This is a genomic window from Shewanella submarina (genome assembly GCF_042646185.1).
Lineage (GTDB): Bacteria > Pseudomonadota > Gammaproteobacteria > Enterobacterales > Shewanellaceae > Shewanella > Shewanella corallii.
Map to the genome: position 1 here is coordinate 288358 of NZ_JBHRTD010000015.1, position 56660 is coordinate 345017.

The window sequence follows — 56660 nt, forward strand, 5'->3', positions numbered from 1 at the left end:
TTACCTGCAAAAGACACTGGATCTGGCACTGGGGGACAGGGTCGCCAAGAGCCTGATCGACAGCATCTATGGCGATGAGATCAAAACCCTGGTGAAACGCCTGGAGTGGGTAGACGCCAAACTGCTGGCCCGGGAACTGCTTCATGAGCACGTGCAGCTGCAGGCCGTGATGCTGGGGCTGTTGCCACCGGAAACTGCCGCTCAGGTACTGCAGCACCTGCCCCAGATTAACCAGGACGAAATTCTGGTGCGTATCGCCCAGTTGGGCGAGCTGGACAGAGACGTGGTAGATGAACTGCGTCAACTGGTTGAACGCTGCATGCTGATGGCAATGGAAAAGAGCCACACTCAGGTATCCGGTGTGCGTCAGGTGGCCGACATTCTCAACCGCTTTGAGGGTGACCGCGAGCAGCTGATGCAGCTGATCCGCATGCACGATAGAAAACTGGCCAGCGAAGTGGCCGACAATATGTTCGACTTCATTATTCTGGGTCGCCAGAAACCTGAAGTGCTGCAGGAGATTATTGGCGCAGTCGATGCCGAGACCCTGGCGCTGGCGCTTAAAGGCATAGAAACAGAACTCAAGCGTACCCTGCTGGGCGCCCTGCCCAAACGTATGTCCTCCGCCATTGAAACCCAGGTTGAAGCCCTGGGGGCTGTGCCGCTGAGTCAGGCCAATGAAGCCCGCCGCCAGATTATGGAGATCGCCAAGGATATGATGGCCGAAGGCAAAATTGAGCTGCAGTTGTTTGAAGAACAGGTAGTGGAGTAAACACTATGGAATCAACACGCTGGCGCCTGAATGGCACCTTTGCCCGCCGTCACCAGTTCGCCCCCTTGCAAGTCAGAGAAGCAGGTGAAGCCGACGCCGGAGACTGGCAGGATTATCAGCAGGCCTTCGACAAAGGTTATGACGAAGGCGTCAGTCAGGGCTATGAAGCCGGACGTCAAAACGGTGAAGAAGAGGGTAAACGGGCAGGCTATGCCGCCGGTTTCCATCAGGGACGTGTCGAAGGTCAGCAGCAGGGAAAGATGGATATCGATCAGCAGCTGAATGAGATCATCACCCCAATCAGCGCGCTTAAAGCCCTGCTGGAAGAGGGTCACAAACAGCAGGTGCTGGAGCAACAGCAACTGATAGTGGATCTGGTTCGCCGGGTTGCCCATCAGGTGATCCGCTGCGAGTTGACCCTGCAGCCACAACAGATTATCGCCCTGGTGGAGGAGACACTGTCTGCCCTGCCCGCCAATGCCAAAGATATCCGTATCCACCTGCAGCCTGCAGCCGTTAACGAGCTGGAGCAACTGGCGCCGGAGAAGATCAAAGATTGGCATCTGGTGGCAGATGCCAGCATCAGTCAGGGTGGCTGCCGCGTTATCAGCGATCAATGCGACGCCGATGCTTCGGTGGAAACCAGACTGGATACCTGTATGGATCAGGTTGAAGCGCACCTTGCCAGACAAACAGAAGCCGGAGTCGGCGCCTGATGACAGCCGAGCTGTACGACTGGCCCAGTGTCCCGGTCGCCCGCCTTTATGGTCGTCTCACCCGGGTTAATGGCCTGCTGCTGGAAGCCGTAGGTTGTCGTCTGGGAACGGGCGACAGAGCGCTGGTTGAGTGTCGTGATGGCGAATATGTCGAAGCTGAAGTGGTGGGATTCCACGGCGATACCCTTTGTCTGATGCCAATATCCCACACCACGGGCCTGATGCCAGGCGCCCGGGTCATGCCCATAGAGGCCAGCTACCGGGTTCCTGTGGGACCCGGCCTGCTGGGACGGGTACTGGACGGTCTGGGTGAACCCATGGATGGGCTGGGGCCGTTGTCAGCGGTTCATCAGGTCACTCCCTCCAGGCAAACGCCCAATCCCCTGCAACGTCAACCTATCTGTCAGCCTCTGGATGTGGGCGTCAGAGCAATCAATGCTTTGCTGCCTGTGGGCCGGGGCCAGCGACTGGGGGTGTTTGCCGGACCCGGTGTAGGTAAAAGTGTGCTGCTTGGCATGATGACCCGCTTTACCGAAGCCGATGTGGTGGTGGTTGGCCTGATTGGTGAACGGGGCCGGGAAGTCCGGGAGTTTATCGAACAGTCTCTGGGTGAAGAGGGACGTCGCCGCGCTGTCGTGATTACCGCCCCGGCGGATACTCCACCATTGATGCGGCTGCGGGCCATGCGCCTGTGCCACCAAATCGCCTGTCAATTCCGGGATGAAGGCAAGCAGGTGCTGCTGCTGGTTGATTCCCTCACCCGCTATGCTCAGGCCCAGCGCGAAATCGCCCTCAGCATGGGTGAGCCACCGGCGACCAAGGGCTATCCGCCTTCCGCTTTTGCCCAGCTGCCATCACTGGTGGAAATGGCAGGCAATGGCAGCCATCCCCAGGGAACCCTGACCGCCTTCTACACTGTGCTGGCCGAGGGTGACGACCCCAGTGATCCGGTTGCCGATGCCGCACGGGCGATTCTGGATGGTCACTTTGTACTGAGCCGTAAACTGGCTGAAGCCGGGCACTTCCCGGCACTGGATATCAACGCCTCGGTCAGCCGTCTGGCCTCACAAATCGCGCCTCAGGCACAGCTCAATGCCATCTCTGCCCTGAGACAGTTACTGGGCCGCTATCAGGAAGTAAGGGAGCTATTGCCCCTTGGTGGCTATCAGCCGGGTCAGGATGCTCAGTTGGATATGGCCGTCAGCGCCTATCCATCCATAGCGGATTTTCTTAAACAGGGCACCCAGGAGTGCCACACCACCAGCGCCAGCCTTGAACAGCTGCAGCAACTGTTGGAGCAGATAGGTCACAGATGAACGCCATACAACGCCTTTCAGAGCGGGAAGAGGACAAGCTGAGACAGCTGGGTGAACGCCGTCGGGAGCTGGGCAACAAGGTCTCGCAGTTACAACACCAACTGGACACCCTGCGCCAATTAAGCCTGGAGTATCAGGGTGGCGATCACGCTAATGCCCTGCTGTGGCAAAACCAGCAGCAGATGTGTAATCAACTGCAGCCAATGGATAAGGCCCTGGAGCGCCAATTGGCACTGACGATTCTGGAACAGCAAAGGCTGGAGAAATTGTGGCAGGCCCAGCTGGGACGCTGGCAGGGGTTAAACTGGCTGGTAGAACAAAAAAAGCAGGCACTGCAACAACTGCAGGCCCGCCAGGAACAAAAGGTGACGGATGATCTGGCCGGGCACAGCCGTTTCCGTCAGTAGCCCAAAGAGGAAGTTTGAGAAGAGGGAGACTGTTGCAGCAGATCTCTGATCAGCTCCTGCTGACGTACCAGTAATCGACCATTCTGCTCATTGGCCGCCTGGCACTCAGCGCCCAGTGCCATTAATCGCTGCCACATTGTCTGCACCTGACCGGCCACTGACGCAGGCATAGCCTTGAGTAGCTTTTCCACCCCGGCGGCATCGGCTGTCACACCAATGCGCTGCAGCAACTGACTGCGCTGTGATGCACTTTGGGCAAGCTGCGCCACCAGTTGATCCTGCACGCGATTATGCTCAACCAACCCGTCGTTATCACGCCCCAGCATTAACTGACGCTGGGCGGTAAGCAGCTCTTGCAACCGGGCATAATCGGCCAAATCCCGGCGAATACCGCGGATCAGTGCCTGCAGCAGCTCTTTCTTGCCCGCCATATCAGCCGTGCTGACGCAGCATGGCGCCGGCAATCAGGCCGACATCCAGATCAAAAGAGCCATCTTTCAATGACTGACGCAGGGTGGCGACCTTATCAGCATCAAAGTCACTGGTACTTTTCAGCTCTTCATGGCCCTGCTCCAACAGGTGCCAGTCCGGGCTCACGGCCGGCTCATTTCCGGCGGTTTTCACCTCGGCTTTGGCCTGCTGGGGAGCGGCAGATTTCTGGCTGTTGACCAGAGTCACCTGTGGGGTACTTGTCTTTCTGATTTCCATCAGTGGTCTCCGTTATACGCTTCTATCCGGTTAAAACGACCGCAGCTCGGAGTAACTGAAATGACGGAAGTCAATTTTCCGCCATCTTATTGAACAGCAAAGCACAACTCCGACTGCTAAGCTGATGTCATCAGCCAGAGTGAACACAGAAAAAGACATGTTGATACTCATAACCACCTCAGTGCTGGCACTGAATATCTTGTTGAACTATCGAGTCACCGGGGCTGCATTGGATTATCTGAAAACTCACCACCCGGATGAGTGGCAGTTACTTGTGAGTCAAGCGGAACGCAACTACCAAATGACGAAGTGGAGCTCTCCCGGTGGTTATGGTTTCTGGACAAGACTGTTGCTGATTAATTCTTTCAGGGAAGGAAGGCTGGCAGCAATCGACGACCCTCAATTGCAAAGCTTCAAGCATCGTTTGAAAAGGATTAGAGAGTTCACCATAGCCGGGATCATTTTGGTATTGGTCATAGGCATGGCACTCGCAGCCAACCATTAGTTAAAACCGGGTTTCCACCACACCCGGGGCAATGGGATAAGCGGTAATCACCTTACCGGAACTCAGGTTCTTCACCCGAATCGCCTCGCCTTCACTGCCATTTTCCAGTGCCTGCCCCTGCATTCTGGCGACAAATCCGGGACTTTTTGCCTCAATAACCACCTGCTGCCCGGCTGTGACCCAATCGGCAGATTCCAGCTGTTTGAGTTTGATCGGTGTCCCGGCTCTGATGCGTCTGACCACCTGTTTACCCAGTAATTGAGTCTCTCTGGTAACCAAACCTCGATCTGATGCGCTAAGTGTTTGCCATTGCCAAACAGTATCCGCCTTTGTAATCACATCGCCCCGGCGTTTCGCCGACCTCAATACAGGTAAGTTTGCCTCCACTTCCACCTGAGCTCTCAGTACCAGCTGCCATTGTGGCGAGTGACACTCTGCCCGCAGGGAGATCTGTCCCCACAGGGCTGCCGAGTCGGACACTGTCTCAACATCAGGCGCCTGCTCACAGCGAGGAAGTCTGGAAACCCCTGATGGCAACTTCACTTCCACCCGGGTTTTCAACGGCTGCAGTCCCACGCTTCGACACCAGTGTTGCAGTCGCTTAAGCAAGTGCCGCTCACTTTGCTGCTGCAGTTGTTCAACCGGATTGCCGCCTTGCTGTTTCAGCTCAGCCGCCAGCGCCCTGCCCGGCACCAAAAACACCATCAATAGCAGGACAGTGAATAACAGGCAGCCCCGGGATATTGCCGGGGCAGACACGGGGAAACAAAGGCCGGAAGCAGTGGCCCGGAAACGGGAAAAGTCGGTTCCGCCAAACCTGAGCAAAAAACTATAACTCATTGTATTTAATCAACTTAATAAATTGGCACGCTATTTGGTATCAGAACTGAAAATGCCGACATACCTTACTGGGAGCACAGATGACTATCAAGCTTGATGAAGCACTCGGGGTACACCCCCAGCTGCTGGACTTCAGGGTCGAGCGCAGCAAGATCCTCGCCAGCAACCTGGCCAATGCCGAAACCCCGGGCTATCAGGCCAAAGACCTGGATTTTTCAGCTCTGATGACAGGCCTGAATGCCGGTATGCCCATGTCCCGCGAATACCAGACAGGCTACCGCGTTCCCCATCAGGCCAGCGCCGACGGCAACACTGTTGAGCTGGGCGCCGAACAGGCCAGATTCTCCCAGAACGCCATGGACTTTCAGACCAGTCTGACCTTCTTGAATATGAAGATCAGCGGTATCCGCGGCGCCATCGAAGGCAAGTAACCCAATCCAAGGACCTAAGGTAAGCAACCAAGATGTCGTTCAATGAGATTTATTCGATTTCCGGCAGTGCGATGACTGCCCACACAGTACGCCTCAACACTGTGGCCAGTAACCTGGCCAACGCAGGCGTGGCAGCCGAGTCTCCGGAGCAGGCATATCGCGCCCTCAAGCCGGTTTTCTCCACCAGCTACAACCAGGTGGCCGAAGGTAAAACGCCGGGTGCAGGCGTGGAAGTGGCCGGCATAGTGGAAGCCGATGCACCGCTGCAGATGCGTTACGAACCGGACCATCCTTTCGCCGACGAGAAGGGCTATGTGGCCTATTCCAACGTCAACACTATGGAAGAGATGGCGGATATGATGGCCGCCAGTCGCGCCTTCGAGACCAGTGTTGAAATCATGAATCGGGCCCGCAGCATGCAGCAGGGTCTGCTGCAGCTGGGCAACAAGTAAGGACGCACCATGTCAGTACAACTCCAGGCCGACGCCGCATCCAATCCTCAGGGCAGTAATACAGTCACTCCCAATGCCAATGATGCCGCCTCGCTGAAGAATGAATTTATGACTCTGATGATCGCCCAGATCCAGAATCAGGACCCCACCAACCCCATGGACGCCAACGAGTATGTCAGCCAGTTGGCCACCTTCTCCCAGGTTGAAAGTCTGGAGCATATGCGCCAGAACCAGACCACTCAGATGATGATGATGGAGAACCTGGGCGTAGTGCAGTCCGCCTCTTTGATCGGTAAGGAAGCTATGGTTCCGGCCACTGAGTTTGAGCTGGATAGCGAAGCCGTAGACGGCAAAATCTATCTGGAACACTCGGTAGAGTCGCTTGATATCGAGCTGGTGAATGAGCAGGGAGAAACTGTCAGCACCATCACACTGGGCAGCCAGGAAAAGGGCGATATCCCCTTCACCATAGATCCCGAAGCATTGGGTCTGCCCAAAGGTGAATATGAGCTGAAAGTGGCCGCCAAAGAGGGGGAGAAATCCATCGAAGCCAAGAGCTTCCTGTCTGCCCCCATTACCAAAATTCACTTTATCAGCGCCCAGGGCATGATGATGGCCGAAATGGGCCACGGTCTCGGCACTGTCTCTGTTCTCGATATTTCTGAAGTTTCTTAAAAGGATAAGCCCATGTCTTTCAATATTGCCCTGAGCGGTCTGCAGGCCACCAGCCAGGATCTGAACACCATCTCCAACAATATCGCCAACTCCTCTACTGTGGGTTTCCGCGGTGGTCGCAGCGAGTTTGCAGCCATCTATAACGGCGGAAACCCGGGCGGTGTAAACGTGGCCAACACCAGTCAGAACTTCTCCATGGGCGGCTCTCTCACCTATACAGGTCGCCAATTGGACATGGGTATCCAGGGCGAAGGCTTCTTCGTTCTCAATGCCACCGACGGCACCAAGATGTACTCCCGCGCTGGTATGTTCAGCCAGGATGCGCTGGGCTTTATCACAGATCCGGCCGGTAATCGTCTGCAGGGCTATGCAGTGGGTGCAGGTGGTCAGCTGCAGAACGGCAATATGAGCGACCTGCAGATTCAGACTGGCTCGCTGCCAGCCAAGGCCACCACTGAGATTGGTCAGGTATCCAATCTGGATGCAAGAGTCGACGCCATCGACCCGGCGGTTACCCCTTTCGACGCAAACGATCCGGGCAGCTTCCACTCTTCCGGCACAGTGACTGTGTACGACTCTCTGGGTAATGAGCATGCTCTGACCCAGTACTATGTGAAAACCGGCGACAATAGCTGGAATGTTCACTACATGATGAACGGCGCGGAAGTGGGCCCAGCCGGTGGTCACCCGATTAGCTTCGACAGCAAGGGCAAGCTGGCCACAGGTGGCGACCTGAACCTGACCATTCCCGGCACAGCGGGCGCAGAGAACCTGCAACTGGCACTGAACTACGACAGTTGCACCCAGTATGCCGCCGACTACAACAACTCCAGCCTGAGCCAGGACGGTTACACAGCCGGTGAGCTGAACGGTATCCGTCTGGATGACAGCGGCATGATCTACGGCACTTACACCAATGGCCAGGAGCAACTGCAGGGACAGGTGGTACTGGCTGACTTCAATAACCCCAACGGCCTGACCCCTGTGTCCAATAACGCCTGGGTGGCGACTGCGGCAGCCGGTCAGGCGGTAACCGGGGCGCCGGCCTCAGGCACTTTGGGTTCAATCACAGGCGGTTACCTTGAAGGCTCCAACGTCGACACTACAGCCGAGATGGTGAGTCTGATGACGGCCCAGCGTAACTACCAGTCCAACGCCAAGGTGCTGGATACCAACTCCACCATGCAGCAAGCGCTGCTGAACGCAATCTAACGGTCAGTTATGGACAAGATGCTCTACACAGCGGCTCAGGGTGCCAGCCGCATTATGGAAGCCCAGACCATTCGCGCTCATAACCTGGCCAACGCAGATACCCCAGGCTTTAAGGCCGATCTGGAACGTGTTGCTGCCATGCGGGTCGATACTGTGGCAGCCGCCCTGCCCACCCGGGTTCTGGCTCACACTCAGGACAGCGGCTTCTCCGGCGCTGCCGGGGTTGCCAATCCCACGGGCCGGGATCTGGATCTGGCGATTCGTGGCAACGGCCTGTTCACAGTGCAAACCCAGGATGGCGAAGCCTACACCCGCCACGGCGGTCTGGTGGCCGACGCCAATGGTCAGCTGACCATAGATGGTCGTCCGGTGGTGGGTATCGACGGCCCTATCGTACTGCCGGAATACAGAGATCTGTTTATCAGTGATCAGGGCATGGTTTCAGTTCTGCCCGATGCCGGTGGCGTGATTGAAGAGGTGGGGCAGCTCAAACTGGTCAACCCGGAAAATGCCGATATCCGCAAAGCGGAAGATGGTCTTTTCTATGGTATCGATGGTAACGAACTGGCCGCAGCCAACGATCAGGTACAGGTGGACTCAGGCGTACTGGAGAGCAGCAATGTCGAAGCGGTCAGCGAACTGATCGCCGCCATGGACCTGACTCGCCAGTTCGAAGTTCAGGTGAAATTGATGAAAAGCGCAGAGAAGCTGGCCGATGCCGGTAACCGTCTGCTGCGCGACGCTTAAAAGGAATAGAGAGAATGCACAGCGCACTTTGGGTCAGTAAGACAGGTTTGACCGCTCAGGACGTCAAGATGACGACCATTGCCAACAACCTCGCCAACGTCAATACCACAGGCTTTAAGCGTGATCGCGTGGCCTTTAATGACCTTTTCTACCAAACGCAGCGCCAACCCGGCGGTCAGGTAGATGAGCTGAATCAACTGCCGGCAGGTTTGCAGCTGGGTACAGGTACCCGGGTCGCGGGCACCCAGAAGGTATTTACCGGCGGCGATATCATGACCACCAACCAGCAACTGGATCTGGCCATTGAGGGTCAGGGTTTCTTCCAGGTGGAAGAGCCCAATGGCGATCTGGCTTTCAGCCGCGACGGTCAGTTCTACCGTAACGCCGATGGCCTGATGGTGACCTCTCAGGGTCTGCCTTTGGTTCCCAATATCGAGATCCCGGAAGATGCCCTGACTATCACCATAGCCACAGACGGTATCGTCAGCGCCCAGCTGGCGGGACAGGCGGAAGCTCAGGAGCTGGGACAGATCACTCTGGCTCACTTCACCAACCCTGCCGGTCTGGAAGCTCGTGGCAACAACCTGTATCGGGAAACCGATGCGTCCGGCGCCGCCATTGAAGGTATTCCCGGTGACGAAGCGCTGGGACAGCTGCGCCAGGGCGCTCTGGAAGGGGCCAACGTTAATGTGGTGGAAGAGATGGTCGAGATGATCTCCACCCAGCGCGCCTATGAGATGAACGCCAAAGTGGTGTCCGCCTCCGACGATATGCTCAAGTTCCTCAACCAGTCACTGTAAGCACTGGCAGCCAAGGTACAGATATGCGACTGATTGGACTCTTGATATTACTCATGCTGGGGGGCTGTGCCTCCCATCTGCCCGAGCCGGAGCAGAAGCCGGGAACCCGGGACTGGGCACCGCCGACCATAGACTACACCCTGCCGGAAGCCAAAGACGGCAGCGTCTATCGTCCCGGCTATATGCTTACTCTGTTCAAGGACAAGCGGGCTTTTCGCGAGGGGGATATCCTCACCGTTAATCTGGAGGAGAAAACCTACTCCAGTAAGCGCGCCAACACCCAGACCAGCAAGTCTCAGGATATGTCCATGGGCATTCAGGGGAGCAGTGATGGTGGCAGTCTGGCGGCCAGTGGTGATGGTTCAATCAGTCGTGGCTTCAACGGTGCGGGTTCCACCACCCAGCAAAACCAGCTGACCGGCTCCATCACGGTGACAGTGGCCAAGGTGATGCCCAACGGTGTGTTGCTGATCCGTGGCGAAAAGTGGCTGCGCCTGACCCAGGGTGACGAATATCTGCGCCTGCTGGGACTTATCCGCGCCGAAGATATTGATAACGACAACACCATCTCCTCCCAGCGCATCGCCGATGCACGGATTATTTATGGTGGTCAGGGTGCCATTGCTGACAGCAATGCCATGGGCTGGGCAGCCCGTTACTTCAACAGCCCCTGGTTCCCACTGTGATAAGAGATTTTATGAAGCGATTTTTTTACGCCCTGATGCTGGTCTCTGCCATTGCAGGCATGCCGCTCACCGCCAATGCCTCCAGCAATGACAGATACCTGATGGACATAGTGGATGTGCAGGGCATACGTGATAACCAACTGGTGGGCTATGGCCTGGTGGTAGGCCTGGACGGCACAGGTGACAAAACTCAGGTGAAATTCACCAGTCAGTCTGTGGTGAACATGCTCAAGCAGTTCGGTGTGCAGATTGAAGATGGTACCGATCCCAAGTTGAAAAACGTCGCTGCCGTGGCGGTAGTGGCTACCGTGCCTCCCATGGCCAGTCCGGGTCAGTCACTGGATGTCACTGTGTCTTCACTGGGTGATGCCAAAAGCCTGCGGGGCGGCACCCTGCTGATGACGCCCATGCGAGCGGTGGACGGTGAAATCTATGCGGTCGCCCAGGGCAATCTGGTGGTGGGCGGCGTCTCTGCTGAAGGCCGCAACGGCACCTCTGTCACCATCAATGTGCCGACCGTAGGCACTATCCCCAACGGCGCTTTGCTGGAGGCCGCTATCAACAGCAGCTTTGCTTCAAACCCGACGGTGACACTGAACCTGAAACAACCCAATTTCACCACAGCCCGCAATATCGAACGCGCCATCAATGGCATGTTCGGACCGGATGTGGCCCAGGCGCTAAGCCATGCCAAAGTCAGTGTTCGAGCCCCAAAAACCGAACGTGAACGTGTGACCTTTATGTCACTGCTGGAAGAGGTTCAGCTTGAACAGGGACGCAAGATCCCCAGAGTGGTATTCAACAGCCGTACCGGCACTGTGGTGCTGGGTGGCGATGTAGTGGTGCGCAAAGCCGCCGTCAGCCACGGCAACCTGACCGTCACCATCACAGAGCAGCAACAGGTCAGCCAGCCCAATGCGGGCTACTTTGGTGAAGCCGCCGGTGAAACCGTGGTGACCAGTGATTCTCAGGTGGATATCGATACAGGTAATGGCCATATGTTTATCTGGCCCGAAGGCACCTCGCTGGAGGAGATAGTCAGAGCGGTAAACAGCATGGGCGCTTCTCCAATGGATTTGATGGCGATACTGCAGGCGCTGGCGGAAGCCGGCTCACTGGAAGCAGATTTGGTGGTGATCTAATGAAACTGACCAATAACCAAGGCGTACTGGGCAAACTGGATGCCGGTGAACTGATTAAAAGCAATGGCGAGTATGGTGCCCTCAAGCAGGTGAGCCAGCAATTTGAGGCTCAGTTCCTGCAAACGGTACTCAAGCAGATGCGCACCGCCAGTGATGTACTGGCCGATGAGGACAATGTGCTCTCCTCCCAGAATGATGGCATGTACCGCGACTGGTACGACAGCGAACTGGCTGGACACCTGAGTCAGGTGCAGTCCACCGGTCTGGCCGATGTGATGACCGCACAACTGGCAGCCGGACTTCAGTCCACCGATGCTGCGGTCGCCCTCAATCAAGACAGAGGACAAGTCCAGCAACAGCCTGTCACCAACGCCATGCAGCCCGCTTTGATCCTGCCGTTGGTGTCCAAGGAGCCTAAATGAAGATGATCAACACGGCAGTGTCAGGCCTGAACGCCAGCATGGCGGCACTGCAAACCATGGCCAACAACACCACCAATGGCATGACTCCGGGGTACTCCCGTCAGCAGGTGATTTTCAGCTCTGTGGGCGGTGGCGCTTATGGTGCCGGAACCGGCGTCATGGTTGAGGGTGTACGCCGTATTTCAGATCAATATCAGGTCGCCCAGCTGTGGCGCACCAGCTCAGATGTGGGCTTTGCTCAGGTACAGGACAGTTACTTCGGCAATATCGAGCAGGTATTCGGTGCCGAGGGCAACAATATCTCAAACGGCCTGGATCAGCTGTTTGCCGCCATGAACTCGGCGTTGGAGCAACCCAATGAGATTGCCTATCGCCAGGCCGTTTTGAATGAGGCCAATGGTATGGCCCAGAGATTCAACTCCATTGCCGAAGGTATCTCGGCCCAGCAGCAACAGATTGAAGGCCAGTTGGGCGCTTCAGTCAGCGAAGTGAACACCCTGCTGAAAAATATCGCCGGTTTCAATAAAGAGATCAGCTCGACTCAGGCCAGCGGCACGCCACCGGCATCCCTGCTGGATGCCAGAGATGCTGCCATTGATGAACTGGCAGGGCTGATGGACATTCGCGTGGTCACCGACAGTCAGGGGCTGGTCAATATCTCCCTGGCTCAAGGCCAGCCCCTGCTGAGCGGTACCACACACGCCACACTGCAAAACACCACAGATGTAGCCAACCCGGACAAGTCGGTACTGGCCATCAAGTTTGGCGACGCCAGTTTTCCCCTGGATCAAAAAGCCGGTGGCAGCCTGGGTTCGCTTATCGACTACAGAGACACCAGCCTCACCGAGTCCAAAGCCTTTATCGATGAACTGGCCTCCACCATGGCAGACGAGATCAACGGCGTACTGGCGGGCGGCACAGACCTCAATGGTAACCCGGTGACAGAGCCGCTGTTTATCTACGAAGCCAGTAACCCCTCCGGCAGCCTGAGGATCAACAAGAACCTCAAACCTGAGATGCTGGCCTTCGGTAAAGATGGCACCCCTGGCGACAACGCCAACCTCAAAGAGCTTATCGCCCTGGCCGACAAGGAGTTTACCTTTGGGTCTCTGGGCACCACGGCCTCGATGGGCGATGCCTTTGCGTCCAAGGTGGGCCAGCTGGGTTCCAGCGCCCGTCAGGCTGATATGAACAAGGACACCGCCATGGCGCTGCAAAAGGAAGCCCAGACTCAGTGGGCCGCCACCAGCGGGGTAAACCTGGATGAGGAAGGCGCCAACCTGATCATCTATCAGCAGGCATACCAGGCCAATGCCAGAGTGATTGCCACTGCTGATCAACTTTTCCAGTCACTGCTTTCCAGCTTTAAGTAACAGGAGAATTCATCATGCGCGTTGCCATGTTGAACATGTACACATCCAATATCTACAGCATGCAAAGCAGCCTCAGCACCATGGCGCATCTGGAACAACAGATGGCCAGCAGCAAGGCGATTCTGCGTCCCTCCGACGACCCGATCGGCACGGTAAAAGTGCTGACCAGCGAACGTCACCTGGCGGCCACAGAGCAGTATATCGACAACATCGACTCCCTCTCCTCCAGTCTGGAGCGCAGCGAAACCTACCTGTCAGGTATGGTAGACCTGCAAAACAGGATGCGGGAGATCAGCTTACTGGCCGCCAACGGCAGCTCCTCTGCCGAAGACAGGGCAGCTTATGCCAGCGAGCTGACCGAACTGCTGGAGAGCATGGTCGACAGTGTTAACGCCAAAGATGAGGCGGGCAACTACCTGTTCTCCGGTAACCTGACCAACACCCCGGCGGTAGCCAAAGATGCCAGCGGCCAGTATGTGTATCAGGGTGACAACAACCACAGAGAGGTACAAACCTCTGCCAACGCCTGGACCGAGGCCAATGTCACCGCGGGAGAGTTTATGTTTGCCAACGGCAGCATGGATATCCTCAACCAGACTCAGCAGCTGATCGATGCCCTCAATGACCCGGCTCAGGGACCGGGAGAAGCCGGTTTCGATAATCTGGTGTCCGGCATGATGACCACGCTCAACGACTCTATGGACAGCTTTAACGCTGCGATTACCGATATCGGTGGCAAGCAGAACAGCCTGGAGCTGGCCAAAGGCGCACACGAAGAGATGGTGCTGTTTAACGAAGAGGTGATAGGCGAAACCGAAGCGCTGGACTACCCCAGTGCCGTATCTGAATTTCAGATGCGATTGACGGCTCTGCAGGTGTCCCAGCAGAGCTTTGTCAAAATCAGTCAGCTGACCCTGTTTAACCATATGTAATACCGGCTCTGGCGCATCACGACTTCCCTTGCGGCATCGGCTCTCTTAGACTGATGCCGCCTTTCTATTAAGAACCCAGCAATATGATTAACGGTGTATCCGACGCGCTTAAGCTGGCGGGACAACTCGCCCCGGTCAGCCAAACGGTAAAATCCACAGCCACAGGCAATTCCCCTGCCCAACAACAGCCGCAGCTGCTTGTGGGTCAGTTCCGCCATGCGGCGTTTGAACGCTGGGCCAAAATGACTGAAGCCCAGCACAGGGTCAGCTCTGCACAGTTGGCTGTACAGGCACAAAGTCAGATACATCAGATGCTGAAACAGATGTTGCAGCTGCTACCCCAGGCCCGCAACCAACAACCTCAGGCACAGGCACAACTGGAACAGCTGCGTGGCGAATTAAGCCGTCAACAACCCAGCTACCTTGGGCTGCCGCTGCTGGACCATCAATTTAATCTCAGACTGAATCAACAGCGTGCTTTGCGTCGTCGCTTCCGCCTTAAGTCGGTCAACCTTGCCTCAAGTAAAGCCAGAGACGAGCAGATCACCCTGCAACTGCCCACAGCTGAAGGTCCGCTGATACTGAGTATCACGCTGGCTGCCGGTGATGATGGTCACTCTCTGTGTGAACAGCTGACCCGTGCACTGTCCCCGGCCGGATTACAGGTCAGTTTTGATGGCAGCGAATCCATTTTTGAGTGTGATGACAGCCAGTGGCCACTGCTCAAAGAGGGACTGCTGCTGAAAGGACAGGGCCAAAGACTACCGGCGGGAGACACCCGACTGATTAAGGTGCAGGAGCAGTTGCACTGGCAGGACCCCAGAGAGTGGGATCTGAAAACGGCTCAGGGTTTGCAGCAAACTGAGATAAAACTGACCAAGACCTGTCGCAAGCTGGAAGCACAAATCCGCCAGACCAGAGCCCAACTGGCTCACCTGGGGAATGTGTTGCATACCCGCCCGGACACCCCAGAGCCGGAATTGTTGGAAACCATCAGCAATCAATTTGCCAAAAGCCCCTTCTCCGAGCAGCTTAAAGCCCTGTTGGCTCAGGCAAACCTGGGACGCAATCAGGCAAAAGACCTACTAAAAGAAGTTTAAATACAACAAGTTATAAAATATTTTCAGTAATAAATTCAGTTTGGTTTTTCCCTGTCGCTCTTTTTTCTCTGAGACATGAATAATTTCGCAACGGAGACTTAACCATGCTGTCTGTACACACTAACTACTCTTCTCTGGTAGCTCAGAACTCTGTAAACAAGAACAACAGTCTGCTGTCCACTGCCATGGAGCGTCTGTCCACAGGTCTGCGCATCAACGGCGCTGATGACGATGCAGCCGGTCTGCAGATCGCCAACCGCCTGAATGCCAACGTAGTGGGTATGACCACTGCCAGCCGTAACGTTAACGATGCGACTTCCATGCTGCAGACTGCTGACGGTGCCCTGGACGAGCTGACCAATATCGCTGAGCGTCAGAAAGAACTGGCGACCCAGGCTGCCAACGGCGTGAACTCTTCCGCTGACCTGACCGCGCTGAATGAAGAATTTACAGCGCTGAAGACTGAAGCAGCCCGTATCTTAGGCAACACCGAGTACGCAGGTAACAACCTGTTCACCAAACTGAACGCTGGTGTTGATTTCCAAATTGGTGCAAGCAGCACTGAAAAACTGAACGTAGGCATTACAAGCCCTACTGCTCTGACCGGAGACCTGACAACTCAAGCCAACGCGACTGATGCTATCGACGAAATCAACACTTACATCGATCAAGTAGGTACTGCGCGCTCTGATCTGGGTGCCAACATCAACCGTCTGGAGCACACTGCGTCCAACCTGGCTAACGTCACCGAAAACACAACTGCTGCTGCAGGCCGCATCATGGACGCTGATTTCGCCACTGAATCTGCTGCCATGACCAAGAACCAGCTGCTGGTTCAGGCCGGTACCAACGTACTGTCCAAGGCCAACCAGAACACTGGTCTGGTTATGGGTCTGCTGGGCTAATACCTCCTCCTTTCCTATGTTGTCTGCCAACGCCCTCTTCGAAGGGCGTTTTTTATTGCCCTGTTCCCAATTACCCCAATAAATCTCCCGCCCCGGCTTTAAACCACCCTTGCCACTGCCGCCTTAAACAACAGAGAACAGGCAGGAAACACAGGAAATTTCGGTTCCGCCTCTTCCTCTTTACAGGGGAAATCCAGGATTTCCCCCGGTGCTCAACCAAAACAGTAATCGCTTTAAAAACTGAGCCTTACATAACTTTAAACAGCTGGCATATGGCTTGCTATGGCAGAGCAGAGACTCAACCCATAGCCTGCGCCCGGACCAGCGCAGGAGGATAAGCATGATTTCCGGAATGAGCGGCGCCCAATTTGCCGAACAACTGATCGCAGCCGAGCGTATGGGCAAAGACCAGCTGTACAAAGCCAAGATGGACAAATATGAAGACCAGCTTGATGCCTACAAGCTGCTGGACAGATCTATGGACAAGATCATCAGCAAGCTGGAAAAGCTGGAGAACGGCTCCTTCGAAGCCAAGAAGGCGGATGTCACCGGCGAAAACGCCACTGTGACCGTCAGCCCAGACTCTCCTGCCGGCGATTATGAGCTGCAGGTACACCAGCTTGCCCAGGCCCATCAGCTGAGTAAGACCTTCGGCTCAGAAACCGACCTGCTGCCAACATCCGGCGTGCTGAGTATCAATGTCGGCGGTAAGCAGCTTGATCTGGATATGTCTGTGCTGAATGCCGATGGCAGCAAAACCGTCACCAGCCTGAGAGACATGATCAACGACCATCCTGACAACCCGGGTGTGCAGGCCAGTCTGGTTCGTACCGGCGGCCAGGTCGAGCTGATGATGACAGCCAAAGACACCGGTGCAGCCAGCACCATCTCTGTGACTATGGATGGCGCTGACTGGGGTATGACAGAGCGCCGTGCCGCCCAGGATGCCCAGATCACCCTCAATGGTATCGCTATCTCCAGCAGCTCCAATCAGCTGACCAATGTGATTGATGGCATGGATATCGAGCTCAGACAAACCCACGCTGCCGGTGAGTCCAGCATGATCAGCGTTAAAGCTGACTATGAGGCCAGCGAACAAGCGGTAGAAGACTTTGTCGATGCGGTCAACGACCTGCTGGATCAGATCAACTCACTGACCCGCTCCATGGGCGCAGAAGCTCTGGATGAGGACGACAAGGATAAAGACGATGAGGACAAGGATGATGATGACGATCGTCCCACCTCAGTCGACGAAGACCAGATAGGCATTCTCAAGGGCGACAGCACCATACGTAACCTGCAGAGCAAACTGCGCAATATCGTGTTTGCCGACGCCCCCAACGGCATGCGTCTTGGCGATATCGGTATTGAGCTGACCCGTAGCGGCAAGCTGGAGATCGACTCTGAAAAGCTGACTGATGCCCTGAAAAACAATCCGGCCGGTATCACAGAGATGTTCACCTCTAAGGGTGGCCTGGTTGATCAGCTGGAAAACACCATTGAGCCCTTCACCAAATTCGACGGCTATCTCGACAACAAGAAAGACACTCTGGACGGTCAGATAAACCGGGTGGAAGACAACATCGACCGACACAACCGGCTGATGGAACAGAGATACCAGATCTACCTGGGGCAGTTCACTGCGATGGAATCCGCCATCAACGAAATGAACTCCGCCAGCATGCTGTTTTACTGAGGACACCTCCCATGATGCTAAATGAACAAGACCCTTTCAGCGGCTACCGTCAGGCCAGCCTTGAGGCCCGCGCGGCCTCGGCCAATCCCCATGAAATGGTACGCATGCTGCTGGAAGGTCTGCTGGAAGAGCTGGCCCGTGCCGCCGGCCACATGCAGCGTAAGGCCTTTGAAGACAAAGGTAAGAGCATAAACAAGTGCCTCAACATAGTGCACGGTCTGGACTCCATGCTGGATATGGACAATGGCGGTGAAGTAGCGGTGAACCTGAATCGTCTGTACGACTACTGCAGCCGTCAGCTGGTCAGCGCCAGTGTCGATAACAACCCCAAAGCACTGCAGCCTGTGGTCGAGGTGATCACCCAGATCCAGGAAGGCTGGGCCAACCTGAACTGAGGTATGCAGATGAATAACTCCTCCAACAGGGAAGTCCAGTACTGGAAACAGTTTCAACATGCGCTGGTGACCCATGCCGACAATGGTGACCTTGATGCCCTGCGGGCGGTTAACCGCAAACTGGTTAACGCGTTGATTAAACGTGGGCAGCCCCGTAACCATGCTGAACTGGTGGCCAGACAGGAGCTGGCACAGTGCCATCAGGCCATTATCCATCGCCTGCAACAGGACAAAGATCAGCTGGCGGAAACCATGCAGAGCTTCCGCGCCAGTCAGGATGGTTTGAACGCTTATGCGATGACAGCCTTGAGCTCCGAATCAGCCCTGAGCTCACAGTCAGCCCTGAGCTCAGGCGCCACAGTCACCACAAAGCCAGAGCAGCCCCAGCGACAAGGTAAAGGATATTCCTCCCCCTATGGCAATTGAACTTCTTTACGCTCAGCCCCAGGCGCACTCTCACAGCCAGATTAAGGGATCTTCCGGGACTGATTCACTACAGCCGCAATATAAAGCAGATGAGCAGACCTCAACTGAGCCCGGTGACAGTGGCAGCTTTGCGGAATATCGCCGTCAGGCCAGTAAGCAGGCCAGCGCCGAGCAAGCCAGCACCGGGAAAGCCAGGGACACAGACAAAACGTCTCAGGCGTCATTGCCCCGGGATGAGACCACAGAACCTGAGGTCGATGGCTTCAGCCAGCATACTGCATATGCCTCTCATCAGGCAGGTACGCCGCTGTCCACTCAGTTCTCAGCTGTGCACTCGGGACAAACGTCAGGCGCAGTGACAGGCACCCATGCCCAACTTAACCCTCAGTCCACAGCCCAACCTTTAGCTCAGCCCGGCAATCCGCTCAATGGCCAGCCGAAAGGACAGGACTCTGCTCTGAACACACCTGCACAGCCACTCTTCGGGCCTGCTGTTGCTACACCTTTTGTTGCTGCGTATGGCCAGAGCCAGGCTCAGGTAACCGCGTCCGGCTTGATTGATGGCAACAGCGCGACCACAGCAGCGGTAAGCGCGACAGCAGGCACTGCGCCGCAAACCAGTCTGACCCAGGCAAGCGGTCATACCCAATCTCTCTCCTCCCTTTCGGGAGGGACATTATCGTCACTGCAAGGAACAACTCTGCCCGGCGCAGAAGCCAGTCCGGCTGACTGGTTAACCCAACGCAGTGCCGGAGAGCTGATGCGCAGTGCGCCACAGGCTCAACTCCTGTCGCCACTGACCGCGGCGGCCGATGCCCAGACTCAAGTGGATGCCAGTCAGGCGAGTCGTCAAACCGTCAGCCAATGGGGGCCACTTCCACTGACCCCCAATGCTCAGGTTCCACAACACGCCAGAGAACTGCTGCAGCCCCTGCGTGAGCAACTCAGATTCCAACTGGATCAGCATATCCAGAAGGCAGAGCTCAGGCTGGACCCGCCGGATATGGGCAAGGTCGACCTGAACATTCGTCTCGACGGTGACCGCCTGCATATTCAAATGCACGCTGCCAACAACCATATCCGCGATGCACTGCAAAGCGGTCTTGAACGCCTGCGCGCCGAACTGGCCCAGGATCATCAGGGCGATATTCAACTGGATGTAGGCCAACAGGGAGGCGACACCGACCAGCGCCAGGCCCATTCACATCAGGATAGCCAGCGCATATCCGCCACGCACCTCAGTGATTCGGACACAGGTTCACAACCTCAGCGTCCGACCGCCAGCTCAGATCTCAATCTGCTGGCCTGACCAAGGAGACCTTATGTCCTTTATGAAAAAGCACCTTAAAACCCTGACCATCGCCCTTGGCTGCAGCGCCGGTGCCTTCTACCTGGGTTGGCAATCTCCCACCCTGATGGGGGATGTATTTGAGCAGCAACAGGTCGCCCAGCCCACACCCAGATTCTATCCGCTGGAGCGCTTTATCATTTCAGTGCCGGGCAAAGAGTATCAGCACTATGTGCTGCTGGAGCTGGCGCTTAAATCCTCCTCTGCCAATGCCAAACATCAACTGGCAGAAGCTGATCCACTGGTGCGCAACTCTTTGATGAAGATGTTCGCCGGTAAGCAGGTGGATGAGCTCAACAAGCCCAAAAATCTGGAGCAGCTGCAACAGGAAGCCAAAGATCTGCTGACCAATGTACTGAGTGCCAACAAGTTCGCCGTGAAGATTGACGACGTGCTCTTTACCCGACTGGTCATTCAATAGGAGGCGCTATGGTGAACGTGGAACAACTGGCCTATCAGGAACCCCAACAGCAATCAGCCAAGCGTCTGACCGAAGCTCAGCTGATGTCTCAGTATCTGCCTCTGGTAAAGCGCTGCGTCTCCTCTTTGCGCAGCCACTGCGGCCCCATGATGGAGCCGGAGGATATGGAGCAGATCGCCATGATGGCGTTGCTGGAAGCGGGACGACGCTACCCGGGGGATTATGACCCCGGCTTTATCTCCTTTGCCGGTCAGCGTATCCGCGGTGCCATTCTGGACGAACTCAGGCGTCAGGACTGGCGTCCCCGCCCGGTAAGGCAACAGGCCCACGAGCTCAACGACACGGTGCGCAGATTAACCCGGGAGCTGGCCCGCCCGCCCAAAGATAACGAAGTCGCCGATGCCCTGTCGCTGTCGGCCGAGGATTACCGCCAGCGGCTGTTCGCCATTCAGGCCGAGTCCATGGCCAGCCTGGATGACATGCTGGCCGGCGGTCAGGAGCCGGGTCAGGACGAAGGCGAAATCGACAGATTTCAGCGCCATAAAACCCTGGAAGCCGCTATCCGCAAATTAGCCAAAAGAGATCAGGTGATCCTGTCGCTTTATTATCAACATGAACTGAATTTAAAGGAGATCGCCGCCACCCTCGGCCTGACGGAAACCCGTATCTGCCAGCTGCACAAGGCGGCAGTGAAACAGCTGAATGGGCTGTATCAGGAGTGGCGCTGACTCAAACAGGTGACAGCAAATGAATAAACTTGTGGGATTGGTGGTCATTATCTTGTCTGTGTTCGGCGGCTACGTCTGGGCAGGCGGTCTGCTGGGTGCTCTGTGGCAACCCGCTGAAATTTTGATTATTTTCGGCGCAGGTATCGGTGCTCTGGTCATCGCCACACCCAAGCCAGTCCTGCTGGAGATGCTGACCCAGTGTCGCAATCTGTCCAAAGAGCAGGAAGACCCGGAGCTGTATCCGCAGCTGTTTGGCCTGATGAGCATGCTGATGACCCAGATCCAGTCCCAGGGTTTGAAGGTGCTGGACGCCCATATTGAAAACCCCAACGAAAGCTCACTGTTTTTAATGTATCCCACTGTGCTGGAGCACCCTCAGGTGCTGCAGTTCCTGATCGATAACCTCAGATTGCAATCCATAGGTAAGATCTCCGCCCATGATCTGGAGGTGATTCTGGAAGAAGAGATCCACCGCATCGAGCACGACGCTCTGCGTCCGTCAGAAGCTGTGGCCAAGATCGCCGAGGCTATGCCGGGATTCGGTATTCTGGCGGCGGTGATGGGCATTATTATCACCATGTCCAATATCGACGGTCCCATTACCCTGATTGGCGTTAAAGTGGCGGCCGCTCTGGTGGGAACCTTTATCGGTATCTTCGCCTGTTACTGCCTGTTCGACCCCCTGTCCAAAGCACTGGAACATCAGGTGGAGCGTGAAGTCACCCGGCTGCGTTGTATCTCCGCCATGCTGTCTACCTTCGCCAAGGGCAAACCGCCTATGCAGGCGATTGACGCTGGTCGTAAGCAGATCCAACTGGAAAACCGCCCCAGCTTTATTGAACTGGAGCAGATGCTGATGGAGCAACGCTTCTGATGGCTGTCTCCAACGATCCTGTCATTATCCGCAAGCGCCCCCGGGGCGGAAAGCATGCGGCGCACGGTGGTGCCTGGAAGGTGGCATTTGCCGACTTTACCCTGGCCATGATGGCGCTGTTTATGGTGCTCTGGATTATTCAGGTTGCCGATCAGAAAGAGCGGGAAATGGTGGTGCAATATATCAATGGTGACCTGTTTGCCGCCGGTGAAATGAACCCCTTTGATATCAGTAACAGTCCTTCACTGATCGACCTGCAGGGCAATATGCAGGTGCAGCCCGGCGCGATTCCCACCCACCACGCAGGTACCGACAGAGCCGGTGCCTCTATGCATGTCAGGGTGCCGGAAGGGGAAAAGCAGACCAAGGCCGGACTGGGCCCTGAGCTGAACTCGCTGGTGCCCGGAGAGTTCGCCACCCAGGCTCAGCTGGAGTTGCTGGCACGGGAGATCAATCAGGTCATTGAAGCGGCGCAGATGGGCTCCAATGTCGCCCTGCAGATACTGCCTCAGGGAATACGTATTCTGATCCACGACAGCGAACATCAAGCCATGTTCAAACTGGGGCAGGCACAGATGCAGCCCTATTTTGAAGACCTGCTGATGGCGCTGGCTCCCTTGCTGGGTCAGGTCAAAAACGGTCTGACGGTTTCAGGCCATACCGATGCCCTGCCCTATGTGGGCCGCAGCTATACCAACTGGGAGCTGTCGGCAGACAGAGCGTTAATCGCCCGCCAGACGCTGGAGTACAGTGGCGTACACCCAAATCAGCTGTTACAGGTCACAGGAATGGCAGCCAAAGTCCCGCTGATCCCTGAAGACCCTTATCATGCCAAAAATCGCAGAATTGAAATCATGGTGCTGACTCAGGATGCGGCCGGAAAACTGTCCCGCCTGCTGACCGGAGAGATGCTGCCACAGGCAAGGGAAGCCGCAGAAATGAATCAACCCAAAGCCAGGTACCCTGGCGCAGCCTCTGTATTGGAGCGCTGAGTGCAATGAAACAACACCGGGAAGATCCCCGCAGAGCTCACCCCAGAATCAGCCTGAGGTTGAGCACGGATTCAGATCTGCTGCTGGCCTGTGACGGCGTGACCGTCAGTTTGCACCATCCACAATGGTGGAAGCCGGGCCGTATCGGCATGGCCAATATCAAGGATATCAGCCGGGGAGGCGTTGGCCTTATCTCCAGTACCAGCCTGCACTCAGGCCAGGAGCTGAAGCTCAGAATGGACGACATCAGTTTACCAGTGGTGATTACCCATGGACGCAGGGTGCAGGGACCATTGAAGTTTTACGGTGCCAGTTATCGGCAGGTCAGTGATGAGTTGCTGTTGCAGGCCATGAAGTGGGTACGCGCCAAAAAACGTCAGTACCGTTTTCCAAGAGATAAAGGAATGAACAGTTTATTCATGGATGATGGGCGTTAACTATGTCTAGTGCGTTTAATCGAAAGGGCCCGGACGGGCCACAAAAGGTGTTTCTGTATCTGATTTTGCTGGGGTGGCTGATGCTGATCTGGCTGACACTCAACCTTCAGGGAATGAGTGCCAGATACGCGGTCATCAGCTCCGGTCTGTTGCTGGTTTATAACCTGCTGATGGTGGGAATTTGCTTCCGCAGAGCCCGCCGTACCGACGATGGATATCTTATCTATCCTGTGGTCGGCAGTGCCATTGGCAGCTATGTGCTGACCGCCTGGTACTTCTTTAGCTGATCCCAGGCTTCTAAGATTACACTGCCAGTTGCCGCTGTCGCTGAATGTAGGTAATAAAGTCCCCTTCAGCCAGCGGCTTACTGAACAGATAGCCCTGGAAGTAGTCACATCCCAACTGTTGCAGATACCTCAGCTGCTCCTTGGTCTCCACCCCTTCTGCCACCACTTCCAGTCCCAGTGAGTGGCCCATATCCACCACAGCTTTGACTATGGCGTCTGAGGCGCTGTCTTCCCCGATCTTCTGTACAAAAGAGGCGTCCACCTTAAGACGCGACAGCGGCAGTGACTGCAGATAGCTCAACGAGGAATAGCCGGTACCAAAGTCATCGATGGCAATATGCAGACCGTGTTCCTTCAACGCCGCCATACGTTCGCTGATAGCGTCGACATTATTCAGCAGGGCGTATTCGGTCACTTCCAGTTCCATCGCCGACGAGTCCACCTGAGTGCGCTCCAGCAGGTCAAACAACTGAGGGGCAAAGCCGGATTGATTAAACTGACGGGCACTGACGTTAACCGCAATCGCCGGCACATCCTGACCTGAGCTGCGCATCCGCACCACGAAGCGGCACACCTCTTCCAGTACCCAGTTGCCTATATCCAGAATCACACCTGAGTTCTCCGCCACTGGGATAAACTCAGCGGGTGAAATAAAGCCCCGCTCAGGGTGATACCAGCGCAACAGGGTTTCGGCACTGACCACCTCGCCTCTGGCATCCATAATCGGCTGAAACACCAAGCAAAACTGGTTTCTCTCTATGGCGTATCTCAGCTCATTGTGAAGCCACAGGCTGTCCATGGCGTTATGTTCCATCGCCTCGTTATAAACGCAGCAGTGGTTACGCCCTTCCTGCTTGGCCTGATACATGGCGATATCTGCCCACTTCAGCAAGTCTTCGGGGGAGTCAGGACGACTGTCCACCAGGCAAATTCCCACACTGGCGGAGATGGTCATGGGCTGACTGTCCAGCATAAAGGGGCGGGACATCAAACGGCGAATCCCGCCACCAAGGGCCAGCGCCCGATTGGTGGCCGTGTCGGCATCCTGACCAACACCGTAAGCCAGCACGGCAAACTCATCACCGCCCAGCCGGGCCACCAGCGCGTTATTGGCAAAATAGCCGGATAAGCGGTTTGCCACCTGCACCAACAGGCGATCACCGGCCTGATGCCCGAGGGCTTCGTTAATGGTTTTGAAGTTATCCAGATCCAGCACAAACAGGGCTGCAGTGCGGGTATGCTCATCTGCCTGTTGCAGATGCTGCTCCAACGTATCCATCACAGCGCTGCGGTTGGCCAGATGGGTCAGGGCATCATGATTGGCCTGGAACGCAATCGCTTCTTCATTGCGGATATTCTCAGACACATCTGTGTGGGAGCCGATAATCCGGGTCGGATTACCACGCATATCCCAGCTTACCTGCATAGCCCGGTCCAGCACCCACACATAGTGACCATCCTTGTGCTTGAGGCGATGCACATTCTCAAACTCGGGAATGGTACCGTCGATAAACTGGTTCAGCTCTTCCAGTACACGCTCTTTATCATCGGGATGCACCCGGGTAGTCCAGGCCTCAAAGTCAGACTCAAGCTCATCCGGACGATAGCCCAACATGCCCTTCCAGCGTTCAGACAGATACACCTGACCCGTCGCGATATTCCAGTCCCAGATACCGTTTTGCGAACCATCCACAGCAAACAGCCAGCGCTGCTCACTGTCGCTTAATCTTTCCTGCAGCTGTTTGCGCTGCTGTCGATACCAGTGCAGCTTTTTCTGAATAAGTTTGAACTCACGGGTGGCGTAGCCCTGTATCGGTCCATCTGATGCGATGGAGCCCAGCGGTCTGATCACTATCATGTAGAGCAAAACCAGAGCCAGTACGATAACCAACACCGCCAACATGGCGAGTACATAAAATCTCTGCTTAAGTCCCTGCTGCAGGGCTTTCAGTTCTGGTTTGATATCGTATTGAACAAACAGGAGAAACTGCCCTTGCCCATTATCGAAGCCAGATACGGGGAAATAACTTTGCAGTCGGTCGGAGGAGTCGTCGAAGCTGAAGATAGCTTCATTGTGCTTAAGTGCTTGCTGGTGCAGCCTGGGCCAGTAACCGGCAATCATCTCCCCGGCATTATTGCCTTCCCAGATAAGGTAGTTGGCGTAATCAATGTGCCCGGATGGACTGAGAACCAGAAAAGAGAGGAAATTAAGGTCGATGGTGATAAGAGAGAGTTCCTGGCGCACACGGCTGACATCCCCCTGCTTCAGGGCATTGCGCAACACATGGGACATTCGCTGAAGTTGCTGATTCAGCCTTGCCTGGGTGTCCTCTTTGGCCTGTGCGACCTGTTGCAAACCTTCATATCTGAAGCCGACGCCCAGGGTCACCCCGGCGATCAACACCAGCAATAAGGCAGCCAACAACATCAACGGCGGGCGGGAAAAAATACGCACCAAGTACCTTTAATTATTTGAATTTATATGCAATCAAAGCGACCGCCCAATGCTAACTGTTAACCCGGCCGAGCGCAAAAACAAACTGAGTTCAAATTATTACAACATGTAATTGTGATATACCCGAGAGGCGACTGCTGAGAATTTTCTGATAATCTAGGGTTATAACCCTAGCGACAAGCTGAATATTGGAGATTCAAGATTGGACGAGAGACTCAGGCACCAAATTGCTGAGTGGCTGACGGCCATAGGCATAGATGCACAACCCTCTGAAGGGATTCCCACCCTGGTACTGATTATTGCCAGTCTGGTGACTGCACTTATCGCCTACATCATAGTGCGCCGCGGGGTTATCCGTGCCATCAATGTGGTGATCAAGCGCTCCAAAGCCAGCTGGGATGACAGCTTTATGCACTTTAAAGTGCTTGAGAAGCTGGCACTGCTGGTACCGGCACTGGTTATCAACCTGCTAATCCCCATCGCGCTGTCTGAACACGCCCTGCTCTCCAGTGTGGTCGACCGACTGCTCAGCGTCGCCATCGTGGTGCTCATGATACGAGCGGCCTACGCCTCGCTCGATGCCGCCAACGAGATTGCCGATATCAATCTGGTCAGCCGCCGTATGCCAATCAAAAGCTTTGTGCAGCTGTGTAAGCTGTTCCTCTTCTTTGTGGGCATCATTCTGTGTATCTCGGTACTGGCCAACCAGTCCCCGGTTATTTTCCTCTCCAGTCTGGGTGTGGCAACCGGTTTGGTGATGTTGGTATTCCGCGACACCATTCTGGGTTTTGTAGCCGGTATCCAGCTTGCAGCCAACCGCATGGTGAGCCAGGGTGACTGGATCCAGATGGATAAGTATGGCGCCAACGGCTCCATTGAAGAGATCTCTCTGACCACAGTCAAAGTGCGTAACTGGGACAACACCTTAACTATGATCCCGGCTTACGCCCTGGTGCAGGACGCCTTTAAAAACTGGCGCGGCATGTCGGAATCCGGCGGCCGTCGCATCACCCGATCAGTCAATATTGATGTGGACTCAATCCGCTTTCTGACAATAGAAGACATCAACCGCCTGGAGCGCATTAACCTGCTGAAAGAGTATCTGGCGGGCATGAAGCAGCAGCTGACCGAATATAACCAGAGTATCGAGTCCGGTGATGATCCGGTGAATGGGCGCTACCTTACCAATGTGGGTACCTTCCGCGCTTATATGAAGGAGTACCTGCTTAAAAGTGAGCATACCCGCAAGGATATGACCATGTTGGTACGCCAGCTGGAACCCGGCCCTACCGGCTTACCTATCCAGATATATGTGTTTACCAATGATACCCGCTGGGGCTTCTACGAAGACATTCAGGCAGATCTGTTCGACCATGTGTTTGCGATTCTGCCCGAGTTCGGCCTGAGACCATTCCAGAACCCAACCGGGGAAGATATGCGCAATATCAACACCCAGTTACTGCGCCGCAGGAGCACGCAGCCTACTGCGCCAACCCAGCAGTAGCGCTCAGCCAATATGAGAACACCGAGACCCCGGCGCCAGCCGGGGTCTTTTTTAAAGCAATTGGCCACGAAGCACTCACTTCGTTCGCTACACGAAGAACACCAAGTAAGAGCGAAGAGAGAACCCGACCAGGCTTTTCTTCGTGTCCTTTGTGTCCTTCGTGGTTAGCAGCTCTTCAGCTTTTTAAAAGCAATTGGCCACGAAGCACTCACTGCGTTCGCTGCACGAAGAACACGAAGTAAGAGCGAAGAGAAAACTTGCCCAGGCTTTTCTTCGTGTCCTTTTTGTCCTTCGTGGTTCGCAGCTTTCGAGTTTTAGTCTTTCGCCACAACCATTCGACAAAAACAAAAGAGCCTGACTCATCAGGAGTCAGGCTCTTTATGGTTTTAACTATGACCGCAGTTGCTGCTTAGAAGCTTGGCATCAGGCCAGCAGGAAGGAAGCGGTTGTAAGAAGCGCCGCACAGCAGGTGAGTGGCGTTCTCAATGTCAGGACCAAAGTATCTGTCCTTGTCATAGTAGGCCACGAGTTCGCGCAGCTCTGCCTTCGCTTCGGCCACCGCATCAGCAGGCTTGAGCGGTGCACGGAAATCCAGACCCTGAGCCGCCGCCAGCAACTCCACTGCCAGCACACCACGGGTGTTCTCAGCCATATCCCGCAGACGACGGGCGGCAAAGGTCGCCATGGAGACATGGTCTTCCTGGTTGGCAGAGGTTGGCAGACTGTCTACTGATGCCGGGTGGGCAAAGGTCTTGTTTTCAGACGCCAGCGCCGCCGCAGTGACCTGGGCAATCATAAAGCCTGAGTTCACGCCGCCGTTTTCCACCAGGAAAGGGGGCAGTTTGGACAGGTTGGAGTCGATAAGCAAAGCAATACGGCGCTCGGCAATGGCACCCAGCTCAGCAATAGCAATCGCCAGATTATCCGCCGCCATGGCCACAGGCTCTGCGTGGAAGTTACCGCCGGAAATAATGTCACCATTGTCGGTAAACACCAGCGGGTTATCGGTCACGCCGTTTGCTTCAACTTCAAGCACTTCGGCAGCGTGGCGAATTTGGGTCAGACAGGCACCCATCACCTGGGGCTGACAGCGCAGTGAGTAAGGGTCCTGCACCTTTTCGCAATCCACGTGAGCCAGGCTGATCTCAGACTCTTCACCCAGCAGGTGACGGAATACCGCAGCTGAATCTATCTGGCCTTTCTGACCGCGCACTTCATGAATACGTGGGTCGAACGGGCTGCGACTGCCCATGGCGGCTTCAACGCTCATGGCGCCAATGACGCTGCCAGCGGCAAACAGATCTTCAGCGTGGAACAGACCTTCCAGCGCCAGTGCAGTGGATGCCTGAGTACCATTCAGCAGTGCCAGACCTTCCTTGGCAGCCAGCTCAAGCGGCTCAAGACCGGCAATCTCCAGACCCTCTTTGGCTGACAGGATCTGCCCCTTGTAGCTCATTTCACCTTCGCCCAGCAGCGGCAGGCACATGTGAGACAGCGGCGCCAGATCACCGGAAGCGCCCACGGAACCTTTTTCTGGTACACAGGGGTAAACTTCGGCATTCAGCAGGCTCATCAGAAACTCAATCACCTGCAGGCGAATACCCGAAAAACCGCGGGACAGGGAGTTAATCTTCAGCACCATCATCAGACGCACTGTGGCGTCCTGCATATACTGGCCGGTACCGGCGGCATGGGACAGCACAATGGAGCGCTGCAGCAACTGCAGATCTTCCGGCGCAATCTTGGTGTTGGCCAGCAAACCAAAGCCTGTGTTAATGCCGTAAACCGTGCGGCCTTCATCCAGTACCTGCTGCACTGTGGCAGCACTCTTGTGAATACCTTCCAGCGCGGCATCTGCCAGCGAAACCTTCACCGCATGGCGGCTGATATGACGCAGCTGAGACAGGGTCAGCTTACCCGGGTGGATAACAATATGTTCCATCAATGACTTCTCCGGCAACGTCGGGCAGGTCGAGCCTGTGACCCGGCGTTGCGCTTAATTATTCTTAGTAGAATGAGTAGCAAAACCGTGCGATTAATCTTCCAGCATGGGCAGGTCCAGGCCCTGCTCTTTGGCGCAGTTTTTAGCTATGTCGTAGCCCGCATCGGCATGGCGCATTACGCCGGTGGCTGGGTCATTCCACAGCACGCGACCCACCCGCTTGGCTGCGGCATCTGAGCCGTCACAGCAGATCACCACACCAGAGTGCTGACTAAAGCCCATGCCCACACCACCACCATGGTGCAGAGATACCCAGGTCGCACCACCGGCAGTGTTCAGCAGCGCATTCAGCAGCGGCCAGTCAGATACGGCATCTGAACCATCCATCATGGATTCGGTTTCACGGTTGGGGCTGGCAACAGAGCCGGAATCCAGGTGGTCGCGACCAATCACTACCGGGGCGCTCAGTTCGCCGTTTTTCACCATTTCGTTAAAGGCCAGCGCCAGACGGGCTCTGTCTTTCAGGCCAACCCAACAGATACGGGCAGGCAGCCCCTGGAAGGCGATACGCTCGCGGGCCATATCCAGCCAGTTGTGCAGGTGTGGGTCATCGGGGATCAGCTCTTTCACCTTCTGATCTGTCTTGTAGATATCTTCCGGGTCACCGGACAGGGCAGCCCAGCGGAAAGGACCAATACCTTCACAGAACAGAGGACGGATATAGGCAGGTACAAAGCCGGGGAAGTCGAAGGCATTTTCCACGCCCACTTCCAGAGCCATCTGGCGGATGTTGTTACCATAGTCCAGGGTCGCTGCACCGCGCTCCTGCAGGGCCAGCATCGCCTTAACCTGCACCGCCATAGACTCTTTGGCCGCCTTAACCACAGCCGCTTCATCTTTGGCGCGCATCTCTTTGGCCTGCTCCATAGTCCAACCCTGTGGCAGGTAGCCGTTCAGCGGGTCATGGGCAGAGGTCTGGTCGGTCACCACATCCGGGGTAATGCCACGCTCTACCAGCTCGGCAAACACATCGGCCGCATTGGCCAGCAGGCCAACAGACACAGGCTTGCCTTCAGCATCGGCGGCTTTCACCATCTCCAGCGCTTCATCCAGGGTGTGGGCTTTCTTGTCTACATAACGGGTGCGCAGACGGAAATCGATACGGGTTTCATCCACTTCACAGGCGATCACAGAGAAACCGGCCATGGTACCGGCCAGCGGCTGTGCACCGCCCATACCGCCCAGACCACCTGTCAGAATCCAGCGACCTTTGGCTACGCCGTCAAAGTGTTGCTTGGCGACAGCCACAAAGGTTTCATAGGTGCCCTGCACAATGCCCTGAGTACCAATGTAGATCCAGCTGCCTGCGGTCATCTGGCCGTACATGGCCAGGCCCTGCTTATCCAGCTCGTTAAAGTGTTCCCAGTTGGCCCAGTGTGGTACCAGGTTGGAGTTGGCGATCAGCACACGAGGCGCATCAGCATGGGTTTTGAACACGCCCACCGGCTTACCGGATTGCACCAGCAGGGTCTCGTCATCTTCCAGACGCTGCAGTACTTCAATAATCTTGTCGTAGCACTGCCAGTCACGGGCAGCGCGGCCGATACCACCGTACACCACCAGGTCTTCAGGGCGCTCGGCCACATCCGGGTGCAGGTTGTTCATCAACATGCGCATGGCGGCTTCGGTCAACCAGCTCTTACAGGTGATTTCAGAGCCATGGGGCGCAATGATCTTGCGGGTCGGGTCGTGTCTCTTATCCATCTTATGTTCCTTGTTGTGGGTTCTCCTGCGCCTGTCTTCGCAGGCTGGGTTTCCAGAGAATCCCTTTGTTGTATTGCTGAATTTTTACCGTGTTACTGGTCGTTTTACTTGTATAACTACTTGTATAACTTTGGCTTGCAAACGCTTGCCACGGGCCTATTTGAAGGTCAGGTGACCGCCTACCCGGAAGCGACTGCCCGGATGTACCAAACGGGCAAAACTCACCACACCATGGCGTGACCAGGTGCGGCGTAAAATCTGTAAACAGGGCTCATTGGCTTTCAGGTGCAACTGCTCTTTCAGCTGCTGACCGGCTGGAATAGCCTCAATAATGTGACGGGCTTCAGTCAGAGGGGCGACAGTCGACAGGTATTCATGGGGAGTGATCTGACTGAAATCCTGACTCAGATAATCGGGGATCAGCTTGGGATTGATAAAGCGCTCCTCCAGTTGCAGCGGGGTGCCCTGTTCGCAGTGCAGCAACACAGAGCGATATACCTTATCGCCCTCTTCCAATCCCAGCGCAATGGCGATGGGGGCAATGGCATCTATCTCTTCCAGATCCAGCTGCTCAACACTGTAACCATGGCCACGCTCTTTAATCTCATCGGCGATATTACGAATGGCCAACATGGAGGATTGGGACTTCAGTGACGCCACAAAGGTGCCCAGCCCCTGCGAGCGTTCCAGCACCCCGGCCTCAACCAGTTCGGTCAGGGCACGACGAGCCGTCATGCGGCTGCAGTTAAACTGCTCAGCCAACTGATTCTCAGAAGGTACCTGAGCATTTTCCTGCCATTCTCCCGCTTCAATCCTGCCGGTGATATGCTGTTTGATAAGCGTGAACTTTGCTGTGGCCATGACCTGTTCCTTTCGTCCGGTTACCCTAAGTTCGAATACCTAAGTTCGGCTGCTTGTTTCAATCTGACTGAAAAAGCGGCTACAATCGTAGCTTGTATATACAAGTAAATACAAGTGCGTTTACATTATTCACTATAGAGCAACACGGAGTGGAACGGATGATGGACTGGGACCAGGTTTGGATTGATCTTAATATCGCCACAATGAACCCCGACAATTCAGAGCCTTACGGTGCTATCCGCGATGGCGTTATCGCCATTAAGAACGACAGAATTGTGTGGATGGGCAGTCGCGCCGACCTGCCGGAATTCGATGTTATGGCAACCCCGGTTTACAGAGGCAATGGCGGCTGGGTCACCCCGGGCCTGATTGATGCCCACACTCATCTTATCTTCGGCGGCAACCGCGCCAATGAATTTGAAATGCGCCTTAATGGCGCCAGCTACGAAGAGATAGCCCGCGCCGGCGGCGGCATTCTTTCCACAGTAAAAGCCACCCGTGAAGCCACCGAAGGTGAGCTGTTTGAGCTTGGTCGCAAGCGTTTGAATGCACTGGCCAAAGAAGGGGTCACCACGGTTGAAATCAAGTCCGGCTACGGCCTGGATAAAGACACAGAGCTCAAGATGCTGCGGGTTGCCCGTGAGCTGGGCAAACACCACCATGTGGATGTCAAAACCACCTTCCTGGGTGCCCACGCCGTACCGCCTGAGTACAAAGACAGAGCCAATGATTACGTGGACTTGGTGGTCAAAGAGATGATCCCCGCCGTGCTGGAAGAGAACCTGGCCGACGCCGTGGATGTATTCTGCGAGAACATTGCCTTCGACCTGCCACAAACCCAAAAGGTACTGGCCACCGCCAAAGCCCGCGGTTTGGATATCAAGCTGCACGCCGAGCAACTGTCCAATATGGGCGGCTCGGCACTGGCAGCCAATCTGGGCGCCAAGTCAGTGGATCATATCGAGTATCTGGATGAAGAAGGGGTTAAAGCCATCGCCGCCAGCGGCACCTGCGCCACCCTGCTGCCCGGCGCATTTTACTTCCTGCGGGAAACCAAGCTGCCTCCAATCGACCTGCTGCGTCAGTACCAGGTACCCATGGTCATCGCCAGCGACTACAACCCCGGCTCCTCACCAATCTGCTCTACCCTGTTGATGCTCAACATGGGCTGCACCCTGTTCCGCCTGACACCCGAAGAGGTACTGGCAGGTGTGACCCGCAACGCCGCCAAAGCACTGGGTATCGAGTCCAAAGTCGGTGTATTGGATGTCGGCATGCAGGCCGACTTCTGCCTGTGGGATATTTCCAGTCCGGCAGAGCTGGCGTATTCCTATGGACGCAATCCGCTTGTTCATGTAGTTAAGGGTGGGAAACTCATACATCAATGATTTAGATGGGGCTAGCCAAATTTCATTTGGCTTTTGATTGGGTAGCCAAGCTGCGCTTGGCAGAACCTCGTGGGCTTCCAGCCCACACCCGGGTCAGGGGTGTTGCTTGTCCAGCACCCCTAACAACCCCAAGGACACCCCAACCGAAGTTGTTATCCATCGTGCATTGCACGCAATTGACGTGACCAGCGTCGATTCACCATCCCTGGCTCAGCGACGCTTATGCCATCATCCATGATGGCATCCACTATTGCATCCAATCCCCTCCAGCAACTTCGGACGGGGACTGGTGTAATCGTCAGTTACCGCGTAGATCACTTTAGGCATTAGTCACGCCTGACTAAGGTGCTGATAACGTATTAAGACAAAACTCAAACACAGCAACTACAGCCTTCCATGATGCGTTTATTATTTATCTAACTCGATTTCTAAATTTTTATTTAAGCGGATACTATATAACTTAAGTATATCGATAGCAGTCTTCTTGCCGGACGTAACTAACAAGTCACAAGTAATTGAAACCTGCTTTTTTGCGTGCTCAGCTTTCAAAGTTTCATATAACTCTGAATCAGTCTCGATGTAACAAGTGAAGTCCTTTCCATCCATATTCAACTTTAAGTATACGCGCCCCTTTTCATCATCAATAGGCCAACTATACTTTTCAATATATGCAGGCAAATCGACGTACTTTTTACTTCGACTATTACTTAATAACTTTTCAATTCTCTCTATCTTTTGCCTATCTGAATAGTTGAACTCGATCTTATTGGGGACGTTGTCCGGTAACTCTTCCGTAAAAGACCAATCAAAATTAAACTCTAGCCTATCTGAATTATTCGAGAACAAACCTAAAAAATTAGAGCAAAATGTGCTGTCAATTCCAGAACAAAGTAACTTAGATGGATAATTTATATCATTTGAATTAATTTTCTTAGAGACTCTAGCTAATGCAATAGCCAAGTTAGCATTAATATACCGACTTAATGAAAAGTTCTGTTCAAAGGAGGCTTCACCATGGCTATCAGATTCACCCTGCAGCTGTAATTCAACTTTATAAATGAATGAACCAGCCTGAGGTGCTAACATATTTACACCCGCAAGATAGTCATTTACAGCCTTTCGTTTACCTTTAGTTTTAATACTTCGGTTTGCTGCAGACTTTATTATTCCATACAAACCATTCAGTGCATCTAACCCCTCCGAGAAGTTGATGCTACCATGTAGTATTCGTTCACCTGAAGAACGCACTTGTAAAAAGTCACTATATCTATTTAACAACCTAAACCTGAAACTATCAACATCAAAGTCTCGTTTGTCTGCTAACTTTTCAATAACTTCATTTAATAATAATTCGGACTGTTCATGGTCTACCAACTTTTCATCTGGCAGCATTAATTCAAGGTCAAACTCTTTGTCATACCAAACACTAAACCTGTTTGGGATGTTTACTTTCTCAACAATTCCAGTCATTACGAAAAATTGCTTTAGGGAGAAAAAAATAGCTTTGTTATCACTCACTTGCTCTCTCCTTAAGGTTTTCTATCATTTGACCATTGCTAGCTGACTCCATCATCCTCATTAGCGCTTTACTGTCGAAGCGTTGTTCGAGAGGGATTCTAACAACGCGAGAACCAGCTGAAATTGGGTCATGTCCGTAAAGGCTATACCAGTAAGATGCGTATTTTATTGTTGTTCCGTCTTCATGTTCATCTAACCATTCACCAAACGTTGGTGGAGCGTGATGTACAACCAAAATTAATGGAATCGGTGAAGGTTTCACTAAATAGTTATAATTTTTCTTTTCCAGTTGATATACGAGTTCATTATTCTCATAGTCTATACAACCATCACGTGAAGTACACTTCAACTGTACTTCTAACTTTGGCTCTTCAAAGTATCCACAGAACCCTTTACCTCTGATCGTAATATCAATCCCATCATTATCAATCTTTGGTTCATTATGGTTTAAGCCCGTAGCAGCCAATAAAGCTTGCACATAGGCAAGGCTTAAAGACTCTTTTGAATGAGACAATGCAGTTCCCCCTGCACCCCTTACAGCTTTAGCACTCAAAACTCAGCCTATCCTCTGCTATTTTTGCATTGAAATGTAGCTATTTTCAGACAAAAACCCATGCTTAACATCAACCAAAAAAACCTAACATTTTAATAACTAGACAGCCTGTTTATAGACTCTCGTTCCCCACGAAACTAGTCTGTTTCAATCGTCAATTCACCCACCAGAAATTTAGAATTTATCACTCTACGGACAAAGCGAGATATTTGGCTATCTTATTAAGCCGTCCATGCTTATTGGATAAGACGTTACCAGCAATACGCTGATAAATCGACACTTTTTAGCTTTTAAACTGAACAGTTTGAATAGATTGGGAGCTATAACGGGAACCAGTCCTGTTATCATCGTTACAACAGAGTATCTAGTTGTTGAAAGTGGAGTTGGGCAACTCTCAGTTGGGGGACATCACTTCCCATCGGTGCCGCCGAAGAATGTTGATGAAAATCGCGTGGCTATACCGTCTGGAATGGCAAGGGAGATTCAAAGGGCGAATGCTTGCTGGTAGCAAGCGCGCTTATGAGCGCGAACCAAGTATGGTGAGCTGGCCGTTAAATAGGGATGTTGTTCGAAGCCGTCTAGTCCCCTTTGCCCGGGTGTAGGCTGGGCGAGTGTTTGCCTAGGGCAAACATGCTTACGAGCGAGAGCCATGGAAGGCGAACTGGCCGTTGTACATGGAAGTATTTGCCCGCGATCTTCTGGTCGCTGAAAGCGACCTCATTTGTGCCCGATTAGGGCAAAAACCTCATCAAATCAGACCGTGGAAACCATGGGCTGAACTCATATATCATCGTTCCAACGATACCCTTCAATAAAGCTGCTTCCTTCAGCAATAAGGATTAAAAATGGCACATCCTACTTGGCAACTCGACCTGAAAACTTCAGGTGCACTGATTTTGACCCCATGCCCGGGTACCAAAGGCGTGGATCTGCAAACCTCACTTGAGCAGCTCAAAGCCATGGGCGTTGAAGCGATAGTGACAGCGCTGAGTGATGGCGAACTGGCAGCGCACAATGTCGCTGCGCTGGGCGACAAAACCCGCGAGCTGGGTATGCAGTGGTTCCAGATTGAGATTGAAGATGACAAAGCACCTGGAACCGAGTTTGCTGCCAAGTGGCAGGCGGCCAGTCCTGCGTTGCATGCAATTGTCGATAAAGGCGGTAAAGTGGCTATGCATTGCCTGGGCGGCTCAGGTCGTACCGGTTTATTGGCTGCACATTTGCTGCTGGAGAAAGACTGGCAGTTGGATGAGATTATGCCGGCGGTGCAGGCTCTGCGTCCGGGTGCTTTTACCAAGCCAATTCAGGTGGAATATATCAAGGCGGTCGCTGCGACCACCTCAGCGACTTGATGCTGATATCTTTTGCTTCGACGATACATAGTCCCACCTTACAAGCTAGACCAGGCTTACAAGGTTGGGGTACTTTGTAAGGCCACTTTAGGTGCCAAGGAAATTATGAGCATAAATCTAGAAAAGCATCGAAGAATGGAACTGCGTAAGGCTACTGAAACCCGGGTTATTCGTCCGCCCGAGCCGGTCCCATTCCATCGTGGCCCTGAATATTTGGTGGCTCATGCGTGCTTCAACTGCCGAAAAAGTTACAAAAGACCTGTTGAGTACTCTGGTAAAAAGCCAACTCCATGTCACTCTTGCCCAGATTGTGGCGAATGTATGCATGAGATGGGGCGTAGCTTCAAGGCACCGAAGGCAGGTGATAAAAGGCAGTGGCGTAAGGTACAAATTCTATTCGCTGCTGGCTTCCGGTTCATCGGCTGCGGTTCCCATGAGGGCGATAAGCTACCTACTGAGCTAAGTGAATTAGAAGATTTCTTAATCAATAATCAAGAACACCCGCTAAAGGTAGCAGCACCTAACAATCTAATGTTGCCGGACGGTTACCGCGGTGCGGCAACCGCCGCAAATTAGGCCGCTATACGAATGTTATGTTTCATTGCGATAGAGAATTGAATGCCAGTTTCAAAGCCATTGGATAGAGTTCTGGAAGTGTATTGCCATGTAAATGCGATCAATATTGAGCTGCTTGCTGAACATTGTAAAAAAGAAGATTGGTCTTATGCGTCACCAATGGAATATAAAGATCAGCTCAGAGACGCCATTTCTAAACATTCAATTTCTGTCGCTGAATATGATCGAATTACCCAAGAAGAGTTCGATAGTGAGGAAGAGTTGTATGCTTGGCTTACTGAGGTGTGGGATAAGACCATTGGTGAACCTCTGTAAAAACATAACAAGACCAAGCTGTCATAAAACTTGAAACGAATTTTCCGCCAGCCAGCGCTACCCATGTTGGCGGCGCTGCTGGAGGCATTCTTCTGAACAAGAAAATTCGCCATATCACTGTAGATGATAAGAAATACAATTGGATAGTAACTTCTCTGGATGACCAAAATGTCCTTGTTAGAATTTGGATTGATGGCTTCAAAAAGTTGCCCTTGATTGAGGCTAAGTTTCCATTTAGAGATCCCTGGCTGAATTTCGCTGAACTTGTTGCCGAGCGCAACCAAGGTTATGGCCCCTCAAGCGATAACTTATTTGAAGGTATTACCCCTAAAAAAGTTAGATGTATTATTGAGGCAGTTATTCGAGATAAAGGGATAGCCGGAGAAATTAACAAGCCAGTCAGTTTAGATTGGAGCCCAAAACAACTCCAGGCAACATACAAGGCTGATAAATGAGCGCAGCAACGGTCATCCTGACAACAACATCAACACCTGTTGACCATGAAGACAGCGGGCTTACAGGCACAGACTCCCTCTAATTTCTTCCCAATTTCTACCCGGTTTCCCCAGTTTTATCCCTGTAAATTGCTAATGCTCCCTGATGTTTGTCGCTACCTTGGCTGGGTATTTTTAATCCAAGGATATTTGCCATGAACATAGCAACAAGATCGAGGAGCCAGGCCTGCTTTGGGAAAATAACGGCAGGGTTGCAGACGTTGACCCGACTGACCCAGGGCGTGTTTATCAGCATGCTGATGCTGGGCACGGCCCACGCGGCGGGAGGCATTGGCTCGGTGTGGGGCACAGGATCTGATGATGAGTCCATCTCCATTACCTGGACAGTGCCAAGTGGTGACTACGACCATGTGGGGTCCAGCTACAAGGTGTGTTACCGCAAGACCCCCACGCTTAATGTGTGTGGCGGTTCTGAAAACTACACCGCCCCCAACAGCTTTACCGCAACAGGTTTGAATTCAGACACTGAGTACAAGTTTAAGGTGTGGTGCTACTGCAAAAAGAAGAACTGGCGGGGCAAATGGAAGGATGCCAAATGGCGCAAGATTGGCACCTACAAGCAATCCACCCTGCCTGAGTCAGAGCCAGATGTGCTGATAAGTAATATCGCTGTGGTTGATGTGGCACCAGGCAGCTCTTCAGATGATGCCTCAATTGATGTTGAAGTGAATTACACCAACCCTGCTGCGTTTGAGTTTGTGCGTACCTGCTACAAGAAACTGGGAAATATGACCTCAATGAACTCCATCTGTTCCGATAGAAATGATCCTCCCAGCTCCTGGGGCAGCTCAGATCATGGACGAGGCTGGTTGGATGTGGAGCCCGCGCCATCAGGGACTGTGTTCTCCTTTGGTAGTTTGCGGCAGTGTCGCCAATACAAGGTCGTGTCTTATGGCTTCTATGATGGTGTTAATACAGGGCTGAAACTGGGCGAAACCAATGCCCATACGCCGGGTGACTGTAAGGCGAATAAGATGGCTGTATTGATTGTTGATGACTACAAAGAAACCGTTTTGCACGAGTACGCTCAAATGGTTTCCCGCATCTACGACCAACACCTGTTCCAACATCTGGCTGAAAGATATGGCAATGAACTTCATACTGCCCAGAAGCTGATGACAGAAGAGGAACGGGTCGATCTGGTTCAACCGCAGGCCCTGCTTGAATATCTGATCAGCACAGACTCAGAGGTGTGGGAGCAATGGCAAACCGAGCGTTATCTGCAGCAGCAGAGAATGACGCTGGACAACTTTGTTGAAGACAAATACCCAGAGCTTTACCAGGACCTGCTTGATGAGATCCCTCAGCAGCAGGAGAGAGCAAAATGGACATCCAGCCTGTTTTGAGACAAGAGCACTGAATCAGGTTTGCCCCTCATTCAATGATTGAGGGGCACAATACCAACACGGTAATAACCCAATTTATATTGGAGATGCACCTTTTCGATGACGGCCTGACACGTCGCATCCGAAGGCCGTTTACTCTCCCGTGACGGGAGTATTGCCCATCACTTCCTCCCAATATGCCAGACGCTCTTGATAAAGAGCCTCTTCTGACTCGCTGAAGTTTTGCAACAGTGAATCCAACATGGCTTCCATCTCGCCACTGCTGAAAAAGAAGCTCTGATGTTCGATGTACAATTTCGCCCAGACGGCTGAATCAACTTTGCGTTCCAGCTGAAGACAGGTTTTAGCCAGCGTCTCCAACACAAACCGATCGCCCCCTCGTAAAGCGCGCTCCAGTAAGTCAACCGCTTGCGGCAGATCTTGTTTAAGCTCGCTATTGCCAACCAGTAGACGCATGGCCATATCATGGTCCATGTTTGCCTGAGCTTGCTGGCTAATTGGGAATCGTTTTATAAAGTCCTGGTAGCTTTCTTCGGCAGTGGTTTTTTCGTACTGCCCCAAACGCTCGCCCATAGCATCCCTTGCCTGCACATATTCAGGGATCGGAAAGCTCGCAGCCAATCGATAATACAACCATGCAGTCGGTAGGTGACGGCGTACACCCCAACCATTTTCATGAACCTGAGCTAACAAAAACTGCGCGTGCGACACCCAATTCTCAGCCAGTGGCATTAACAGCTCGATGGCTTCTGCCTGCGAGCCAGAATCTTTCTTTTCCAACAATACCTGGGCAAGGAAAGAGGCAGTGAGACCGGGGTTATCCCTCTCAGCTTCCCGATACCAGAACTCTGCTTTATCCAGATCTCTATCAATTACCTGACCGCGGAAATACAAGTCTGCCAGGTAGGTCTTGGCTGCATCCACCTCTGTTGCGCACGCTTCCAGCAGAAGGATGGCCTGATTAATATCAGCGGAGCTACCCCGCTCTTCAATCAACTGCGTGGCTAACTCAAACCTGGCCACATTGCTACTACCATCACTCGCCTCTTGCAACAGTTGGCGGGCTTTGTCTGGATCATTCCCCTTATCCGGCGATTGATAGTAAATCCCCAACTGGGTTTTCGCGTCTGCATTCCCCTGTGCTGCGGCCTTTTCCAGCCAATAAAGCGCCTGACTGTTGTCAGGATCTTTCAGCGGATTGCGCAGGTAAAAAGCCCCCAGCTGAGCTTGCATTTCGGCATCACCAGCTTCCGCCCCCGGCATTAGCAGCGACTCAAAATGCTCCTTATCTCCCCCTAATACAGGATGAGCATTAAAAGACAGCAGCGCCCTTTGCACAGTGGCAATCTTTTCATCCAGTTCACCAGCGCGCTTGTACCAATGTTCGGATTTTTCCAAATCCAACATGCCAAACTCGTCGTTGCTGTATAGCTCACCCAGCGCCTGTGCAGCAAATCCACTTCCCTGTTGAGCCTTCTCGGTGAGCATGACTTCAAGCGCACTATATTCGCCACGCTCCATCAGGCGAGAAATCTCTCTGGAGAGATCTTCCAGTCCGTTACCCGTGTTCGATTTATCATGAAAGTAGAAAATATAAATGATGAATGCGATAGCCAGCGCTACGACCAAGTACTGTTCCATATCTCTCCCTATTTGGATGAAACTTCGATAGTCCATATAACTGGCCCGTAATTTGACCAAGCCTTCGACCTCAGTCTGAACAGGGCATGAGGGTAAAACAACTGCACCTTACGGCTATTTTGAAATGTATTAATCCCAGTGACCTCATTGAGGCTGAACCAATGCCTGATTATTTTACTAACAGGCCATAGCAAAGCGCCCCTGGATTTCCAGAGGCGCTTTTCAGGCAAGAGCGTCGACTTTCTATCTACACCTTAAATCTTCTTCAGAAGCGGTGAGCCCGGGATACCAAGCTCAGGCAGCGCCGCAGTGTTATGGGCATATTTCTCCGGCAATTCGGCTTTTACCAACTCGGCTTGTTCAGTATCGCGTTGCTGTGTGTAGATAAAATACTTCAATAAGTTGTGCTGTAGTTCCGCACTGGCATTGGTTTGTGCATCCTTTATGGCGTTGGGGTGCGCCAGGGTAGCAAGTGCTTTTTCAAACTCTCCCATGTCAATGTAGGCTCTGGCCAGCATACGCAGTGAACCTCCATGTACCCTTTCACCCAGACCATTGCCCAGCGCCTCCATTTCCTTTGCTGCAAACTCAGGCTGCTGCAGCTTCAGGTAGGTTATCGCCTTAACATTGTTCAGGAACAGTGGCACAGATGTACCTTCGGGAAACCATACCTCATAGGCATCAAGCACTTCCTGGTAACGCCCTGCCTTATGCAGCACATGACTGAAGATAGTGAAGCTGTTTATGTTCATCATATTTTCTTCTGAACCCGATAGTCTGGTTCGTCCCTGCTGCCAGCTCATCACCCCTGATGCAACCTGCGCCAGCTCCTCAGCATCATGACTCTTGGCTCCAGCTGACATCTTCAGCAACTCATCGAACTGCGATTCATAGTTGGCAGTGGCATGATTATCAGTCGATTGACCAGCGGCAGGTGTTACAGCATGACCATCCTCCGTCAGTTGTGCAGCGGCCACTACGGCACTGGCCGACAGCGCCATCAATATCATTCCAATGTGTGTACTTTTCATCACTTTCTCCTTGTTTAGTAACTTAATCCTTTGCACATTAAAGTTTTGACTATGAGTGATATTCAGTACTGGCCCACCATGGCCAGCACCTGTTGAGGACGATGTGCATGGAGACAGCAGCAGACTCGCCAGATCATGCTGATACCTGTCACTTAACACATCAAAGCAGTGTTCATCACAGCTGATTTCCAACTGCTGTCGGGCTTTTCTGGCCAGCACCCGACATAAAGGATTCCACCAAAACAGGCTTTCAGTGAGGCAGATGATCCAGACCCAAAAAATATCGCCATGTTTTATGTGGGTGGTTTCGTGCAGCAATACAGATCCAAGTTCCTGCCGTTGGCTCATGGCGCTATCCACCCAGATAGTTGGCTTGAACAGACCTGTAGCAATGGCTGGTGTCGCGAGGCGAGATACCCGGATTGGATATTGAGAGCTTGCGGCAGTCATTTGCTCACACTCCGAAGAGTTACGGTGCAATCTGCTGAGCAAGGTGAAGTAGTGGAATAAACGAAAGGCAAACAGCATAGCCCCAATAGCTGTCACCAAAAACAGTGCATTCCAAACCGTGAAATAGCTGATGTTATCCGCGGTAACACCCGGGGTTTGCGGATGGCTCTGTCTATTTTCCAATACAGTCATTGGGTTGGAGATATTGAAGAGTTCGATAGTAAGGGCGCTACTGTCTACCGGGGGGAAAATAGTGATGGAGGGTATTAACTGCCAGGGTACAAACCAGGATAGCAGAGCCGACATAAGCAAATAGAAACCCACTCTGGCCGGTGCATCCTTCAGCCAAACAAGACATCCTAATACCGTCAGGCTGATCACCGTGTTCGTTATTATGTAGTCCATAAAATCATCCTGTTTTTACTTTTTATTTTTGTTATTCAGTAAGGTTTGAAGATATTCAATGTCTTCTTTATTCAGGTCTTCTTTCTCAATAAAGTGAGCAATAAGGCTTCGTGAGCTGCCACCAAAAAAGCGCTGCATAAATCCTGGGGTGACCTCATTTGACAGGGTTTGCTGAGCCACTTTAGAGCGATAAATAATGGCTCGTCCCTGCTGACCCACTCGCTCAACAGCATCTTTTTGCTCAAGACGGTCTACTATGGTTTTCACTGTGGTATAAGCAACCTGCTTGTCCTGGGATAAATACTGATGGATTTGCGACGCAGTACAGGGCTCATGTCGCCACAGCAGTTGCATTACATCCAACTCAAATTCACTTAATTTCATATCCGCCCCTTCGATTACTACAAATGTAGTTTTATTTTCTACAAACGTAGTAATAGCTGTTCAAATTGTCAACAACTTTTATTCGGGGTGACTAATGTAGGTTGAAGCAACTGACTTGGGGCTATTTTGAAATGCGCCAGTGCAACACTTGCCTGTCAGTCATATCAGGGCATCCAGCACGGCCTGCCACTCAGCCAATGACGAGCTGTGGTTTACCGGTACATCATCTGCATTGTTGATAAAAATCGTTGGTGTTGCCCACACAGCCCGGGTGGCGGCATATCGGATGGGGGTACGGCCGGCAATATAGATATCATCATCAGCCATGCGACTGATAAATTGCGCCTTATTGATATCTTCCAGAGAACAGGCTTGCTCGGCTATCAGCCGAATCAAATCTTCCTGAGTCTTATGACGGAACTGGCCGTTATAAAACAGCTCCTGATGGGCATACAAATGGGTAGCAAATTGATAAAACCTGTCGCCATTACCATCAGCAAAGGCCAGCAAACCCAGAGTCATATCCCATGCCTGCCTGTGATTGCTCAATGTTATCAAGTGCGTCTTCAGCCCCAGAGACTTGCCTTTATAAGCGTTCATCACCTCCATCAGGGTGGGCCAGAGCTTTTTCGAGTGAGGGCACTGCAAATCAACAAAGACATCCAGGGTAACCTGGGCTGAAGGATCACCCAATAAAACACCGCTGGGACGTTGAGGAATAGGTATCGCCATGTTCTGTTTCCGGTTATCACCAATATGGATAGAAAAGCAGCAGTTGTGCATTTAAGTCAACTCAATGACTCTTATGTCCTGCACAAACCAACACCCATACAGATAACCTGAACCTTACGAATTTTAATGGGTCACACAATAAATCCCCCCATCCATGGAAGATGATAATGATCGGAACTCGCGTCATTTTAATGCTGGCAGCACTGCTGCTGATGACTTATCCACTCTGGGGTTTACTGCAACCTCAAAGCTACCTGAATGAGTTGCTGGAAACCTACCCTCAGGCCACCGAAGCGTCCGACGGGCAAATACGCCAGAGCAGCTTAATTCTCTGGTTAAGTAATGGCGTACTGGCCGCAGCACTGGTGATGATAGCTCGCTTTATCGGTCAGCCACACAGGTACCGCATTGGGCGTTTTGGTGCCGCATTAATTGGCTTCTACCCTCTGGTGTTGAGCATCTCTGAGGTTTTCATTGGTCTTAGCCTGACCAGCCACCTGCAAGATGCATCTGTGGCTCTTGAGTTGAATGCATCCAAGCTCTTCTATCTGGTGTTTGCCGTAATGCTGTTTGGCATAATCAAGAGCCAGCAGCAAAGTCACCACACCAGGGCGGCAGTGGCAACTGACCCTTTTATTGAGAAAAGCGCCAGCGGACAATAGCTGGCGCTTTGTTATTTCGGGGAGAGTATCAAATGGTCTCGGAAGACTGCCCCAGCAGGAAATTCTGTAACTCTTCTGTCAGTTGATTAACGCGTGAATCCAACTGAGTCTCGGTCAGTTCACCTTTCTGGAAACGGACTTCCAGAGCCAACAGTTCATTGGTCAGCTTCAAGGTTTCGATATACAGAGGTACGTTGACCATCTGTACTCTTTTCAGGTTGATAAGACTCTCGTTCAACTTGGCCAAAGCGATGCCGGACAGATTTTTACTGACGATATTCTGCGTCAGGAAGGTATCCAGATAGCCCGGATAGGGTGGCGGATTTTTTTGGTAAAAGTCAGTTTTCAACGCATGGTCTTTTGGAAGCTTGCTGAAGTACTCCATCAACTCCTCGCTGTAATCATGGCATTGCTCAACTGACGATATTGCAGCGCCCAGCAGCTTGATAACATCCTGCTTTTCGCTCTGCCCGGCCTCATAATTGGTAATTGATATCGCCAACATTACACCCGCCATGGTGGCGATCAGGGTGAGCAAAAAATTGATGCCCGTGTTGTAGCGCTCAACCAAACCTTTGAATCTGGGTAAGAAGGTAAAAGCGCCAAAAAGGCTTAAGATGACAGTGAGAACGAGATATAGCATTTCAATCCCTAAACTTGATATTAGCTTCCATAAAAAACCAGTAACTCAAGAGTTTATGCTATCAGTGTCGAACCAGACTGTTCAAGTTCTCAGCAGCCAGTCACATCAAGGCTAAAGCCCTGAGTTGAAGCGCTGTGGGAGTATTGGGCATAGCAATGCCCATTAATCAGCGAGGCATCACTGTCATTCAACCGATAACCGATACGGGAGATATCATTATTTTCATAGACATAGACATCACCATATTGCGCAATATGGGTACCACCGGGGAAAGACTCTGATTCCGGGGAACCTCCCAGATCGATAAAGGTTTGCACAAAATAGCGGGCAGGACTGGTAGATTCACTGCGGGTTTCAGGGTAGGCATTGTGAAACTGGTAAGGCCCGAAGTCGGTATCCACAGTCACATCTGCGCCCGTCTTTCCCTGGATATTTGCCTTCATATGCAACATACCCACGGTACTCTTGATACTGCCGAGAAACCCTTGAACTGTCGCTGTTTTGGCATCGCTCTGGAGATTGATAAATTTTGGAGCCGCTGTAACCGCCAGTATGCCCAGAATTAAAATCACAACGACCAGTTCTATCAGAGTGAACCCATTACGCCTGCTCATATGCCAGCCTTTTACCCCAAAAAATACCTAATCAATGAAAAAACATCCTATTAAGCGAGGGGCAAGATAGCAACAAAGGTTGCAGCAACGTGAGCATTTTGACTGATGAAACACCATCCATCCCCAGCCCCTTTAGCCTTGCTAACCTGTCTTTGTTTAAAAATCTGTAAACAGTCCTTCCAATATCTTTTTATTTTCTGTCTATTTTCAACGCTTTTCAGCATTTAGCTCTGGTTTTATATGTGTAGCAAATTAAACCTTGGGTTTATGTTTAAAAATAGCGTTAAGTATTTATTGTTAACTCAGGGTTATTTTCGTCAGTTGAAATAAAAAGCCCACACCCTAGTATATTGGCCAGGGTCTTGATTGGTTAGCTTACTTTTATATTGACTGGTGAGTCGGAGGACACAATGGACAAACAGAAAATGAAAAAGCCACAGATGGACATTAAAGAAAAACGTCGGTTGAAGCGAGAAAAGTCGGAGCAGAACTCTGTACTTAGCCTGGGCAGAAAGAAGCGTAAAAGCAAAGGCTGACAGCCTGGGTCAGTACAGCAACACAAACCGCCCAACAACCAAACCACATCACTGATTTTATTACGGTAATAATTTCAAATGAATAGTCAGATTCACATCTCCAGCTGTGACTTAAATGGGATTCTATCTCTGCTGGAAGACTCCAAAATGTTGTCATCAAACATAGCGGCTCTGGAAGAGGAGCTGGTTCGCGCCAATGTAGTGGACAAAGAAGCCATACCGAAACAGGTGGTCACGATGAACTCCACCGTGGTATTTAAATTTGTCGGCGAAAATAAAGTTTATATTAAAAAACTGGTTTATCCGGTTGATATAGAAAATTACGATGACATTTCTATTTTAGCGCCGGTAGGCAGCGCATTAATTGGCATGTCAAAAGGACAAACCTTAAATTGGTTAATGCCAAACAAAACCATAAAGACAATTAAGGTGATTAACGTTATTAAGTAGCACTGATTAATAATATACGAAACCAGCGCCCTTCAGGGATGAGGGCGCTTTAAGCAAACCCGCTGCTGACTTCATTGACCCAAAAGTGGCGGCCAGCAGAGCCTTGTAAACATCGCAGCCCAGGTTCAAAACTTGGGTGCAGCGGCAACCGCCTTAAAACTCATCCCATATCCCCGAGTCGCCTTTGGTCAACTTTCTTCTGTCTTCACCGGAGCGGCGCTCCTGAGTGGGCTTCAGTTCTGCAACATGAAACCCGGTGATCATTTCCACCACCTGACCCGCCATCTCGGCGACATTGGCACTGGCCGTAGACACCTGCTGCACCATTGCGGCGTTTTGTTGGTTGGAGTCTTCAAAGTCCATGATGGCTTGTTCTATCTGTGCAATCCCCGAAGCCTGCTCGCGGGTATTGGTATTCAGGGTTTCAATCACTTCGGTTACTTCGGCCACCTGAGCCTTGATATTGATCAGTGCTTCTCCTGCCTTGTTGACATGCAGGGTTCCCGCGTGAACCTTATCCATACTGTCCTGAATCAGCTCATTGATATTTTTGGCAGCCACTGAGCTACGCTGGGCCAGACTCCTGACTTCACCGGCGACCACGCCAAAGCCCCGCCCCTGCTCACCGGCCCGGGCTGCTTCCACAGAAGCATTGAGCGCCAACAGATTGGTCTGAAAGGTAATCTCATCGATAACAGTCAGGATATTGGTGATTTTCTTGCTGGAAACAGCAATGTCGTCCATCGCCTTGATGGCGGCAGTCACAATCTCGCCCCCTTCGACCGCCTGCACCTTGGCCTCTTTGGCGCTCTCATTAGCCTTGTTGGCCTCGGTGGCACTGGATTCGGTAGAGCGGCGCATTTCGGATATAGAAGCTGAAATCTCCACTATGCTGGAGGCCTGAGACTCTGTCCTTTGGCTGAGGTCGGTATTACCTGAGGCGATCTCCACGGCGCCGGATGCGCAAATATCGGCGGCCTCACTCACCTGAACCAGGGCAGAACTGATCGAACTCAGGGTCTCCTGGGCACTTTCCTGTAATTCTTCAAATTGGCTCAGCCGGAAGGTGTCTGTGTCCGCCTGCTCTGCTTTGCCAGTCTTCAGCTGAATCAGTTGTTGGTAGAGCCTGGCCATAGGCAGCGCAACAAAGCGCTTTATCATCAGGAACCCCAGAATGATTAATACCAGAGAGCTGACCGCCATAATCAGTGCAAAAGTCACTGATTCCATCACCTGTTCCAGCCTTTGTTGCTGGGCAGCAGCAGTTCTTTGCTCCAGTGATTGAAAGAACTCATCCACCGGCTGCATAATCCTGGCCTTCTCCTGGTGATAGGCGCTGTTGTGCATTAAGTCCCTGGCCAGCTGCAGGTTCGGTTCCCCCTGCACACTGTACTCACCTGTCGCAGGGTCCAAAAAGCGGCCTTTTACGGCGTTCATCGCCTTCACTTCCATATTCACCAGGGCATCTGAGTTGTTCTGGGCCTGGGTCAACAGTGCAAACTCCCTGTCACTGAAGCCTAGCTGCTGCATGCGGGATTGAAGCGCTTGCAGTTCACCATCCACTTTGGGCTTATCTCCCTGCTCTAACACCAAATCCCAATAGATAAGGTGGTAGTTTTCCGGCCTGGGAAGCTCACCATTACGAATATCCAGCACGGCCTGATACATCTGCTCATATCTGGGGTCTCCGGTGACCACATAGGTCCGCGCCAGCCGGGTTAAATCATCTGAACTTTGGCGCAACTCATCAGCAGCCTGATAGCTCTGGTAACGGATATTGGCAGTCTGCTCCAACTGGCTGACGATCTCTTCAACCCTTACCACCAAAAAGCCGGTAAATATGGTGAACAAAGAGATCAATCCGAAGATCCCCAAGAGTACATTTCGTAATTTCATTGATGACTCCCGCCGCCCAAGCGCAGTGTGTATCCTTTCAGTATAGAAAGTCTCAGCGAGTCAACAGGTAAAAGGTGGGATTATCCCGACCGTACAGAAGTTTTATCAGTAAAAGAGCCTGCCTCTGATTGGAAGCAAGCTCTTTGTTCAGAAGGGTCAGTAATCACTACTGGAATGCCACCAGTCGATAACCCCAGGTTTGACTCTCATCGGGCGTCAGTACCAGAGTAAAGTCCAGATTGTCTTTCAATTGAAGGGCTTGACGGTGCAACAAGTTGAGAGTGTTGTCATTTTCCCGCTTGATCACAGTTACTGTGTAGCTGTCTCTGGGCAGGGTAATGCTCAGGTTCTTGGTGAAGTCCCACTTGGTCACCTTGTACTTGGCTGTTTCTACCGTTTCATTGCCACGAACAAAGTAAACCTCCAGCCCCTTGGTGCCTGCGGCCAGGTTCAACAGTTGGATACTGTACTGATAACTGCGGGGTGTCAGGGAGTGCTCTATCACTGTGGCTTTGAGCTTATCCTCAGCGTCCGGGTACAGCAGAATGGATTTGGAGTCGCTCTGGTTGTAGGTCACCAACAGATTGTTGAGCAGCGTATTACCCGTTGCTGCATCGCTGATCTCCACGTCATAGTCGCCAAATTTAGCTGGCGTAAAGCTGGAGATCGCCCACCTGGCCACTTCAACTTCATGGGACTCACCTGACTTGCCCTTGAGTTCGGCTTTGACCTTATCGGTTTCTTCAAAACCGTTGTAGACCCTGAACTGCACCTTTTCATTGATATCCGGCAACGAAGATACTGATTTGCCGCCACTCACTGCATCCAGCTTGATACCTTCTGTTGCTGCGCCAAAACCCGGCCGAACCAGCAACTTGTAGACAGTCTTGGCATTCAGATTAACCTCTGCCGTAGTATAGAAAGGCTCATTACTGCCCGCCTTGGTGAGATAAACAACATACTTCCCGGTTTCCAATATCTGTGACTCGGTCACTCCTTTGTATTCGGCCTGCCCCAGAAACTTAGCCGAACTAAAACCATCCTCCTTTTTGCCGATGTATATCCCCAACTTTGCCGTACTCTTGCTGACATGGGCTCCCAACACCTGCATATAAGTTTTCTTGTCTTCGTTGTCATTCTCTTTATCGAGCTTGTCCGTGGTGAACTTAATGTCGACAAAATCGGTTTTGGCATAGTCTCCGGCCAACACATACAAATGGTTGTCACCGGCCGCAAAAGTGACATCCTGCTTATGAAAGCTCACATCTTTGTTTTCTGCATTCTTACCGGTAACACTCACCTCATTGCTTCCGGTAGTCACCGCAAATCGCTGAATTGCCTGCCCGAAATTGACCGAGGTGTACTTTTTACTTTTCAGGACCAGGTTGGTTGATGTGCTGTCAGGTGAGGCATTGTAATACTGCACATACGCCACCTGTTTTTTGGGTTCTTCTTTGTCACTGTCACTACATCCAACTACAGATAACACCACCCCCATTGCCAATATAAGATTTACAGTTAATTTCACTTTTTCCTCCGCACAGAATAGTTAACTATTTTTGCCAAATGGCCTGTTACCCAATTTCCGACTGGATTGCGGCGAGATTAGTTCGAAATACTTTGTGACACTTTGCATCAAATTCAATAATTTAAGCTGCAAATTACTGACTTTGCAGACGTTCCATCTTTAACAATGTCAATTAACTTCAATTTTTATCTGAGCGACACTCCCTGTCATTGAACCAATAGGCAAAAAGCCTTCGAAGCCGAGACAGAACTGTATAAAGACAGAGCAAATATTCAACAGATTCAAACTCATAGTGATATGCTAAACGGGCGCAGCAGGGAAAGCGGGAGGAGTAATGAGGACGTGGGGCAGAGGATGGCCGTTATTGGCATTGTTATGCAGTGTCACATGCAACGCAGGGGATATGCAGATTCGGGTCGGGGGATTTTATGCCGAGTCTGATTCCAGCATAGATGTGACAGACCCTATTCTGGGGGAGGACTTCAAGCTGGATTTCGAAACTGATCTTGAATTGGATCAGTATCAGTTTCTCCCCTTTTTCGAGCTTGAGTATGCCTATGATCACAAGCATCACTACTATCTGGACTGGAAACAACTCCACCGCAGGGGCGATACGATTGGGCTCAGCCGTGGGTTTCAAATAAGTATCGACGATACCATTTATCAGGTAGATACCGGCGCTCGCCTGGATACAGAGCTGGATATCGATATTCTCAGGCTCGGCTATGGTTATGACCTGTTTGAAGGCCAGAACTATACCCTGGGCGTCACTGTTGGCCTGCATACCATGTTTATCAGCATTGCCCTGGAAGGAGCCATAGGCGCCTGTATTTCAGGCCAAATAGAGGGCAATCAGTGTGCTCAGACTCCTATTCCCAGATTGGTCGAGCATGAGGTTACAGCACCGCTTCCGGATATCGGGCTGATCGGCCGCTATCAGTTAATGCCTGGCTGGGAACTTAATGGCCATGCCCAGTACTTCTATCTGGAGCTGGATGATATGAAGGGAGCGCTCACAGATATTCGGGCCGGCATCAGTGCAGCACTGAACCAAAACTGGAACCTGTCTGTCTCCTACAACTACTACAGAGTCTCTGTTGATATGACCGAGACCTTCTACAACATCAAGGTCGCCGACTTTAATATCAACTACAGCTTTATTGGCCCCAAACTGGCACTCACCTATAGATTTTGATCTTCTACCTAGGGTGAAAAGGCCGACGACGGCGGGTTAGCCAACAGGTCTGCCAACTGAATACATCCCTGCTCCAATTCCACTGTGCTGGTTGGCGCACTGACCGCAATCCTGACACACGAAGGTGCCGGATATCCGGGGGGGACAAACAACTCAGAAGACTTCAGCTCCAGTCCCCGGGTTTTACTCGCTGCCATAAATTCACTGAGTGACCAGTCGTCAGGTAATGAAAGCCAGCCATGAAACCCATTTGGATGAAACGTCAATTCCACTGCAGACAGTATCTCCGCAACCATGCTCCAACGGGATTCCATCTCTTCTCTGATGCTTTCCAACACCTTATTGGCAGCACCATTTTCCAGCAGGATAGCGGCGATAGCGGTCAACAAAGGACTGATCATCCAACTGTGATTTTGCAGCGCATGAACGATGCGGCAATAAAGTGATTCGGGTAGTAACATAAAGCCAAGACGGAGCCCCGGGGCCAGGTTTTTGGACAAGCCACCTATGTAGATAACCTGCTCCGGAGCCATATTCACCAGGGGTTCCGGCCTGTGATGCGGCAGCAGACCATTAACGTCATCTTCCAGTATCAGCAGTTGCTGCTGGCGACATACCGCAATCAACTCTCTGCGACGCGCTTCACCCATAGTCACGGTTGTGGGGTTTTGCAGGGTCGGCATCATATAAACCATACGTGCCGAGTACTGTTTACAGGCCGCAACCAGGGCTTCAGGTATCATCCCCTGTTCATCCATTTCGACCGGTTTTACGGTAATGTGCAGCTGCCTCGCCAGACTCAGCAGGCCGGGGTAAGTCAGCTTGTCCACCAGCACAGTATCCCCCTGCCGACACAGTGTAGTGAGGCAAAGTTGAATGGCGTTCTGGGCTCCGGAGCAATAGAGCAACCTGTCGACATCGGCTCTGACGCCATGCTGTTGTAACCAATCAGCGAGCACGGCTCTGTGCTGCACCACCCCGGAGGGAGGCTGGTACAACATCAGCTCATTGAGTTCAGCCGGATGCGAGGCAATCTGTTGAACCGCCTGGGTAAAGAGTTCCGCCCGGTCGAGCTGTGGCGGTACGTTATAGCCAAAGTTCATTTCATCTTGCCGGGTGCGGTGCGAAAAACTCCAGGCTGGCCTGTCTTTTCGACAGATAAAGGTGCCGGAACCCACTTTGGACTCAACAATCCCCCGACGCTCCGCCTCAGCGTACGCCCTGGTCACTGTTCCCACTGTCACCGACAAGCTGTCGGCCAGGGCCCTGTGAGTAGGTAGCCTGGCTCCGGGCAGCAACTGCTGCTGTTGCACCATCTCTTCAATGGCGGAGGCAATCTGTCGGTAAATGGGCCGACCATCTCTTTTTAACTCAATGCTCTCGATTGTCATGGTGACAATAAACCTTTTGATCTGAATTCAGCTCCCTGATACGGTCAAAAACTAACACAAGTACAAAATTCAGACAATTACCAGCAAATTGTACCCATACAATTTATGAGGATCCCGTCAGTGACAGAGCCATCTTTACTACTCACCTTAGCTGTGTTCGCCGCCACCATGACTGGTACGCCGGGCCCAAACAACATGATGCTGACCGCATCCGGGGCCAATTTCGGTTATCGCCGAACACTCCCCCATCTGTTTGGAATTACGCTGGGTGTTGCCACTCTGATTACCCTGGTGGCAGCCGGACTGGGCTTACTGTTTCAAATGTACCCACTGATCCAGCAGGTATTGAAGGTGGCTGCCAGCGCCTATCTGCTCTATCTGGCCTGGCGTATAGCCAGTGCCGCACCGCCGGGGGACAAGCCCTCAGCAGGCCGACAGCCGATGACTGCCACTGAGGCAGCAATGTTTCAATACGTGAATCCCAAAGCCTGGGCCATGGCCATTACCGCCGTAGGCTCATTTACCAGTGCGGGCAGTGACTACTGGAGTTCAGCCCTGCTGATCGTGTTGGTGTTTATGTTAGTGGGTTTTCCCCTGACATCTATGTGGGCAGGCTTTGGTGTGTGGCTGGGCAAATTGATGTCCGGTGACCGCAGCTGGGTGTATTTCAATCGAACCATGGGAGTATTAACCGCGTCCTGCCTGCTGTTTATCTGGTTATAAGCCTTTTACCTTATTTGGCTAGGCAGAGAGAATATTTAAGGGCAACAGGAAATATAATAACCTTAAAAAACAAACTATTTATTGAATATCACAATTCAAATGTAAATTACCCCATTAGGCATAACTCTTATTCTCTGATAACTATACAAATCAGGGAATAGTTATTTATAAAAATATTTACCTCATATTTTCAAATATACACACCTCGACCAAGACTCAATCCAACTATTTGAAACAAAAAAATAATTGGTCATAAAATAGATGGGTTCAACTCAGTTGAAAATTCATTCAGCCCGCGTTCATCTTCGAACAGGGATAAATATGCACTTGACCTGACTCTCTGTCAGCACGTACTAATAATACTTGTGGCGACTTCTAAAATAATAACATTAACTCTTATTCAATAGCCTGAATGCTATTAATAGTTCCAAAGAAAAACATGCTTCCCGGGAAGCAGAGTTTCTCTTTAATTATTGTTATTGATGGAGGTTAGTATGACGAGAAAACTCAGTCGACTAACATCAGAAGTCATTGCCGGACTGACAATATTGTCATCTGCTGCGGCTTTTGCGCTGGAACCGAATACAGGCGTCGCCAATGTTGATGGGGATCCCGGTGAATGGGATGCCAGCGAAACCGGTGAAGACTTTTTTGCGCCGCTTTATGTTGCGGGAAATCCCAACAAACCCCACCTTGCCAACTCATACCTGCGTTATGACTGCCACACCAATACTATGTTCGTATTGGTGCTGGATCGAGACACTTCTGACAACACCTACATAGAGCAAACCGGGCAAAACGCCTGGGTGCGAATCGCCGAACTTGGGGCGAGCCCAGTGGTTGATCTTAATCCCCCTGAGTCAAACGGCATTCCCCCGGACTCCTCCTGGGTTCCGGAAGATGGACAACAGGGGCCTGATGGCATTCCCTTGCTGACAGGCTATGAAGCCTCATTCCCGCTATATCCTGGGTCTTACAGCATTGAAATTCACACCAACGCCACCACCAATGGCAACTCAGATACCCTGTCGACCGGGAAGAAGAATTCCAGCGGACTGCTGCAACTCAACGTACTTTGCCCTGTCGATGCCAATCCTCAGCTCGATGTCGAGAAATCTACCAATACTCAGGATGCAGACCTGCAACCCGGCCCCACCATCAGAGAGGGCGAACAGGTAACCTGGGACTTTGTGATAACCAATACAGGTGATGTCACTCTGACCGATATTGTGCTGACCGATGATCAGCTGGGCGGAGATATTACCCTGGCCGCCTGTGGCGTGGCTTCCACCGACCTGACTTTGGAGCCGGGAGAGAGTGTGACCTGTACCATGACGGGTACAGCAACTCAGGGACAGTATCGCAACGTAGCAACAGCGACAGGGATCTACACAGACGAATCAGGTACCCAACTTGCCGTTGATGACACAGATCCAAGCCACTACCTGGGCAATCAGGACCCTATGCCTGCCATAGACATTGAAAAATCAACCAATGGCGAAGATGCCGATGCGCCAACAGGTCCTGAGATAGGCGAAGGCGGCATGGTGACCTGGACTTATGTGATCACCAATACAGGCAATGTCACCCTGACCAATATTGCCCTCAGTGACGATAGACTGGGCGGGGATATTACTCAGGCAGCCTGTAGCATTACCGCTGCCGATCTAAGTCTGGCTCCGGGAGAAAGTCTTACCTGCATTATGACCGGCTCAGCCATGCTGGGACAGTATGACAATACAGGATCCGTAACCGGGGTATACACAGATGACGCAGGTCAGCAAACCCAGGTAAATGATGCCGATATGAGTCACTATCTGGGTATTGATGACACTGGCTTTGGACTGCCAAGAGTCGATATCGAGAAGTACACCAATAACGTAGATGCCGATACCCAGGAAGAAGGCCCTGAGATTATCGAGGGTGAACGCGTGATCTGGCGTTATGAGATATTCAACAGTGGTGATATTACGCTGACAGACCTGCAACTGACCGACAGTGTCATTGGTGCTATTTCTGCCGATAACTGCGTGCCCGGTCTGGATGTACTGGCTCCGGGAGACAGCATTACCTGTACCCTTGAAGGTATCGCGGGTGAAGCGCCTTATATGAATCTGGGTACGATTGAGGCCAACTACACTGATGCCGATGGTGTAGGACAGGTTCTGGATTCTTCAGACCCAAGTCACTACAACGGCGTCGCCGCCCAGCCCGCGCTGGATGTTGAAAAGTACACATTTGGTCAGGATGCCGACGACCCAACCGGCCCTGTAGTGCTGACAGGTGCCACAGTTCAGTGGGCTTATGTAGTCACCAACACGGGTAACGTGCCCCTGTCCAACGTCAACGTGGTGGATGATCAGGGCGTCATAGTCAACTGCCCAGAGACCTCTCTGGCGGTAGGCGAGAGCATGACCTGTACCGGGTCAGGCCCGGCAATACCAGATCAGTATGCCAACATAGGCAGCGCCTCAGGTGACTATCTGGATGCCGACGGCAATATCAATGACTCAGCCAATGACAGCGATCCAAGCCATTACTTTGG

59 protein-coding genes (2 of these 59 only partly in view) are annotated in these 56660 nt (G+C 52.4%); 41 read left to right on the forward strand and 18 right to left on the reverse strand.

All coding sequences use genetic code 11. The annotated features are described in order from the left end of the window. The 4 genes in view from ACFOE0_RS13115 to ACFOE0_RS13130 are tightly spaced (at most 5 nt apart) and all read left to right on the forward strand, a layout consistent with a single transcriptional unit that may run on beyond the window. Positions 1 to 772, forward strand: partial view of a flagellar motor switch protein FliG gene (locus ACFOE0_RS13115; RefSeq protein ID WP_248937026.1) — the 3' portion only. It extends 215 nt beyond the left edge of the window; the window shows 772 of its 987 coding nt (coding positions 216-987); the start codon falls outside the window, past its left edge; the stop codon is at positions 770 to 772. A 5-nt stretch (positions 773 to 777) separates the two neighbouring features. Further along, positions 778 to 1488 carry a flagellar assembly protein FliH gene (fliH, locus tag ACFOE0_RS13120; RefSeq protein WP_248936794.1) on the forward strand — a complete coding sequence of 237 codons (711 nt, stop codon included), beginning with the start codon at positions 778 to 780 and terminating at the stop codon, positions 1486 to 1488. Beyond that, the gene (locus ACFOE0_RS13125; protein ID WP_248936793.1) at positions 1488 to 2804 is read left to right on the forward strand and encodes a FliI/YscN family ATPase; all 1317 of its coding nucleotides are present in this window, start codon (positions 1488 to 1490) and stop codon (positions 2802 to 2804) included. The genes fliH and ACFOE0_RS13125 overlap by 1 nt, the downstream gene beginning before the upstream one ends. Further along, positions 2801 to 3211 (forward strand): flagellar FliJ family protein, encoded by a 411-nt coding sequence (locus tag ACFOE0_RS13130; RefSeq protein ID WP_115136584.1) that lies wholly within the window; start codon positions 2801 to 2803, stop codon positions 3209 to 3211. The genes ACFOE0_RS13125 and ACFOE0_RS13130 overlap by 4 nt, the downstream gene beginning before the upstream one ends. On the opposite strand, the gene flgN is transcribed toward ACFOE0_RS13130, so the two are convergent. Both flgN and flgM read right to left on the reverse strand, forming a co-directional pair. Beyond that, a complete protein-coding gene (gene flgN / locus ACFOE0_RS13135; protein ID WP_115136585.1) occupies positions 3205 to 3642 on the reverse strand; it encodes a flagellar protein FlgN in 438 nt (145 codons plus the stop codon). The genes ACFOE0_RS13130 and flgN overlap by 7 nt on opposite strands. Before the next feature lies 1 nt (position 3643). Continuing rightward, the gene (gene flgM, locus ACFOE0_RS13140) at positions 3644 to 3919 is read right to left on the reverse strand and encodes a flagellar biosynthesis anti-sigma factor FlgM (RefSeq protein WP_248936792.1); all 276 of its coding nucleotides are present in this window, start codon (positions 3917 to 3919) and stop codon (positions 3644 to 3646) included. A gap of 157 nt (positions 3920 to 4076) precedes the next feature. Here flgM and ACFOE0_RS13145 point away from each other — a divergent pair, with 157 nt between their 5' ends. Next, positions 4077 to 4424: a hypothetical protein gene (locus ACFOE0_RS13145; RefSeq protein ID WP_248936791.1), complete on the forward strand. Its 348-nt coding sequence runs from the start codon at positions 4077 to 4079 to the stop codon at positions 4422 to 4424. Here the strand turns inward: ACFOE0_RS13145 and flgA are convergent, their stop codons facing one another. Further along, a complete protein-coding gene (gene flgA, locus ACFOE0_RS13150) occupies positions 4425 to 5264 on the reverse strand; it encodes a flagellar basal body P-ring formation chaperone FlgA (RefSeq protein ID WP_248936790.1) in 840 nt (279 codons plus the stop codon). An 80-nt stretch (positions 5265 to 5344) separates the two neighbouring features. Between flgA and ACFOE0_RS13155 the strand changes: the two genes are divergently transcribed. The 23 genes from ACFOE0_RS13155 to ACFOE0_RS13265 all read left to right on the forward strand — a co-directional run bounded on the left by ACFOE0_RS13155 (position 5345) and on the right by ACFOE0_RS13265 (position 23745). Beyond that, positions 5345 to 5695 (forward strand): flagellar basal body rod protein FlgB, encoded by a 351-nt coding sequence (locus ACFOE0_RS13155; protein WP_248936789.1) that lies wholly within the window; start codon positions 5345 to 5347, stop codon positions 5693 to 5695. Positions 5696 to 5727: 32 nt separating this feature from the next. Continuing rightward, entirely contained in the window at positions 5728 to 6147 is a 420-nt protein-coding gene (flgC, locus tag ACFOE0_RS13160; RefSeq protein ID WP_115136589.1) for a flagellar basal body rod protein FlgC, read from the forward strand. A 9-nt stretch (positions 6148 to 6156) separates the two neighbouring features. Next, on the forward strand, positions 6157 to 6822 hold the full coding sequence (locus ACFOE0_RS13165; protein ID WP_248936788.1) for a flagellar hook capping FlgD N-terminal domain-containing protein: 666 nt from the start codon (positions 6157 to 6159) through the stop codon (positions 6820 to 6822). Positions 6823 to 6834: 12 nt separating this feature from the next. Further along, positions 6835 to 8034: a flagellar hook protein FlgE gene (gene flgE / locus ACFOE0_RS13170; protein WP_248936787.1), complete on the forward strand. Its 1200-nt coding sequence runs from the start codon at positions 6835 to 6837 to the stop codon at positions 8032 to 8034. A 9-nt stretch (positions 8035 to 8043) separates the two neighbouring features. After that, entirely contained in the window at positions 8044 to 8781 is a 738-nt protein-coding gene (locus ACFOE0_RS13175; protein ID WP_248936786.1) for a flagellar basal body rod protein FlgF, read from the forward strand. 14 nt (positions 8782 to 8795) lie between these two features. Further along, entirely contained in the window at positions 8796 to 9581 is a 786-nt protein-coding gene (gene flgG / locus ACFOE0_RS13180) for a flagellar basal-body rod protein FlgG (RefSeq protein ID WP_115136593.1), read from the forward strand. Between the two features lie 23 nt (positions 9582 to 9604). Next, the gene (gene flgH / locus ACFOE0_RS13185; RefSeq protein WP_115136594.1) at positions 9605 to 10267 is read left to right on the forward strand and encodes a flagellar basal body L-ring protein FlgH; all 663 of its coding nucleotides are present in this window, start codon (positions 9605 to 9607) and stop codon (positions 10265 to 10267) included. 11 nt (positions 10268 to 10278) lie between these two features. Beyond that, positions 10279 to 11409 (forward strand): flagellar basal body P-ring protein FlgI, encoded by a 1131-nt coding sequence (locus ACFOE0_RS13190; RefSeq protein ID WP_248936785.1) that lies wholly within the window; start codon positions 10279 to 10281, stop codon positions 11407 to 11409. Next, on the forward strand, positions 11409 to 11831 hold the full coding sequence (locus ACFOE0_RS13195) for a rod-binding protein (protein ID WP_248936784.1): 423 nt from the start codon (positions 11409 to 11411) through the stop codon (positions 11829 to 11831). Before ACFOE0_RS13190 ends, ACFOE0_RS13195 begins: the two co-directional genes overlap by 1 nt. Beyond that, on the forward strand, positions 11828 to 13204 hold the full coding sequence (gene flgK, locus ACFOE0_RS13200; RefSeq protein ID WP_248936783.1) for a flagellar hook-associated protein FlgK: 1377 nt from the start codon (positions 11828 to 11830) through the stop codon (positions 13202 to 13204). The genes ACFOE0_RS13195 and flgK overlap by 4 nt, the downstream gene beginning before the upstream one ends. 14 nt (positions 13205 to 13218) lie before the next feature. Then, positions 13219 to 14136 carry a flagellar hook-associated protein FlgL gene (gene flgL / locus ACFOE0_RS13205; protein WP_248936782.1) on the forward strand — a complete coding sequence of 306 codons (918 nt, stop codon included), beginning with the start codon at positions 13219 to 13221 and terminating at the stop codon, positions 14134 to 14136. A gap of 83 nt (positions 14137 to 14219) precedes the next feature. Further along, positions 14220 to 15236 carry a hypothetical protein gene (locus tag ACFOE0_RS13210; protein WP_248936781.1) on the forward strand — a complete coding sequence of 339 codons (1017 nt, stop codon included), beginning with the start codon at positions 14220 to 14222 and terminating at the stop codon, positions 15234 to 15236. Positions 15237 to 15340: 104 nt separating this feature from the next. Then, entirely contained in the window at positions 15341 to 16141 is an 801-nt protein-coding gene (locus tag ACFOE0_RS13215; RefSeq protein ID WP_248936780.1) for a flagellin N-terminal helical domain-containing protein, read from the forward strand. Between the two features lie 340 nt (positions 16142 to 16481). Continuing rightward, positions 16482 to 17837, forward strand: coding sequence for a flagellar filament capping protein FliD (gene fliD, locus ACFOE0_RS13220; protein ID WP_248936779.1), 1356 nt, complete (start codon positions 16482 to 16484; stop codon positions 17835 to 17837). A 14-nt stretch (positions 17838 to 17851) separates the two neighbouring features. After that, on the forward strand, positions 17852 to 18232 hold the full coding sequence (fliS, locus tag ACFOE0_RS13225; RefSeq protein ID WP_115136692.1) for a flagellar export chaperone FliS: 381 nt from the start codon (positions 17852 to 17854) through the stop codon (positions 18230 to 18232). Between the two features lie 9 nt (positions 18233 to 18241). Then, positions 18242 to 18658, forward strand: coding sequence for a hypothetical protein (locus ACFOE0_RS13230; RefSeq protein ID WP_248936778.1), 417 nt, complete (start codon positions 18242 to 18244; stop codon positions 18656 to 18658). Then, complete coding sequence (locus ACFOE0_RS13235) at positions 18648 to 19967, forward strand: flagellar hook-length control protein FliK (RefSeq protein WP_248936777.1); 1320 nt, start codon at positions 18648 to 18650, stop codon at positions 19965 to 19967. Before ACFOE0_RS13230 ends, ACFOE0_RS13235 begins: the two co-directional genes overlap by 11 nt. A gap of 13 nt (positions 19968 to 19980) precedes the next feature. Continuing rightward, a complete protein-coding gene (locus ACFOE0_RS13240) occupies positions 19981 to 20427 on the forward strand; it encodes a flagellar basal body-associated FliL family protein (RefSeq protein WP_248936776.1) in 447 nt (148 codons plus the stop codon). 8 nt (positions 20428 to 20435) lie between these two features. Beyond that, the gene (locus tag ACFOE0_RS13245) at positions 20436 to 21155 is read left to right on the forward strand and encodes an RNA polymerase sigma factor FliA (protein WP_248936775.1); all 720 of its coding nucleotides are present in this window, start codon (positions 20436 to 20438) and stop codon (positions 21153 to 21155) included. A gap of 19 nt (positions 21156 to 21174) precedes the next feature. Next, positions 21175 to 22029 carry a flagellar motor stator protein MotA gene (gene motA, locus ACFOE0_RS13250; protein WP_248936774.1) on the forward strand — a complete coding sequence of 285 codons (855 nt, stop codon included), beginning with the start codon at positions 21175 to 21177 and terminating at the stop codon, positions 22027 to 22029. Next, a complete protein-coding gene (locus ACFOE0_RS13255; protein ID WP_248936773.1) occupies positions 22029 to 23021 on the forward strand; it encodes a flagellar motor protein MotB in 993 nt (330 codons plus the stop codon). Before motA ends, ACFOE0_RS13255 begins: the two co-directional genes overlap by 1 nt. Before the next feature lie 5 nt (positions 23022 to 23026). Beyond that, a complete protein-coding gene (locus ACFOE0_RS13260; RefSeq protein WP_248936772.1) occupies positions 23027 to 23458 on the forward strand; it encodes a PilZ domain-containing protein in 432 nt (143 codons plus the stop codon). Positions 23459 to 23460: 2 nt separating this feature from the next. Beyond that, complete coding sequence (locus ACFOE0_RS13265) at positions 23461 to 23745, forward strand: hypothetical protein (RefSeq protein ID WP_248936771.1); 285 nt, start codon at positions 23461 to 23463, stop codon at positions 23743 to 23745. Positions 23746 to 23761: 16 nt separating this feature from the next. On the opposite strand, the gene ACFOE0_RS13270 is transcribed toward ACFOE0_RS13265, so the two are convergent. Continuing rightward, the gene (locus ACFOE0_RS13270) at positions 23762 to 26200 is read right to left on the reverse strand and encodes a putative bifunctional diguanylate cyclase/phosphodiesterase (protein WP_248936770.1); all 2439 of its coding nucleotides are present in this window, start codon (positions 26198 to 26200) and stop codon (positions 23762 to 23764) included. Positions 26201 to 26402: 202 nt separating this feature from the next. Between ACFOE0_RS13270 and ACFOE0_RS13275 the strand changes: the two genes are divergently transcribed. Then, positions 26403 to 27704, forward strand: a complete 1302-nt coding sequence (locus tag ACFOE0_RS13275; protein WP_248936769.1) for a mechanosensitive ion channel family protein — start codon at positions 26403 to 26405, stop codon at positions 27702 to 27704. Positions 27705 to 28113: 409 nt separating this feature from the next. On the opposite strand, the gene hutH is transcribed toward ACFOE0_RS13275, so the two are convergent. The 3 genes from hutH to hutC form a co-directional block, all read right to left on the reverse strand. Next, positions 28114 to 29646 carry a histidine ammonia-lyase gene (hutH, locus tag ACFOE0_RS13280; RefSeq protein WP_248936768.1) on the reverse strand — a complete coding sequence of 511 codons (1533 nt, stop codon included), beginning with the start codon at positions 29644 to 29646 and terminating at the stop codon, positions 28114 to 28116. 93 nt (positions 29647 to 29739) lie between these two features. Beyond that, entirely contained in the window at positions 29740 to 31410 is a 1671-nt protein-coding gene (hutU, locus tag ACFOE0_RS13285) for a urocanate hydratase (RefSeq protein ID WP_115136612.1), read from the reverse strand. 156 nt (positions 31411 to 31566) lie between these two features. Continuing rightward, complete coding sequence (gene hutC, locus ACFOE0_RS13290) at positions 31567 to 32271, reverse strand: histidine utilization repressor (RefSeq protein ID WP_248936767.1); 705 nt, start codon at positions 32269 to 32271, stop codon at positions 31567 to 31569. A gap of 161 nt (positions 32272 to 32432) precedes the next feature. Between hutC and hutI the strand changes: the two genes are divergently transcribed. After that, positions 32433 to 33659: an imidazolonepropionase gene (gene hutI, locus ACFOE0_RS13295; RefSeq protein WP_248937025.1), complete on the forward strand. Its 1227-nt coding sequence runs from the start codon at positions 32433 to 32435 to the stop codon at positions 33657 to 33659. A gap of 408 nt (positions 33660 to 34067) precedes the next feature. Here the strand turns inward: hutI and ACFOE0_RS13300 are convergent, their stop codons facing one another. Continuing rightward, positions 34068 to 35177, reverse strand: a complete 1110-nt coding sequence (locus ACFOE0_RS13300; RefSeq protein ID WP_248936766.1) for a hypothetical protein — start codon at positions 35175 to 35177, stop codon at positions 34068 to 34070. After that, a complete protein-coding gene (locus ACFOE0_RS13305; RefSeq protein ID WP_248936765.1) occupies positions 35170 to 35730 on the reverse strand; it encodes a DUF4365 domain-containing protein in 561 nt (186 codons plus the stop codon). The genes ACFOE0_RS13300 and ACFOE0_RS13305 overlap by 8 nt, the downstream gene beginning before the upstream one ends. Before the next feature lie 845 nt (positions 35731 to 36575). On the opposite strand from ACFOE0_RS13305, the gene ACFOE0_RS13310 reads away from it, so the two are divergent. The 5 genes from ACFOE0_RS13310 to ACFOE0_RS13330 all read left to right on the forward strand — a co-directional run bounded on the left by ACFOE0_RS13310 (position 36576) and on the right by ACFOE0_RS13330 (position 39834). Then, on the forward strand, positions 36576 to 37082 hold the full coding sequence (locus ACFOE0_RS13310) for a cyclin-dependent kinase inhibitor 3 family protein (protein ID WP_248936764.1): 507 nt from the start codon (positions 36576 to 36578) through the stop codon (positions 37080 to 37082). A gap of 105 nt (positions 37083 to 37187) precedes the next feature. Beyond that, entirely contained in the window at positions 37188 to 37658 is a 471-nt protein-coding gene (locus tag ACFOE0_RS13315) for a hypothetical protein (protein WP_380712136.1), read from the forward strand. 42 nt (positions 37659 to 37700) lie between these two features. Further along, positions 37701 to 37973 (forward strand): hypothetical protein, encoded by a 273-nt coding sequence (locus ACFOE0_RS13320; protein WP_248936762.1) that lies wholly within the window; start codon positions 37701 to 37703, stop codon positions 37971 to 37973. A gap of 212 nt (positions 37974 to 38185) precedes the next feature. Then, on the forward strand, positions 38186 to 38428 hold the full coding sequence (locus ACFOE0_RS13325; protein WP_248936761.1) for a hypothetical protein: 243 nt from the start codon (positions 38186 to 38188) through the stop codon (positions 38426 to 38428). Between the two features lie 260 nt (positions 38429 to 38688). After that, complete coding sequence (locus ACFOE0_RS13330; protein WP_248936760.1) at positions 38689 to 39834, forward strand: fibronectin type III domain-containing protein; 1146 nt, start codon at positions 38689 to 38691, stop codon at positions 39832 to 39834. Between the two features lie 132 nt (positions 39835 to 39966). Here the strand turns inward: ACFOE0_RS13330 and ACFOE0_RS13335 are convergent, their stop codons facing one another. From ACFOE0_RS13335 to ACFOE0_RS13350, 4 genes are all read right to left on the reverse strand, one after another. After that, positions 39967 to 41475, reverse strand: coding sequence for a tetratricopeptide repeat protein (locus ACFOE0_RS13335; protein ID WP_248936759.1), 1509 nt, complete (start codon positions 41473 to 41475; stop codon positions 39967 to 39969). 254 nt (positions 41476 to 41729) lie between these two features. Beyond that, positions 41730 to 43361, reverse strand: a complete 1632-nt coding sequence (locus ACFOE0_RS13340; protein ID WP_248936758.1) for a M56 family metallopeptidase — start codon at positions 43359 to 43361, stop codon at positions 41730 to 41732. Between the two features lie 15 nt (positions 43362 to 43376). Then, positions 43377 to 43745, reverse strand: coding sequence for a BlaI/MecI/CopY family transcriptional regulator (locus ACFOE0_RS13345; RefSeq protein ID WP_248936757.1), 369 nt, complete (start codon positions 43743 to 43745; stop codon positions 43377 to 43379). A gap of 159 nt (positions 43746 to 43904) precedes the next feature. After that, positions 43905 to 44477, reverse strand: a complete 573-nt coding sequence (locus tag ACFOE0_RS13350; protein ID WP_248936756.1) for a DsbA family protein — start codon at positions 44475 to 44477, stop codon at positions 43905 to 43907. Positions 44478 to 44644: 167 nt separating this feature from the next. Here ACFOE0_RS13350 and ACFOE0_RS13355 point away from each other — a divergent pair, with 167 nt between their 5' ends. Next, positions 44645 to 45139, forward strand: coding sequence for a hypothetical protein (locus ACFOE0_RS13355; protein WP_248936755.1), 495 nt, complete (start codon positions 44645 to 44647; stop codon positions 45137 to 45139). A 28-nt stretch (positions 45140 to 45167) separates the two neighbouring features. Here ACFOE0_RS13355 and ACFOE0_RS13360 read toward each other — a convergent pair whose 3' ends face one another. Further along, on the reverse strand, positions 45168 to 45782 hold the full coding sequence (locus tag ACFOE0_RS13360) for a hypothetical protein (RefSeq protein ID WP_248936754.1): 615 nt from the start codon (positions 45780 to 45782) through the stop codon (positions 45168 to 45170). An 89-nt stretch (positions 45783 to 45871) separates the two neighbouring features. After that, on the reverse strand, positions 45872 to 46396 hold the full coding sequence (locus ACFOE0_RS13365) for a type II secretion system protein (protein WP_248936753.1): 525 nt from the start codon (positions 46394 to 46396) through the stop codon (positions 45872 to 45874). A gap of 410 nt (positions 46397 to 46806) precedes the next feature. Between ACFOE0_RS13365 and ACFOE0_RS13370 the strand changes: the two genes are divergently transcribed. Then, a complete protein-coding gene (locus tag ACFOE0_RS13370) occupies positions 46807 to 46932 on the forward strand; it encodes a hypothetical protein (RefSeq protein ID WP_283106498.1) in 126 nt (41 codons plus the stop codon). A 78-nt stretch (positions 46933 to 47010) separates the two neighbouring features. Then, positions 47011 to 47382 (forward strand): nucleoside diphosphate kinase regulator, encoded by a 372-nt coding sequence (gene rnk, locus ACFOE0_RS13375; RefSeq protein ID WP_115136621.1) that lies wholly within the window; start codon positions 47011 to 47013, stop codon positions 47380 to 47382. Positions 47383 to 47535: 153 nt separating this feature from the next. On the opposite strand, the gene ACFOE0_RS13380 is transcribed toward rnk, so the two are convergent. Then, entirely contained in the window at positions 47536 to 49278 is a 1743-nt protein-coding gene (locus ACFOE0_RS13380) for a methyl-accepting chemotaxis protein (protein ID WP_248936752.1), read from the reverse strand. 166 nt (positions 49279 to 49444) lie between these two features. Next, complete coding sequence (locus tag ACFOE0_RS13385; protein ID WP_248936751.1) at positions 49445 to 50806, reverse strand: DUF4397 domain-containing protein; 1362 nt, start codon at positions 50804 to 50806, stop codon at positions 49445 to 49447. Between the two features lie 403 nt (positions 50807 to 51209). Here ACFOE0_RS13385 and ACFOE0_RS13390 point away from each other — a divergent pair, with 403 nt between their 5' ends. Next, positions 51210 to 52001, forward strand: coding sequence for a hypothetical protein (locus ACFOE0_RS13390; RefSeq protein WP_248936750.1), 792 nt, complete (start codon positions 51210 to 51212; stop codon positions 51999 to 52001). Positions 52002 to 52009: 8 nt separating this feature from the next. On the opposite strand, the gene ACFOE0_RS13395 is transcribed toward ACFOE0_RS13390, so the two are convergent. Then, positions 52010 to 53392 (reverse strand): aminotransferase-like domain-containing protein, encoded by a 1383-nt coding sequence (locus tag ACFOE0_RS13395; RefSeq protein WP_248936749.1) that lies wholly within the window; start codon positions 53390 to 53392, stop codon positions 52010 to 52012. Between the two features lie 120 nt (positions 53393 to 53512). Between ACFOE0_RS13395 and ACFOE0_RS13400 the strand changes: the two genes are divergently transcribed. Further along, on the forward strand, positions 53513 to 54115 hold the full coding sequence (locus ACFOE0_RS13400; protein WP_248936748.1) for a LysE family translocator: 603 nt from the start codon (positions 53513 to 53515) through the stop codon (positions 54113 to 54115). A gap of 494 nt (positions 54116 to 54609) precedes the next feature. Beyond that, on the forward strand, positions 54610 to 56660 hold the 5' portion of the coding sequence (locus ACFOE0_RS13405) for a DUF7507 domain-containing protein (RefSeq protein ID WP_248936747.1). The gene runs 1159 nt beyond the window's last position; only the first 2051 of its 3210 coding nucleotides appear in the window; the start codon lies at positions 54610 to 54612; its stop codon lies beyond the right edge, outside the window.

What these genes read in the sequence shown, in the direction of transcription:
- ACFOE0_RS13175 (WP_248936786.1), top strand. Translation starts at nt 8,044, where the DNA reads ATGGACAAGATGCTCTACACAGCGGCTCAGGGTGCCAGCCGCATTATG.
- rnk (WP_115136621.1), top strand. Translation starts at nt 47,011, where the DNA reads ATGAATAGTCAGATTCACATCTCCAGCTGTGACTTAAATGGGATTCTA.
- ACFOE0_RS13235 (WP_248936777.1), top strand. Translation starts at nt 18,648, where the DNA reads ATGGCAATTGAACTTCTTTACGCTCAGCCCCAGGCGCACTCTCACAGC.
- motA (WP_248936774.1), top strand. Translation starts at nt 21,175, where the DNA reads ATGAATAAACTTGTGGGATTGGTGGTCATTATCTTGTCTGTGTTCGGC.
- ACFOE0_RS13145 (WP_248936791.1), top strand. Translation starts at nt 4,077, where the DNA reads ATGTTGATACTCATAACCACCTCAGTGCTGGCACTGAATATCTTGTTG.
- flgN (WP_115136585.1), bottom strand. Translation starts at nt 3,642, where the DNA reads ATGGCGGGCAAGAAAGAGCTGCTGCAGGCACTGATCCGCGGTATTCGC.
- hutU (WP_115136612.1), bottom strand. Translation starts at nt 31,410, where the DNA reads ATGGATAAGAGACACGACCCGACCCGCAAGATCATTGCGCCCCATGGC.
- ACFOE0_RS13210 (WP_248936781.1), top strand. Translation starts at nt 14,220, where the DNA reads ATGATTAACGGTGTATCCGACGCGCTTAAGCTGGCGGGACAACTCGCC.
- ACFOE0_RS13360 (WP_248936754.1), bottom strand. Translation starts at nt 45,782, where the DNA reads ATGCTATATCTCGTTCTCACTGTCATCTTAAGCCTTTTTGGCGCTTTT.
- fliH (WP_248936794.1), top strand. Translation starts at nt 778, where the DNA reads ATGGAATCAACACGCTGGCGCCTGAATGGCACCTTTGCCCGCCGTCAC.
- ACFOE0_RS13370 (WP_283106498.1), top strand. Translation starts at nt 46,807, where the DNA reads ATGGACAAACAGAAAATGAAAAAGCCACAGATGGACATTAAAGAAAAA.
- ACFOE0_RS13260 (WP_248936772.1), top strand. Translation starts at nt 23,027, where the DNA reads ATGAAACAACACCGGGAAGATCCCCGCAGAGCTCACCCCAGAATCAGC.
- flgG (WP_115136593.1), top strand. Translation starts at nt 8,796, where the DNA reads ATGCACAGCGCACTTTGGGTCAGTAAGACAGGTTTGACCGCTCAGGAC.
- hutH (WP_248936768.1), bottom strand. Translation starts at nt 29,646, where the DNA reads ATGGAACATATTGTTATCCACCCGGGTAAGCTGACCCTGTCTCAGCTG.
- ACFOE0_RS13345 (WP_248936757.1), bottom strand. Translation starts at nt 43,745, where the DNA reads ATGAAATTAAGTGAATTTGAGTTGGATGTAATGCAACTGCTGTGGCGA.
- flgK (WP_248936783.1), top strand. Translation starts at nt 11,828, where the DNA reads ATGAAGATGATCAACACGGCAGTGTCAGGCCTGAACGCCAGCATGGCG.
- hutI (WP_248937025.1), top strand. Translation starts at nt 32,433, where the DNA reads ATGGACTGGGACCAGGTTTGGATTGATCTTAATATCGCCACAATGAAC.
- ACFOE0_RS13315 (WP_380712136.1), top strand. Translation starts at nt 37,188, where the DNA reads ATGAGCATAAATCTAGAAAAGCATCGAAGAATGGAACTGCGTAAGGCT.
- flgH (WP_115136594.1), top strand. Translation starts at nt 9,605, where the DNA reads ATGCGACTGATTGGACTCTTGATATTACTCATGCTGGGGGGCTGTGCC.
- ACFOE0_RS13380 (WP_248936752.1), bottom strand. Translation starts at nt 49,278, where the DNA reads ATGAAATTACGAAATGTACTCTTGGGGATCTTCGGATTGATCTCTTTG.
- flgE (WP_248936787.1), top strand. Translation starts at nt 6,835, where the DNA reads ATGTCTTTCAATATTGCCCTGAGCGGTCTGCAGGCCACCAGCCAGGAT.
- ACFOE0_RS13265 (WP_248936771.1), top strand. Translation starts at nt 23,461, where the DNA reads ATGTCTAGTGCGTTTAATCGAAAGGGCCCGGACGGGCCACAAAAGGTG.
- ACFOE0_RS13245 (WP_248936775.1), top strand. Translation starts at nt 20,436, where the DNA reads ATGGTGAACGTGGAACAACTGGCCTATCAGGAACCCCAACAGCAATCA.
- fliD (WP_248936779.1), top strand. Translation starts at nt 16,482, where the DNA reads ATGATTTCCGGAATGAGCGGCGCCCAATTTGCCGAACAACTGATCGCA.
- flgM (WP_248936792.1), bottom strand. Translation starts at nt 3,919, where the DNA reads ATGGAAATCAGAAAGACAAGTACCCCACAGGTGACTCTGGTCAACAGC.
- ACFOE0_RS13215 (WP_248936780.1), top strand. Translation starts at nt 15,341, where the DNA reads ATGCTGTCTGTACACACTAACTACTCTTCTCTGGTAGCTCAGAACTCT.
- hutC (WP_248936767.1), bottom strand. Translation starts at nt 32,271, where the DNA reads ATGGCCACAGCAAAGTTCACGCTTATCAAACAGCATATCACCGGCAGG.
- flgA (WP_248936790.1), bottom strand. Translation starts at nt 5,264, where the DNA reads ATGAGTTATAGTTTTTTGCTCAGGTTTGGCGGAACCGACTTTTCCCGT.
- flgL (WP_248936782.1), top strand. Translation starts at nt 13,219, where the DNA reads ATGCGCGTTGCCATGTTGAACATGTACACATCCAATATCTACAGCATG.
- ACFOE0_RS13130 (WP_115136584.1), top strand. Translation starts at nt 2,801, where the DNA reads ATGAACGCCATACAACGCCTTTCAGAGCGGGAAGAGGACAAGCTGAGA.
- ACFOE0_RS13165 (WP_248936788.1), top strand. Translation starts at nt 6,157, where the DNA reads ATGTCAGTACAACTCCAGGCCGACGCCGCATCCAATCCTCAGGGCAGT.
- ACFOE0_RS13230 (WP_248936778.1), top strand. Translation starts at nt 18,242, where the DNA reads ATGAATAACTCCTCCAACAGGGAAGTCCAGTACTGGAAACAGTTTCAA.
- ACFOE0_RS13195 (WP_248936784.1), top strand. Translation starts at nt 11,409, where the DNA reads ATGAAACTGACCAATAACCAAGGCGTACTGGGCAAACTGGATGCCGGT.
- ACFOE0_RS13240 (WP_248936776.1), top strand. Translation starts at nt 19,981, where the DNA reads ATGTCCTTTATGAAAAAGCACCTTAAAACCCTGACCATCGCCCTTGGC.
- ACFOE0_RS13155 (WP_248936789.1), top strand. Translation starts at nt 5,345, where the DNA reads ATGACTATCAAGCTTGATGAAGCACTCGGGGTACACCCCCAGCTGCTG.
- fliS (WP_115136692.1), top strand. Translation starts at nt 17,852, where the DNA reads ATGCTAAATGAACAAGACCCTTTCAGCGGCTACCGTCAGGCCAGCCTT.
- ACFOE0_RS13340 (WP_248936758.1), bottom strand. Translation starts at nt 43,361, where the DNA reads ATGGACTACATAATAACGAACACGGTGATCAGCCTGACGGTATTAGGA.
- ACFOE0_RS13255 (WP_248936773.1), top strand. Translation starts at nt 22,029, where the DNA reads ATGGCTGTCTCCAACGATCCTGTCATTATCCGCAAGCGCCCCCGGGGC.
- ACFOE0_RS13350 (WP_248936756.1), bottom strand. Translation starts at nt 44,477, where the DNA reads ATGGCGATACCTATTCCTCAACGTCCCAGCGGTGTTTTATTGGGTGAT.
- ACFOE0_RS13310 (WP_248936764.1), top strand. Translation starts at nt 36,576, where the DNA reads ATGGCACATCCTACTTGGCAACTCGACCTGAAAACTTCAGGTGCACTG.
- ACFOE0_RS13190 (WP_248936785.1), top strand. Translation starts at nt 10,279, where the DNA reads ATGAAGCGATTTTTTTACGCCCTGATGCTGGTCTCTGCCATTGCAGGC.
- ACFOE0_RS13335 (WP_248936759.1), bottom strand. Translation starts at nt 41,475, where the DNA reads ATGGAACAGTACTTGGTCGTAGCGCTGGCTATCGCATTCATCATTTAT.
- ACFOE0_RS13125 (WP_248936793.1), top strand. Translation starts at nt 1,488, where the DNA reads ATGACAGCCGAGCTGTACGACTGGCCCAGTGTCCCGGTCGCCCGCCTT.
- ACFOE0_RS13365 (WP_248936753.1), bottom strand. Translation starts at nt 46,396, where the DNA reads ATGAGCAGGCGTAATGGGTTCACTCTGATAGAACTGGTCGTTGTGATT.
- ACFOE0_RS13355 (WP_248936755.1), top strand. Translation starts at nt 44,645, where the DNA reads ATGATCGGAACTCGCGTCATTTTAATGCTGGCAGCACTGCTGCTGATG.
- ACFOE0_RS13395 (WP_248936749.1), bottom strand. Translation starts at nt 53,392, where the DNA reads ATGACAATCGAGAGCATTGAGTTAAAAAGAGATGGTCGGCCCATTTAC.
- ACFOE0_RS13390 (WP_248936750.1), top strand. Translation starts at nt 51,210, where the DNA reads ATGCAGATTCGGGTCGGGGGATTTTATGCCGAGTCTGATTCCAGCATA.
- ACFOE0_RS13320 (WP_248936762.1), top strand. Translation starts at nt 37,701, where the DNA reads ATGCCAGTTTCAAAGCCATTGGATAGAGTTCTGGAAGTGTATTGCCAT.
- flgC (WP_115136589.1), top strand. Translation starts at nt 5,728, where the DNA reads ATGTCGTTCAATGAGATTTATTCGATTTCCGGCAGTGCGATGACTGCC.